At 65.8% G+C, this 56,489-nt stretch carries 54 protein-coding genes, 1 tRNA gene and 1 pseudogene (1 of these 56 running past the window's edge); 23 read left to right on the top strand and 33 right to left on the bottom strand.

The window, feature by feature from the left end; genetic code table 11:
- Positions 1–836: the beginning of an energy-dependent translational throttle protein EttA gene (gene ettA / locus RCJ92_RS01385; protein ID WP_138177744.1), read on the bottom strand. 847 nt of this gene lie to the left of the window's left edge; 836 of the gene's 1,683 nt are visible here — the first part of the coding sequence; the start codon lies at positions 834–836; the stop codon falls past the left edge of the window.
- Between the two features lie 114 nt (positions 837–950).
- The gene (locus tag RCJ92_RS01380; RefSeq protein WP_446753545.1) at positions 951–1,424 is read right to left on the bottom strand and encodes a single-stranded DNA-binding protein; all 474 of its coding nucleotides are present in this window, start codon (positions 1,422–1,424) and stop codon (positions 951–953) included.
- Between the two features lie 167 nt (positions 1,425–1,591).
- Between RCJ92_RS01380 and RCJ92_RS01375 the strand changes: the two genes are divergently transcribed.
- Positions 1,592–1,665, top strand: a tRNA-Arg gene (locus RCJ92_RS01375).
- Positions 1,666–1,751: 86 nt separating this feature from the next.
- Here RCJ92_RS01375 and RCJ92_RS01370 read toward each other — a convergent pair.
- Entirely contained in the window at positions 1,752–3,437 is a 1,686-nt protein-coding gene (locus RCJ92_RS01370; RefSeq protein ID WP_446753544.1) for an FAD-binding dehydrogenase, read from the bottom strand.
- Positions 3,438–3,529: 92 nt separating this feature from the next.
- Positions 3,530–4,423, bottom strand: a complete 894-nt coding sequence (locus RCJ92_RS01365) for a CPBP family intramembrane glutamic endopeptidase (RefSeq protein ID WP_446753543.1) — start codon at positions 4,421–4,423, stop codon at positions 3,530–3,532.
- A gap of 477 nt (positions 4,424–4,900) precedes the next feature.
- Here RCJ92_RS01365 and RCJ92_RS01360 point away from each other — a divergent pair, with 477 nt between their 5' ends.
- Positions 4,901–6,145 carry an MFS transporter gene (locus tag RCJ92_RS01360; RefSeq protein WP_446753542.1) on the top strand — a complete coding sequence of 415 codons (1,245 nt, stop codon included), beginning with the start codon at positions 4,901–4,903 and terminating at the stop codon, positions 6,143–6,145.
- Here the strand turns inward: RCJ92_RS01360 and RCJ92_RS01355 are convergent.
- A complete protein-coding gene (locus tag RCJ92_RS01355; RefSeq protein WP_054820708.1) occupies positions 6,117–6,563 on the bottom strand; it encodes an Lrp/AsnC family transcriptional regulator in 447 nt (148 codons plus the stop codon). The two genes, RCJ92_RS01360 and RCJ92_RS01355, sit on opposite strands and share 29 nt — an antisense overlap.
- A gap of 153 nt (positions 6,564–6,716) precedes the next feature.
- On the opposite strand from RCJ92_RS01355, the gene RCJ92_RS01350 reads away from it, so the two are divergent.
- The 6 genes from RCJ92_RS01350 (at position 6,717) to RCJ92_RS01325 (ending at position 12,524) form a co-directional block, all read left to right on the top strand.
- Positions 6,717–7,436 (top strand): LysE family translocator, encoded by a 720-nt coding sequence (locus RCJ92_RS01350; RefSeq protein ID WP_446753541.1) that lies wholly within the window; start codon positions 6,717–6,719, stop codon positions 7,434–7,436.
- Positions 7,437–7,620: 184 nt separating this feature from the next.
- Positions 7,621–8,391, top strand: a complete 771-nt coding sequence (locus RCJ92_RS01345; protein ID WP_421013748.1) for an energy-coupling factor ABC transporter ATP-binding protein — start codon at positions 7,621–7,623, stop codon at positions 8,389–8,391.
- Positions 8,388–9,023 (top strand): energy-coupling factor transporter transmembrane component T family protein, encoded by a 636-nt coding sequence (locus tag RCJ92_RS01340; protein ID WP_446753540.1) that lies wholly within the window; start codon positions 8,388–8,390, stop codon positions 9,021–9,023. Before RCJ92_RS01345 ends, RCJ92_RS01340 begins: the two co-directional genes overlap by 4 nt.
- Before the next feature lie 85 nt (positions 9,024–9,108).
- Entirely contained in the window at positions 9,109–9,750 is a 642-nt protein-coding gene (locus RCJ92_RS01335) for a biotin transporter BioY (RefSeq protein WP_446753539.1), read from the top strand.
- 5 nt (positions 9,751–9,755) lie between these two features.
- Positions 9,756–11,279: a class I adenylate-forming enzyme family protein gene (locus RCJ92_RS01330; protein ID WP_446753538.1), complete on the top strand. Its 1,524-nt coding sequence runs from the start codon at positions 9,756–9,758 to the stop codon at positions 11,277–11,279.
- A 63-nt stretch (positions 11,280–11,342) separates the two neighbouring features.
- On the top strand, positions 11,343–12,524 hold the full coding sequence (locus RCJ92_RS01325) for a thiolase family protein (protein WP_446753537.1): 1,182 nt from the start codon (positions 11,343–11,345) through the stop codon (positions 12,522–12,524).
- Positions 12,525–12,550: 26 nt separating this feature from the next.
- On the opposite strand, the gene RCJ92_RS01320 is transcribed toward RCJ92_RS01325, so the two are convergent.
- The 6 genes from RCJ92_RS01320 to RCJ92_RS01295 form a co-directional block, all read right to left on the bottom strand.
- Positions 12,551–12,898, bottom strand: coding sequence for a metal-sulfur cluster assembly factor (locus tag RCJ92_RS01320; RefSeq protein ID WP_446753536.1), 348 nt, complete (start codon positions 12,896–12,898; stop codon positions 12,551–12,553).
- 247 nt (positions 12,899–13,145) lie between these two features.
- Entirely contained in the window at positions 13,146–13,490 is a 345-nt protein-coding gene (locus RCJ92_RS01315; RefSeq protein WP_138177766.1) for a metal-sulfur cluster assembly factor, read from the bottom strand.
- Between the two features lie 13 nt (positions 13,491–13,503).
- The gene (gene sufC / locus RCJ92_RS01310; protein WP_054820772.1) at positions 13,504–14,262 is read right to left on the bottom strand and encodes a Fe-S cluster assembly ATPase SufC; all 759 of its coding nucleotides are present in this window, start codon (positions 14,260–14,262) and stop codon (positions 13,504–13,506) included.
- 47 nt (positions 14,263–14,309) lie between these two features.
- Complete coding sequence (gene sufD, locus RCJ92_RS01305; protein ID WP_446753535.1) at positions 14,310–15,587, bottom strand: Fe-S cluster assembly protein SufD; 1,278 nt, start codon at positions 15,585–15,587, stop codon at positions 14,310–14,312.
- Positions 15,588–15,589: 2 nt separating this feature from the next.
- Positions 15,590–17,050, bottom strand: a complete 1,461-nt coding sequence (gene sufB, locus RCJ92_RS01300; RefSeq protein ID WP_138177770.1) for a Fe-S cluster assembly protein SufB — start codon at positions 17,048–17,050, stop codon at positions 15,590–15,592.
- A complete protein-coding gene (locus tag RCJ92_RS01295) occupies positions 17,047–17,832 on the bottom strand; it encodes a helix-turn-helix transcriptional regulator (protein WP_446753534.1) in 786 nt (261 codons plus the stop codon). Before RCJ92_RS01295 ends, sufB begins: the two co-directional genes overlap by 4 nt.
- Before the next feature lie 191 nt (positions 17,833–18,023).
- Between RCJ92_RS01295 and RCJ92_RS01290 the strand changes: the two genes are divergently transcribed.
- Genes RCJ92_RS01290 through RCJ92_RS01280 form a run of 3 tightly spaced genes read left to right on the top strand, consistent with a single transcriptional unit; the run spans position 18,024 to position 20,747 of the window.
- Positions 18,024–18,983, top strand: coding sequence for an ABC transporter ATP-binding protein (locus tag RCJ92_RS01290; RefSeq protein ID WP_446753533.1), 960 nt, complete (start codon positions 18,024–18,026; stop codon positions 18,981–18,983).
- Complete coding sequence (locus RCJ92_RS01285) at positions 18,980–19,762, top strand: ABC transporter permease (protein WP_138926350.1); 783 nt, start codon at positions 18,980–18,982, stop codon at positions 19,760–19,762. Before RCJ92_RS01290 ends, RCJ92_RS01285 begins: the two co-directional genes overlap by 4 nt.
- Before the next feature lie 28 nt (positions 19,763–19,790).
- Positions 19,791–20,747, top strand: coding sequence for a COX15/CtaA family protein (locus RCJ92_RS01280; RefSeq protein ID WP_446753532.1), 957 nt, complete (start codon positions 19,791–19,793; stop codon positions 20,745–20,747).
- Positions 20,748–20,974: 227 nt separating this feature from the next.
- Here the strand turns inward: RCJ92_RS01280 and RCJ92_RS01275 are convergent, their stop codons facing one another.
- The 5 genes from RCJ92_RS01275 to RCJ92_RS01255 form a co-directional block, all read right to left on the bottom strand.
- On the bottom strand, positions 20,975–21,946 hold the full coding sequence (locus RCJ92_RS01275; RefSeq protein ID WP_446753531.1) for an HAAS signaling domain-containing protein: 972 nt from the start codon (positions 21,944–21,946) through the stop codon (positions 20,975–20,977).
- Entirely contained in the window at positions 21,939–22,259 is a 321-nt protein-coding gene (locus RCJ92_RS01270) for a PadR family transcriptional regulator (protein ID WP_360028622.1), read from the bottom strand. The genes RCJ92_RS01275 and RCJ92_RS01270 overlap by 8 nt, the downstream gene beginning before the upstream one ends.
- 144 nt (positions 22,260–22,403) lie before the next feature.
- A complete protein-coding gene (locus tag RCJ92_RS01265) occupies positions 22,404–23,306 on the bottom strand; it encodes a heme o synthase (RefSeq protein ID WP_246049874.1) in 903 nt (300 codons plus the stop codon).
- 969 nt (positions 23,307–24,275) lie between these two features.
- On the bottom strand, positions 24,276–24,611 hold the full coding sequence (locus RCJ92_RS01260) for a hypothetical protein (protein WP_054820774.1): 336 nt from the start codon (positions 24,609–24,611) through the stop codon (positions 24,276–24,278).
- A 67-nt stretch (positions 24,612–24,678) separates the two neighbouring features.
- On the bottom strand, positions 24,679–25,113 hold the full coding sequence (locus RCJ92_RS01255; RefSeq protein WP_446753530.1) for a hypothetical protein: 435 nt from the start codon (positions 25,111–25,113) through the stop codon (positions 24,679–24,681).
- A 58-nt stretch (positions 25,114–25,171) separates the two neighbouring features.
- On the opposite strand from RCJ92_RS01255, the gene RCJ92_RS01250 reads away from it, so the two are divergent.
- The 7 genes from RCJ92_RS01250 to pgl all read left to right on the top strand — a co-directional run bounded on the left by RCJ92_RS01250 (position 25,172) and on the right by pgl (position 34,276).
- Positions 25,172–25,732 (top strand): TetR/AcrR family transcriptional regulator, encoded by a 561-nt coding sequence (locus tag RCJ92_RS01250; RefSeq protein ID WP_446753529.1) that lies wholly within the window; start codon positions 25,172–25,174, stop codon positions 25,730–25,732.
- Positions 25,733–26,084: 352 nt separating this feature from the next.
- Positions 26,085–28,205, top strand: a complete 2,121-nt coding sequence (tkt, locus tag RCJ92_RS01245; protein ID WP_138926354.1) for a transketolase — start codon at positions 26,085–26,087, stop codon at positions 28,203–28,205.
- 15 nt (positions 28,206–28,220) lie between these two features.
- Complete coding sequence (gene tal, locus RCJ92_RS01240; protein ID WP_138177788.1) at positions 28,221–29,324, top strand: transaldolase; 1,104 nt, start codon at positions 28,221–28,223, stop codon at positions 29,322–29,324.
- A complete protein-coding gene (locus tag RCJ92_RS01235) occupies positions 29,325–30,917 on the top strand; it encodes a glucose-6-phosphate isomerase (protein WP_138926355.1) in 1,593 nt (530 codons plus the stop codon).
- Between the two features lie 170 nt (positions 30,918–31,087).
- Entirely contained in the window at positions 31,088–32,608 is a 1,521-nt protein-coding gene (zwf, locus tag RCJ92_RS01230; RefSeq protein ID WP_446753528.1) for a glucose-6-phosphate dehydrogenase, read from the top strand.
- On the top strand, positions 32,605–33,546 hold the full coding sequence (locus RCJ92_RS01225; RefSeq protein ID WP_138177793.1) for a glucose-6-phosphate dehydrogenase assembly protein OpcA: 942 nt from the start codon (positions 32,605–32,607) through the stop codon (positions 33,544–33,546). Before zwf ends, RCJ92_RS01225 begins: the two co-directional genes overlap by 4 nt.
- Positions 33,536–34,276: a 6-phosphogluconolactonase gene (gene pgl / locus RCJ92_RS01220; RefSeq protein WP_346922451.1), complete on the top strand. Its 741-nt coding sequence runs from the start codon at positions 33,536–33,538 to the stop codon at positions 34,274–34,276. The genes RCJ92_RS01225 and pgl overlap by 11 nt, the downstream gene beginning before the upstream one ends.
- 101 nt (positions 34,277–34,377) lie before the next feature.
- On the opposite strand, the gene RCJ92_RS01215 is transcribed toward pgl, so the two are convergent.
- A complete protein-coding gene (locus RCJ92_RS01215; protein WP_446753527.1) occupies positions 34,378–35,268 on the bottom strand; it encodes a hypothetical protein in 891 nt (296 codons plus the stop codon).
- Positions 35,269–35,506: 238 nt separating this feature from the next.
- On the opposite strand from RCJ92_RS01215, the gene RCJ92_RS01210 reads away from it, so the two are divergent.
- From RCJ92_RS01210 to RCJ92_RS01200, 3 genes are all read left to right on the top strand, one after another.
- Positions 35,507–35,689: a hypothetical protein gene (locus RCJ92_RS01210; protein WP_138926360.1), complete on the top strand. Its 183-nt coding sequence runs from the start codon at positions 35,507–35,509 to the stop codon at positions 35,687–35,689.
- A gap of 112 nt (positions 35,690–35,801) precedes the next feature.
- Positions 35,802–35,987, top strand: a complete 186-nt coding sequence (locus tag RCJ92_RS01205; RefSeq protein ID WP_138926361.1) for a hypothetical protein — start codon at positions 35,802–35,804, stop codon at positions 35,985–35,987.
- A 164-nt stretch (positions 35,988–36,151) separates the two neighbouring features.
- Positions 36,152–36,322 carry a hypothetical protein gene (locus tag RCJ92_RS01200; protein ID WP_175419371.1) on the top strand — a complete coding sequence of 57 codons (171 nt, stop codon included), beginning with the start codon at positions 36,152–36,154 and terminating at the stop codon, positions 36,320–36,322.
- Positions 36,323–36,390: 68 nt separating this feature from the next.
- Here the strand turns inward: RCJ92_RS01200 and secG are convergent, their stop codons facing one another.
- The 14 genes from secG to RCJ92_RS01130 form a co-directional block, all read right to left on the bottom strand.
- Entirely contained in the window at positions 36,391–36,642 is a 252-nt protein-coding gene (gene secG / locus RCJ92_RS01195) for a preprotein translocase subunit SecG (RefSeq protein WP_054821883.1), read from the bottom strand.
- Between the two features lie 23 nt (positions 36,643–36,665).
- Positions 36,666–37,481, bottom strand: coding sequence for a triose-phosphate isomerase (gene tpiA / locus RCJ92_RS01190; RefSeq protein ID WP_138926362.1), 816 nt, complete (start codon positions 37,479–37,481; stop codon positions 36,666–36,668).
- Positions 37,482–37,484: 3 nt separating this feature from the next.
- On the bottom strand, positions 37,485–38,711 hold the full coding sequence (locus tag RCJ92_RS01185) for a phosphoglycerate kinase (protein ID WP_446753526.1): 1,227 nt from the start codon (positions 38,709–38,711) through the stop codon (positions 37,485–37,487).
- A 17-nt stretch (positions 38,712–38,728) separates the two neighbouring features.
- Positions 38,729–39,736, bottom strand: a complete 1,008-nt coding sequence (gene gap / locus RCJ92_RS01180; RefSeq protein WP_446753525.1) for a type I glyceraldehyde-3-phosphate dehydrogenase — start codon at positions 39,734–39,736, stop codon at positions 38,729–38,731.
- 182 nt (positions 39,737–39,918) lie between these two features.
- Positions 39,919–40,548, bottom strand: coding sequence for a superoxide dismutase (locus tag RCJ92_RS01175; RefSeq protein WP_138926364.1), 630 nt, complete (start codon positions 40,546–40,548; stop codon positions 39,919–39,921).
- 59 nt (positions 40,549–40,607) lie between these two features.
- Positions 40,608–41,588, bottom strand: coding sequence for a DNA-binding protein WhiA (gene whiA / locus RCJ92_RS01170; RefSeq protein ID WP_138177811.1), 981 nt, complete (start codon positions 41,586–41,588; stop codon positions 40,608–40,610).
- 30 nt (positions 41,589–41,618) lie between these two features.
- A complete protein-coding gene (locus RCJ92_RS01165; RefSeq protein WP_138177813.1) occupies positions 41,619–42,638 on the bottom strand; it encodes a gluconeogenesis factor YvcK family protein in 1,020 nt (339 codons plus the stop codon).
- Positions 42,639–42,651: 13 nt separating this feature from the next.
- On the bottom strand, positions 42,652–43,545 hold the full coding sequence (gene rapZ / locus RCJ92_RS01160; RefSeq protein ID WP_138177815.1) for an RNase adapter RapZ: 894 nt from the start codon (positions 43,543–43,545) through the stop codon (positions 42,652–42,654).
- A 9-nt stretch (positions 43,546–43,554) separates the two neighbouring features.
- Positions 43,555–45,492 carry an excinuclease ABC subunit UvrC gene (uvrC, locus tag RCJ92_RS01155; protein WP_446753524.1) on the bottom strand — a complete coding sequence of 646 codons (1,938 nt, stop codon included), beginning with the start codon at positions 45,490–45,492 and terminating at the stop codon, positions 43,555–43,557.
- Between the two features lie 2 nt (positions 45,493–45,494).
- Positions 45,495–46,166, bottom strand: coding sequence for a lysophospholipid acyltransferase family protein (locus tag RCJ92_RS01150; RefSeq protein WP_138177819.1), 672 nt, complete (start codon positions 46,164–46,166; stop codon positions 45,495–45,497).
- Entirely contained in the window at positions 46,163–46,879 is a 717-nt protein-coding gene (locus RCJ92_RS01145) for an HAD hydrolase-like protein (RefSeq protein ID WP_446753552.1), read from the bottom strand. Before RCJ92_RS01145 ends, RCJ92_RS01150 begins: the two co-directional genes overlap by 4 nt.
- A gap of 90 nt (positions 46,880–46,969) precedes the next feature.
- Positions 46,970–49,843 (bottom strand): excinuclease ABC subunit UvrA, encoded by a 2,874-nt coding sequence (gene uvrA, locus RCJ92_RS01140; protein WP_249354571.1) that lies wholly within the window; start codon positions 49,841–49,843, stop codon positions 46,970–46,972.
- A 96-nt stretch (positions 49,844–49,939) separates the two neighbouring features.
- A complete protein-coding gene (locus RCJ92_RS01135; protein ID WP_446753523.1) occupies positions 49,940–51,559 on the bottom strand; it encodes an outer membrane protein assembly factor BamB family protein in 1,620 nt (539 codons plus the stop codon).
- Between the two features lie 162 nt (positions 51,560–51,721).
- Complete coding sequence (locus tag RCJ92_RS01130; RefSeq protein ID WP_246049495.1) at positions 51,722–52,117, bottom strand: GntR family transcriptional regulator; 396 nt, start codon at positions 52,115–52,117, stop codon at positions 51,722–51,724.
- A gap of 73 nt (positions 52,118–52,190) precedes the next feature.
- On the opposite strand from RCJ92_RS01130, the gene RCJ92_RS01125 reads away from it, so the two are divergent.
- Positions 52,191–52,844, top strand: coding sequence for an MBL fold metallo-hydrolase (locus tag RCJ92_RS01125; protein ID WP_446753522.1), 654 nt, complete (start codon positions 52,191–52,193; stop codon positions 52,842–52,844).
- Positions 52,845–52,859: 15 nt separating this feature from the next.
- Here RCJ92_RS01125 and RCJ92_RS01120 read toward each other — a convergent pair whose 3' ends face one another.
- Positions 52,860–53,663: a methyltransferase domain-containing protein gene (locus RCJ92_RS01120; RefSeq protein ID WP_446753521.1), complete on the bottom strand. Its 804-nt coding sequence runs from the start codon at positions 53,661–53,663 to the stop codon at positions 52,860–52,862.
- 76 nt (positions 53,664–53,739) lie between these two features.
- Between RCJ92_RS01120 and RCJ92_RS01115 the strand changes: the two genes are divergently transcribed.
- Positions 53,740–56,268: a DEAD/DEAH box helicase gene (locus tag RCJ92_RS01115; protein WP_446753520.1), complete on the top strand. Its 2,529-nt coding sequence runs from the start codon at positions 53,740–53,742 to the stop codon at positions 56,266–56,268.
- Here the strand turns inward: RCJ92_RS01115 and RCJ92_RS01110 are convergent.
- Positions 56,265–56,489, bottom strand: a pseudogene (locus tag RCJ92_RS01110) (NAD-dependent epimerase/dehydratase family protein); the annotation flags it as partial. The gene RCJ92_RS01115 and the pseudogene RCJ92_RS01110 overlap by 4 nt on opposite strands.

Below are 56,489 nucleotides of genomic sequence, written 5' to 3'. Positions count from 1 at the left end.
GCGTTGGAGCGCACCCAGTCGAGTTCCTCGGCCAGGCGCTTGGCCAGCTTCGCATCCTTCTTGCCCTGAACGGCCAGACGCTCACGCTTCTTCTCCAGGTAAGTGGAGTAGTTGCCCTCGTAGGGGTGCAGACGACCACGGTCAACTTCACAGATCCATTCGGCAACGTGATCCAGGAAGTAGCGGTCGTGGGTAACCGCCAAGACGGCACCCGGGTAGGAGGCCAAGTGCTGCTCAAGCCACAGCACCGATTCGGCATCCAAGTGGTTAGTCGGCTCATCGAGCAGCAGCAGGTCCGGCTTCTGCAGAAGCAGCTTGCACAGGGCCACGCGGCGGCGTTCACCCCCGGAAAGGTGGGTTACCGGCTCGTCGCCCGGAGGGCAGCGCAGCGCGTCCATGGCCTGCTCCAGCTGGGAATCAATATCCCATGCATCGGCAGCATCAATCGCTTCCTGCAGCTTTCCCATTTCCTCAAGAAGTGCGTCAAAGTCGGCACCCTCCTGGGACATCTCCTCGGAGATCTGGTTGAAGCGCTGGATCTTCTCGTAGATCTCACCGACGCCTTCCTGGACGTTGCCCAGGACGGTCTTCTCTTCGTTCAGTGGTGGTTCCTGCAGCAGGATGCCCACCGAGTAGCCTGGCGAAAGACGTGCTTCGCCGTTGGACGGGGTATCGATCCCGGCCATAATCTTCAGAATTGTCGACTTACCAGCACCGTTAGGACCCACAACGCCGATCTTGGCGCCCGGGAAAAACGACATGCTGACATCGTCAAGAATGACTTTGTCACCAACGGCCTTGCGGGCCTTGGTCATCGTATAAATGAATTCCGCCATGCTCTTAAGGCTAGTCGCTACCCAGCCCCATTTCCGAATTACCGCGTCACCAATTGGCGCGGGCGGTGCGCAGGGTCACAGGAAGGTTCTGCGCACCGCCTCGGGGAAGCGAAATCACGCGGCATCCGGGTGTTCTTCGGGCCAGTGAGTGACCGTGGGACCCTCAGGGTTCGCCCTCGAGTCCGGTTGACTGCCCCGGTGGCTGACGCGCTCCTTCTCACCGCCTTCAAAGCGCACGCGGTTGAAGCTCGAGGTGCCGAACCTCAGGTCGTGTCCGACCGCATAGGCTTCGACATCGGCGCTGGTTCCCTGCGTGCCGTCGGTGCGCTCGAACTGCCGGATCTGCAGTTTGCCGAAGATGATCACCCGGTCCCCACGCTGCAGGCTTTCCATCGCGTTCTCCCCCAGCGCGCGGAAACACGAGACCGAAAACCAGTTGGTTCCCGCATCGCTCCATTCCCCGGTTTCCGGATCACGCTTCCGTTCGTGGGTAGCCGCACGGAATTTCAAAATGGTGGTTCCTTGGGGTGTGATGCTCAGCTGCGGTTCGGTACCGACCACGGCACGGATGGTTACTAGATCACTCATGGATCAACACTCCTTCGTTGGCTTCGTTCCCGGATTCCCTTACCCGGTCGTGCCACCATGTCTCAGTCATCGACCCGGCGCTGGTGGCATCGAGCGCTTTGTGGATAGTCGAGGCGGAGGTTGTTTCGTCTTGTCGGGAGCCAATGGGCTAAACTATTTTCGGTCAAGCCTCCATAGCTCAGCTGGATAGAGCAAGAGCCTTCTAATCTCTAGGTCGCAGGTTCGAATCCTGCTGGGGGCGCATCTCACCGAAACCGCCGTCACCTGGATTCCAGGTGACGGCGGTGTTGTTTGAAGCTTCGCATTCAGATCATTGGGGTCAAGCCACTAGGACAGTGCGTTGGACAGGGCTCGGCCGGCCTGCAAACCGGAGAACAAGCAGCCACCCAAGAATGTGCCTTCCAATGCGTTATACCCGTGCAGGCCTCCCCCGCCGAAGCCGGCCACTTCCCCGGCCGCATAGAGCCCGGGTACGGGCGTTCCGTCGTTGGCCAGCACGCGACCGTCGAGGTCAGTTTGGATCCCACCCAGGGTTTTGCGGGTGATGACTCGAAGCCGCACGGCGATTAGTGGACCGACCTTGGGGTCCAAGATCCGGTGCACCTTCACGGCGCGGGTTGCCCGATCCCCGAGGTAGCGGCGTGCGTTGTGGATGCTCTGGATCTGCTGATCCTTGCCGAAGCGATTGCGTGTCTGCAGATCCCGGGCTTCCACCTGCCGGCGCACAAGTGCATGCTCGATGGGGGTTTGCGGTTCCAGCCGGTTCATCCCTTCCACGAGCTGCTCCAGGGTGCGGGCAACAATGAAATCCTCGCCGTGCTCCAGAAAGGCCTGGATGGGCGCCGGCGCACCACGTGCGAAAAGCCTGTCCATCACCACTCGTCGCCGATCACGATTGGTCAGATCCGGGTTCTGCTCTGATCCGGAAAGCGCGAACTCCTTGGCGATGATGCGCTGGTTCAAGATAAACCACGAGTGATCGTAGCTGTCGATTCCAGGATCCGTGCGAAGGTGCTGAAGGGTACCCATGGTGTCGTGACCGGGCAGGCACGGTGCTTCCATCCGGCGCCCCAGCGCGTCGAGCCACAGGGACGAGGGACCGGGCAGTATTCGAATGCCGTGCCCGGGCCACACGGGATCCCAGTTCTTGATGCCCTCGGTGTAGTGCCACATCCGATCACGATTAACGATTCGGGCTCCGGCGGCCTCCGCCACCTGCAGGCCACTGCCGTCAACGTAGCTGGGCACCCCGGTGAGCATGTGCCGCGGCGCCCGCCCCAGCCGTTCAGGCCAATGCTTGCGGATCAGGTCATGGTTGGCCCCGATCCCTCCAGTGGCGATGAGCACTGCCTCGGCCCTGAATTCGAATTCCGCGAGGACTTCACGTGAGGAGCTGACACCTCGCGCCGCACGGTCTTCCCTTAAGACCTGCCCACGCGCTCCGGTAACCGCTCCGTGTGTGGATACCAGATCGGTAACTTTGTGCCGCCCGCGGAACACGAGTTTCCCTTCGTCACGAGCGCGCAGAACCTTCTCGGCAAAAGGTGTCGAAACGCCGGTTCCGGTCCCCCAGGAAACGTGAAAGCGCGGGACGGAGTTCCCATGCCCCTCGGCCCTCCCGTCGCCTCGCTCTGCCCACCCGACAATGGGAGTCAGCTCGATGCCTTGGCGGCGTATCCATTCCCGCTTCTCACCGGCAGCGAATTCCACATACGCCCTGGCCCACCGCTCGGCCCATTTGTCTTCATCGTCAAGACGGTCAAATTGGGCGCTCGACGTCCAATCGCTCCAGGCAAGATCCAGCGAATCCCTGATTCCGAGCCGACGCTGTTCGGGCGAGTCAACCAGAAACAACCCGCCGAACGACCAGTGCGCCTGGCCTCCCAGATTCGCCTCGTTTTCCTGATCAAGGATGAGGACCCGCAAACCCGCCTCGACCGCTTCACAGGCGGCCACGAGCCCGGAAAGGCCAGCACCAATGATCAGCAGGTCCGCATGCTCTGTCTGGTGCACGGTATTGACACCTTTCCCCGATGGGCCGCGCGGCGGCGGCTTTCCTCGACCCTACTGGGTAGTTCTCCTCGTGAGAAGGGTGTGAATCAGTACTAGTCGGCCACTTTGGCAGCGGAGGCCGCGGCCTGTTCGGCGTCCAGCATCGACTCGGTGCCGCGCCCGGTAGTGCGGGTGTGTGAGCGGAAAGCTCCACAGAGGATCATGAGCCCGATGACCACGGCCGGAAGAATCCAGCCGGTCCACCCGGAGATGGTCATGCTGGTGGGGTCAAGGAATCCACCGAATGCCAGGAAAAGCACGCCGAAACCGACGCTGGCGTTGAACACTCCATGAGCCAGCGCTGCTGGCCACACCGAATTGCTGTACAGGCGCAGCCAGCCCAGCAGCGCACCGAAGACGATGCACATTCCGGACATGCAGGCGATCGCTACCGGCCCCGAGGAGTACGGGTAGTTGTATCCCAGCAGCAACAGGGGTGCATGCCAGATGCCCCAAACCACCCCGGAGATCAGAATCGCCGGAACGGACCCCAGGCGCAGCAGCCGTGGAAAGAGCCACCCGCGCCACCCGATTTCCTCCCCCAGCGCCGGTAACGCGTTGAGGAATCCTCCCATCACCGCAAAGCCCAGTTGGGTCCAGAGGAATTCGCTCGCGCCAGTGCGTCCGGCCAGAATTCGCACCGTCGTCAGGTGCTCGAAATCCGCCGGGTAGACACCCAGCAGGTCACCGACGAACAACGCCTGGAAGATCAGCGCCAGCGGGATCACGATGGCCAGCAGCACGCCGCAGAGAAAACGGCCCAGGGGACGGACGGGCCACAACCCCACGTTCCTCGCAAAGCCGCGCAGGCGTCGCTGAAAGGCGCTGACAATCACTGCCGCCACGGCCGGAGTCCACATCATGACGACCGCGATCCAGGTGAACTGCGGGTGCTGCAGCCCCGGCCCCAGCCAGAGCGGAAGCGCAACGAGCCAGGCCAGTCCCATGCTAAGAACGACATACCAGAGCACGGGAACAAGCCAGTGTACTTGACGCTGCTTCATTTCATCTCACTTAGACAGGGGCACGAGTTCGATCTTGCACCCAGTCAACCAGATTCGGAAGCAGCAAGGAGCAACGCCGTTGAAACCACGGCGCCAATCCCTGCGCTGTGCGTGCGCGCCGGAGCGCTCGTCCCGCGAAGCGAATGGATTCCATTACTCCCGCCTTCGCGTCGGTAAAGGACGCACGCCTGCCGCGCATGCCAGAGTGCGGCAGGAGCCGCGGCTCTTTCTCGCGACCAACCACTTCGAAAAGTGATTTAGATAACACCAGCGCGAGGAAATTGCGAAGTGGAGCTGTGAGTTGGGTTTGCCGCACCTCAAACATTGCCCAATTGTTGGTCTTCCCGGGAGCCGTCTGTTGATACATCAGCAATTGAGGAGATAAAATCAAAGTACTGTAGATATTTGGAGGTTTCTCTCATGGCCATCGCCGCCAAGCCAGCCAGCCGGTTTACCGGCGAACGCCTGGGCATTAGCCTGGTGTTCTTTTTGGCCGGGCTTTGGTATGCCTCCTGGGTGGGCCGGCTATCGGTCATCGGCGATGTTTTTGACTTCTCCAGCAGTGGGCTCGGCGCATTCCTGGCGTGCCTGACGGCCGGCTCGCTCGTAGGGCTATCGGTCGCCCCGATGCTGATTCGCCGTTTTTCGATCCGGAACCTTTTGCTCTACCTTCCCCTGGCGCTGGCGATCGGCCTGTTGCTCATGGGGCTGTCCATTTCCACCTTCGTCGAACCGATTCTTGCCTACGTCGTGCTGTTGGGCAGCGGAATCATCTTCGGAACTTTGGACGTGGCCATGAACGTCTACGGCGGAGGCGTCGAACGCCGTCAGGGACACAGCATCCTGCCCTCACTACACGGATTTTTCAGTCTTGGAACCCTGCTCGGCGCCGGTGCCGCCACCGCCACTATTAGTCTGCAGTGGCCAAGCCTCTGGCATTTCAGCGTCATCTCGCTGATTATCGCGGCACTGGCGGTCTGGTCCACAACCCTGGTCGCGGATGAGACCCCGACTCCCGCGCCCACGCCGGTCACCGAAGAATCCTGGTCTTCCAATGCGGCAAGCGGAAGATACACGCGATACACGCTGCTGCTGTTGGGGCTGATGGTCGCCGGCCTGAGCTTCACTGAAGGAGCGGCCAACGACTGGCTGGCGGTCGCCACCAATACCGGTCACGGGTTCTCCCACTCCCTCGGCGCACTGGTCTTCACCCTCTTTGTCGCGGCGATGACCCTGGGGCGCTTCACCGGCGGTCAGATCGTGGACCGCCTGGGTTCGGTGCGGGCCCTGCTGCTCATGGGCGGCATCGGGCTGTTCGGCGTGGCGTTGTTCATCGCCGGAGACAGCGCCTGGAGCATCGGGATGGGCGCGCTCTTCTGGGGACTGGGCAGTTCACTGGGCTTCCCGGTGGGAATGTCCATCGCCGCCTCGCATTCCAAGCACCTGGGGCCCCGGGCGGTCAGCATCGTCAGCGGCTTCGGCTACGGGGCGATGCTCAGCGGTCCGCCACTAATCGGGCTGCTCGGTGACCACATCGGCATCCTGCCGGCCCTGTGGCTCCCGGCGCTGGTGATGCTCGGCTCCCTGCTGCTCACCCCAATCGTCGGCAAACCTGCGCGGCGAGAAGCGAAAAAGGTTATACCGGCAGCAGAGCCCGGTCCTTGATGTTGCGCATGACAATGGTGCTGGTCAGCTTCTCCACTCCGGGAAGTTCGACCAGCACGTCGTCATAGAGTTGCTGATAGCTGGGAAGGTCAGCGGCATAAACCCTTAAGAGGAAATCCGGTTCCCCAAAGAGCCGCTGCGCCTCGACGATGAAATCCACTTCCTCCACGGCGGCTTCAAACTGCTTCATCTCCGAACGGTTCTTCAGCGTCACGAAGACCAGCGCCTCAAACCCCAGCCCCACCAACTTCGCGTCGACCACCGCCTGGTAGCCGCTGATAACTCCGCTTCGCTCCAGTTCCCTGATGCGTCGATGACACGGCGCCACGGTGAGGCCAACTTTTTCGGCCAGCGCGGTGGCGCTGAGCCTGCCGTCCCTCTGAAGCTCTGCGAGGATGGCCCGATCCAGCTGATCCATGCTGCTTTTCCTTCCTATGCGCAAATAAATTCTCAATTTCAACCTGCTTCACCTTTTATCTTGCGCTAGGAGCGGGTAAAGGGAGAAACTTCGCAAGCACATTTCGGCGTTTTTTGCCTAGCGTTGAGGCAGAACGACGGAACGGAGAAACTCATGGACCCCTCGCTCCTGGCAGGCTTTGCGCTTGTCTCGCTCACCCTGGCCTGCACCCCGGGAGCCGATTGGGCCTACATCATCTCCTCGGCGATCTCCCGTCGCTCCTTTGTCCCGGCCGTGATCGGCCTGCTGGTGGGGTACCTGTTTCACACCGCACTGGTGGCAGCCGGGATCGCGGCGCTGGTGGCAGGATCCCCGCAACTGCTCAGCTGGCTGACCGCCATCGGGGCGCTTTACCTGTTCTGGCTGGGGATCAGCACCGTGCGCAATTGGAAGTCGGCCGCATTCCATGACGGACCACTGGAGGAAATCGAAGCAGAAGACCGCCTCGACATGGCTGATGCTTTCGCACCGCAGCCAACATCCGGAACCCTGACCATGATTCGCAAACCAAAGTTGCGCCGTGCCACCCCGCGCGCCGATTTTGCCAAGGGCGTGCTGACCAGCGCGACGAACCCCAAGGCCCTATTGCTGTACGTTGCCCTGATCCCGCAGTTCATCACCGAGGCCGCCGCGTGGCCATTGGCGTTGCAGACCACGCTACTGGGACTGCTGCACTTCGCGGTGTCCATTGGCGTGTACTTCGCGGTGGCACTCGGAGCGCGCATCCTGTTGCGCAGTCGGCCGCTGGCCGCCCGTGCCGTGACCGTCCTGAGTGGGCTGATCATGATCTGCCTGTCCATTGGACTGATCTTCGAGCAGATCCTGCTGAAGTAGGCCCGACCGCAGATTTGTTGCAGCATCCGCCTCCAGTAGGCGCCGGGGCTTTCGGTCGACTTGCAGCCATAACGTGACGATTCTTGAACACTGATCAAGACAATTGAACAGTGATCAAGTATGCTCTTGCTTGACGGTTCCACGGAACCGGGCACAGCCGCCGCAGGATCTCAGGAAGAATCGCATGACACAGCCCCGCACCACCCCGATTCCACGCGAACTCCACTTTCAGGGTACGCCGGGGCAGGAACAGCTTTCCGCACTTCCCCAGATCCCGCAGCTGAGCATCGACCACGTGTCCGTGCAGCGGGCAGGCACACTGGTGTTGGATGACATCAACCTGACCCTCAACGAATCTCGCATTGGGGTGATTGGTCCGAACGGCGCGGGCAAGTCCACACTGGTGCGCCTGCTCAACGGCCTGGTTCTGCCCAGCACCGGTACCGTGCGGGTGGGCGAACTGAGCACCACCCGGGACGCGAAGAAGGTGCGACGCGATGTCGGGTTCGTGTTCCAGAACCCGGCCAACCAGATCATCATGCCCCTGGTCGAGGACGATATCGCCTTTGGCCTGAAGAACCTGCGCCTGCCGGCCAGCCAACGCCGCGAACGAGTCAGCGCCACCTTGCATGAACTGGGGATCAGCCACCTGGCGCACCGCGAAAGCCACACGCTCTCCGGGGGTGAACAACAGATGGTGGCGCTGGCCGCCGTCCTGGCCATGGACCCGAAGGTCATCGTCTTCGATGAACCCACCACGATGCTGGATCTGCGCAACCGCCTGCGATTCCAGCGGGAGATCGCGCGGCTGCCGCAACGCTGCCTGGTGGTCACCCACGACCTGGAGCTGCTCGAGGACTTCGACCGGGTGCTCGTGGTCACCGACGGCGGCATCGGCTTCGATGGCCCCCCGTCCGCAGCGGTGCAGTACTACCGCGACTGGAGTGCCCAATGATAACGGCCCACAATGACTCATGGCTTGGCCAGGTGCCGGCCGGAGCGAAGTTCCTGGTGCTGCTTCTGGTGAGTATCGGTCTCTATCTGATCCCCAGCTGGCGCGTCCTGGCGGCCGCCCTGGTAGTGGCGGTACTCCTGATGCTCTCCGCCCGGGTGCCGTTGCGCAGCCTGAGACTGCCGCTAATCACCTTGGTGGTCATCGTGGGGCTGGTCTTTGTGGTGATGGGGCTGCAGACCGACTGGAACCAGGCAGCGGTGGCGGCTCTGCGCCTGCTCACATTATGCGTCTGCGCCTATACGGTCAGTCTCACCACGACGTTCGACCAAATGCTCGAACTGTTCCAGCGCATTGTGGCGCCGCTGCGCCACGTCGGCGCGAATCCGGCGCAGATCGCCCTCGGGTTGGCCCTGGCCATCCGCTTCATCCCCGAACTCAAGCGCATTTACCTCGAAGTACGCGAGGCACAGCACGCCCGCGGACTGGGCAACAACCCGTTGGCCGTCTCGGTCCCACTGGTCATCCGGGCCCTGCGGGTTGCCGATGAGACCGCCGAAGCCCTCGACGCCCGCGGCTATGACAGCGTCGAGGCGGGCCAGCAGGCCCGAACTCGCCCACAACGCCATGCGTAGCCGGCCCGAACCACACCGGCCGGGCCTTGCTCGGCAACCAGAAATTCAGACTCTTCCCATCCACCCTTGATCCAGGAAGCCAACAATGAATCGCACTCCTTCAGTCAGAGACTCCGCCAACCGCAGCTCGGCGCGCCCGTCGAACCTGCCGGAAAACCCTGGCCGTTCCAACGCCACCAGGGACACCGTTCTGGTGGCCGTGTTCGCGGCCCTGATCGCCGCGATGGGCCTGGTACCGCCGATCACCTTGGGTGTGATCCCCGTTCCGATCACACTGCAGACCCTGGGTGTCATGCTTGCCGGAGCCCTGCTGGGCCCCTGGCGCGGCATGCTGGCCAACCTCACCCTGGTGGCATTGGTGGCCGCGGGGCTTCCGCTGTTGGCGGGCGGTCGTGGAGGGCTGGGCGTCTTCGCCGGCCCGACCGGCGGCTACCTGCTGGGCTGGGTTCTCGGTTCGCTGCTGATTGGCCTGTTGTTCAAGTACTGGGTGCTGCGGTGCCACAGCAAGGGCGCACAGCTGGCCGCTGGCCTGGTGTCCACCATCATTGGCGGCATCCTGGTGATCTACGCCTGCGGCATCCCCTGGACCACCATGGTCTCCGGCATCCCGATGGGCACCTCGGCCCTGGGCTCGCTTGGCTTCCTGCCCGGTGACCTCTTCAAGGCCGTCCTGACCACCGTGGTGGCCGTGACCGTGCACCGCAGCTACTCCGGACTGATGAAGTAGCACCCATGGATCTGGCCGCCACCCTTTATCAGCGTGCCCTAACGGCTCCACAACAGCCGGCACTGATCGGCACCGAACGGACGCTGAGCTACGCCCGGCTCTACGCCGCGGCCAGCCGGGGCGCTCACCGGGTGGCGGCCGCCACCGGCAGCAAGATTTCCGAGGACCAGCTCCCGCCCCGGGTGGGCCTGTTGGCCCTCGAACCGCTGCACGCCATCACCGGGTTCTACTCATTGGTGCTGGCGGGGATCAGCGCCGTGGTGCTGGATCCGGCCTGGCCGGAATCCCGCCTGGGGGCCGTGATCCGCCAGCTGGATCTGCGCCACGTGCTGTGTGACGCGGCAGGCGCCCAGGCGCTGCAGCAGGCAGCCGTCCCCGGCCTGATGCGGTTGCCCATTGACTTGTCCGAAGATGAGCCAGCGTCCCTACTGGCCCCACCGCACATCGATGCGGACCGTGAATTGCTGGTCGTCTTCACCTCGGGTACCACCAGCTTGCCCAAGGCGATTTGCCGCACCCGCCACTCCTGGCAGGCCAGCGTCCGGTTGGGCAGCAAGATCCTTCACGCCACCGCCGGAGAAATCAGCCTCATTCCCGGGCCGCTGGCCCATGGACTCAGCCTCTACGCGGTCGTGGAAAGCCTCACCACCGGGGGCACGGCGCTGCTGACCGGACGCTGGATGCCACGGCAGGTACGAGAACTGCTCGAATCCCACCGGTGCACCCGCGTGGTGGCAGTTCCCTCCATCCTGCGCCGGCTACTGGAGCAGTTTGATCCACGGCTGCTGGAGGGCCTGCGCTACGCGATCAGCGGCGGGGAAACCCTGCCCGCGCCCCTGCGCCGCCGGCTGCAGCAGCTGCCCGGCCTCGAGGACGTCGTGGAATACTACGGCACAAGCGAACACAGCCTGATCGCCTACCGCAGCACCACCACGGCGCAGCGTAATGCCTCCACCGGATTCGCCGGCACTCCATTTCCCGGCGTCCAGTTGCACATCGCCGCACCGGATCAAGAGACCGGCGTCGGGGAAATCTACGTACACAGCCCCCTGCTGGCCAGCGGATACCATCCCAGCGGTCAGGAACGCTTCCGCTGGGACGGCAACCGGCTCAGCGTCCGGGACATGGGCCGGTTTACGGACGGGACGCTGTTTGTCCTCGGGCGGGCCGGAGGAATGCTGAACCTGGGTGGCAACAATATCCACCCCAGCGAAATCAGCCAGGCCATGGCCGCCGCACTGGGTCTGGCCCATGTCGAGGTTCTGCTGCATGAGGAGCCCGAAGCGGCTCCCCGGCTGATCGCGGTCATCCACCGAGACGAGCTCTGCCCCACCCTGGATGCGCAGGAAATCCGCGCCCGGCTGGCGGCGGTCCTGCCGAGCTACAAAATCCCGCACGAGCTGCGGTGCGTCGACGTCTGGCCGCTGACCAGCAGCGGCAAGATCGCGGTCGGGCGGCTCCCCGGCGTCTGGTCGCCCGAGGGCGCGGTGCTGCTGCGGGCGCCGGCCAACAACACGGTACGGGCCTAGGTTTGCGGCGCACACGCGCGAAGCCCGCTGGGTCCGCACCTCGTGCAGGAAGGGAAGAAGTTCATGAACCAGGTCTATGTGGTTGCTGCACGGCGTACCCCGATCCTGCGCAGCGCCAGACAGTACTCGCAGGTCGGCGCCGAACGCTTGGCCGCCACCGTGATCGATGCACTGCTACAGGAGACCGGGGTGCCGCCCGGGGAGGTGGATCAGGTGCTGCTGGGCAGCGCGGCCGGGCCCGGGGGCAACATTGCCCGGGTGGCCACCCTGGCCAGCAGCCTCGGCCCCGACGTGCCGGCCACCAGTTTTGACGCCCAATGCGCCAGCGGGCTGGAGGCAATCGCGGCCGGGGCCAGGATGATCGCCTGCGGCGAAGCCCGGGTAGTCATCGCCGGCGGCACCGAAAGCGTCAGCACCGCGCCCTGGAGGCTGAGCAACCCCCACGATCCGATGGAACCGGTCCGTCGCTATTCCCGTGCACGGTTCACTCCCGCCCCGGATCCCGACCCGGGCATGGGGGTTGCGGCAGAAAACATTGCCAGGCGCTATGGGATTTCCCGTGAACGACAAGACCGTTTCGCGCTGCGCAGCCACCATCGGGCGCTGGCGGCCGAACAGGCCGGGCATTTCACCGGCGAGCTGGTTCCGGTTGGCACGCCGCAGGGGGTCGTCACCCGCGATGGCTGCCCCAGAAGCAACCTGAGCATGGAGAAGCTTTCCGCGTTGCGTCCGGCCTTCGTGACTGGGGGCAGCGTGACGGCCGGGAACAGTTGTCCGATCAATGATGGCGCGGCGGCGGTGATGCTGGTCGATGCCGAAACCCTGGGGCGTCTACGAGTGGGTTTTGCGTTGCGGTACCTGGGCGCTGCCGCCGGCGCCTGTGATCCGCAGGTATTGGGAATGGCGGCGGTGCCGGCCTACCGCAATCTGCAGCGGCTGTTGCCGCAGCTGCTGCAGGCCCCGCCCCGGCTGGTGGAGTTCAATGAGGCCTTCGCCGTCCAGGCCCTGGCGTGCCTGGACGAACTGGATGTGGCCGAGGCCTGCGTCAACCTGGAGGGCGGCGCCCTGGCACTGGGACACCCGTATGGGGCCAGCGGCGGGATCCTGGTGTCCCGGCTCTTCTGGCAGGCCCGGCGGCGTGGGCTGCACGGGGCGAATGCCGTGGCGTTGATGGCTGCCGCGGGGGGTACGGGCAGCGCGGTCGCCTTCGAGGCCCTGGCCTTGCAAGGCCCTGCCGCAGCCTAGGACTGCTCCTACGCGCGGGCCGGGAGCTAGATGTTGAAGCCCAGTGCCCGCAATTGCTCTCGTCCCTCATCGGTGATCCGCTGCGCGCTCCAGGGCGGCAGCCAGACCCAGTTCAGGTGGTAGGTGCCGACCAGGTTCCTTAGGATCGAAGCGACCTGTTCCTCGATCACATCGGTCAGCGGGCATTCGGCGGTGGTCAGCGTCATGTCGATTTCCAGTACCCCGCGTTCGCTGAAGCGCAGCCCGTACATCAGGCCCAGATCGATGATGTTGACCCCGAGCTCGGGGTCGATCACGTCCTTCAGCGCCTCGCGGATCTCGGCCATGGGCCGGGCCAACCGGGTGGGGACGCCGTGTTCTGGGGATTCGGACATCAACTGCTCCGCAAACTCATGTGACTAAGGCGAACCTGCATTGATTACGCCACTTGACCATCACGTTATCATCCGGCGTGGCGGTCCCCCAGCAGATGACGCCGCACCGGGTAACTTCCACGCGGCCGCTGCTTGTGGCGGCGCGGCTGCGGCCGGCTGCTGTAACCCGCCGCGTGGGGGTTAACGCCAGCAGGCCGGCACGCCCGCCCGTGGGCGGTGTGCCGGCCTGCTGGACCGTGGTCTGTGACTAGATGTTGAACCCGAGGGCACGCATCTGGTCACGGCCGTCGTCGGTGATCCGTTCCGGACCCCATGGCGGCATCCAGACCCAGTTCAGACGGTGCTCGTCGACTATGCTCTCCAGCGTCGCTGCCACCTGCTCCTCGATCACGTCGGTGAGCGGGCAGGCCGCGGTGGTCAGGGTCATGTCGATCAGAAGCACGCCGTCCTCGGCGTACTTCAGCCCGTAGAGCAGACCCAAATCGACGATATTGACTCCCAGTTCCGGGTCAATAACATCCTTGAGCGCTTCCTCGACATCCTCCAGCGGGGTCGTGGTCGACCCCTCGTGCTGTTCAGTTGATTCGCTCATGGTTTCCACCTAACTAGGCCGTGACCTTCAGGAAACGGTCGTAGCCCTCTTCTTCCAGACGGTCGGCCAGTTCCGGGCCGCCCTGTTCGGCGATCTTGCCGTCAACGAACACGTGCACGTGGTCCGGCTTGATGTAGCGCAGGATGCGGGTGTAGTGGGTGATCAGCAGAACGCCCATCTCGTTCTCGTCCTGGGCACGGTTCACGCCCTCGGAGACAACCTTCAGCGCGTCAACGTCCAGGCCCGAGTCGGTTTCATCCAGCACGGCAAACTTCGGCTTGAACAGTTCCAGCTGCAGGATTTCCACGCGCTTCTTCTCACCGCCGGAGAAGCCTTCGTTGACGTTGCGCTGGGCGAAGTCGGCGTCGATCTTCAGCTTGCCCATGGCTTCCTTGACGTCCTTGGTCCAGGTGCGCAGCTTCGGTGCTTCGCCGTCGATGGCGGTCTTGGCGGTGCGCAGGAAGTTGGTCATGGACACGCCCGGGACCTCGACCGGGTACTGCATGGCCAGGAACAGGCCGGCCTTGGCGCGCTCGTCAACGCTCATCTCCAGCACGTCCTCGCCGTCCAGCATGATCGAGCCGCTGGTGACGTTGTAGCGCGGGTGACCGGCGATGGTGGCGGCCAGGGTGGACTTGCCCGAACCGTTCGGACCCATGATCGCGTGGGTTTCGTTGGTGTTGATCACCAGCGAGACGCCCTTGAGGATTTCCTTCTCGCCCTGCTCGGTGTCGATCGAGACGTGCAGGTCCTTGATTTCCAAAGTAGACATACGTCGTTCCGTTTCTGTGTCTAAAATCTTTCGAATTACCCGGCCAACTAGTTGTTGGTGACGGCCAATTCCTTTTCGATGATGTCGGTCAGGCGCGCTTCAAGTTCCTCATCGCGGATCTGCTGCACGATTTCGTTCAGGAAGCCGCGAACCACCAGGCGGCGGGCGGACTTCTCGTCGATGCCACGGCTCATCAGGTAGAACAGGTGCTCGTCATCGAAGCGTCCGGTGGTCGAGGCGTGCCCGGCACCCTCGATCAGACCGGTCTCGATCTCCAGGTTCGGCACCGAGTCGGCGCGGGTGCCGTCGGTGAGCACCAGGTTGCGGTTGGCTTCGTAGGAGTCGGTCCCCGAGGCCTCCTTGCGGATCAGCACGTCGCCGATCCACACGGTGTGTGCCCCTTCGCCCTGCAGCGCACCCTTGTAGAGCACGTTGGAGGTGCAGTTGGGCAGGTTGTGGTCCACGAACAGGCGGTGCTCCTGGTGCTGGCCGGCGTCTGCGAAGTACAGGCCGTACAGCTCCACCTCACCGTGCTCCCCGGCGAAACGGGCCGAGGGGTTCACGCGCACCAGGTCGCCACCGAAGGAGATGGCGATGTGCTTGAAGTAGGCGTCCTTGGCCACGGCAGCCTGCTGGCTGGAGGCGTGGATCGCGTCATCGTTCCAGGCCTGCAGCGACACGACGGTCAGCTTCGCCCCGGCGCGCACCTCGAACTCGATGTTCTGCGAGAGCACGGCGGAACCGACGTGGTCCAGCACCAGGGTCGCCTCGGAGTTCTCCTGGGCGATCACGATGATGTGCTGGGCGGCGGGGTCCATGGACTCACCGGTGATGGTCAGGTGCGACTTGATGCCCTCGGCGTTGGCCGGGATCGTCAGCACGTGCGCCTCGTTGGCGTACTTCCAGCCGTTGGCCGCCACCCGGTCCTCCGGGGTGGAGACCACGCCGCGCAGCTTGTCGCTGGCCGGCACGGTGGTGATGGTGACCTTCTCGTCGCCGCTGAGCTCAACCTTCGGCGCGGCGCCGGTCAGTTCCTTCTTGTGCAGCCCGCCCAGGCGCTTGAGCGGGGTGAAGCGCCAGTCTTCCTCGCGGCCGGTCAGCGGCGCGAAGTCATCGACGTCGTAGCTGGTCAGCCGACCGGCACGGGAGGAGTCGGGAATGCCGACCCCGCCACCGTGGCTGTGGCCCTTGACCGAGTCGCCGGCCAGCGGCGAGGCAGCCTCGTTCAGCGGCGAGAGGTTCTCGCCCTCTTCGGTGAAACCCGGGATTGAGGGGGCGCCGATGCGGGCCTTCTCGTCCGGAATATGGGTAGTGGTCTCCGACATGCTTAGCCGACCGATCCTTCCATCTGCAGTTCAATGAGGCGGTTCAGTTCCAGTGCGTATTCCATCGGCAGCTCGCGGGCGATCGGCTCGACGAAGCCGCGCACGATCATTGCCATGGCCTCGTCCTCGGCCATGCCGCGGCTCATCAGGTAGAACAGCTGGTCCTCGGATACGCGCGAGACGGTCGCCTCGTGGCCCATGGTGACGTCGTCTTCACGCACGTCAATGTAGGGGTAGGTGTCCGAACGCGAGATCTGGTCAACCAGCAGCGCGTCACACACCACCGAGTTCTTGGTGCCCTTGGCGCCTTCGCGCACCTGCACCAGGCCGCGGTAGGCCGAGCGTCCGCCATTGCGGGCCACCGACTTGGCGACGATCGCGCTGGAGGTGTTCGGGGCGATGTGCACCATCTTCGAACCGGTGTCCTGGTGCTGGCCCTCGCCGGCGAAGGCGATGGACAGGGTCTCGCCCTTGGCGTGCTCGCCGACCAGGTACACGGCCGGGTACTTCATGGTGACCTTGGAGCCGATGTTGCCGTCGACCCACTCCATGGTGGCGCCCTCTTCACAGATGGCGCGCTTGGTGACCAGGTTGTAGACGTTGTTCGACCAGTTCTGGATGGTGGTGTAGCGAACGCGGGCGTTCTTCTTCACGATGATCTCCACCACGGCCGAGTGCAGCGAGTCCGACTGGTAGATCGGCGCGGTGCAGCCCTCGATGTAGTGCACGTAGGAGCCCTCATCGGCGATGATCAGCGTGCGCTCGAACTGGCCCATGTTCTCGGTGTTGATGCGGAAGTAGGCCTGCAGCGGGATTTCGACGTGAACGCCCTTGGGGACGTACACGAACGAGCCGCCGGACCACACGGCCGTGTTCAACGCGGCGAACTTGTTGTCGCCCGCCGGGATCACGGTGCCGAAGTACTCCTGGAAGATTTCCGGGTGTTCCTTCAGTGCGGTGTCGGTGTCCAGGAACACCACGCCCTGCGCTTCCAGGTCCTCACGCAGCTGGTGGTAGACGACCTCGGACTCGTACTGAGCGGCCACACCGGCCACCAGGCGCTGCTTTTCAGCCTCCGGGATGCCCAGCTTGTCGTAGGTGTTCTTGATGTCCTCGGGCAGGTCCTCCCAGCTGGTGGCCTGCTTCTCGGTGGAGCGAACGAAGTACTTGATGTTGTCGAAGTCGATGCCCGACAGGTCCGCGCCCCAGGTGGGCATCGGCTTGCGGTCAAAGTACTTCAACGACTTCAGGCGGCGTTCGAGCATCCATTCCGGCTCGCTCTTCAGGTGCGAGATGTTCTCCACCACGGCCTCGCTGAGGCCACGCTGGGCGCTGGCACCTGCCTCGTCGCTGTCAGCCCAACCGTATTCGTAGTTTCCGATCCCGTGGAGTTCAGGGTTCTTCTCCAGGATCTCGGAAATCACGCCCGGGTCGGCAGACTCATGTGCAATCTGATCCGTCATCGCGGCCTCTCCTGCTTCGTGAACTGAATTCGAGTTCTCTTCTCGGCGCGTCGCGGCGCCTTTTCACGGCCCACGGGGATGTGGGTCGTGCACACGTGACCGCCGCTGGCCAGCGTGGAGAGCCGACGTACATCGACCCCCAGCAGCCGGGCGAACATTTCCGTCTCGGTGTCACAGAACACCGGGAACTCACGTGCCAAGTCTTGGATGGGGCAATGCCCCTGGCACAGCTGCACGCTGTGCATCAACGCCGTGGGCAGCTTGGTGTCCACGGTGCGCGTGTACCCGACAAATCCGTCGGCGTTCAGCAGCTCACCGAGCACCTCGGCCCGCTGCTCCAGGCCTTCGACCCCCTCAAGGGCCTTGGCGTACCGGTCCTCCATGTCCTGGAAGCGGCGGCGGGCGAACCCGCGGATGGCGTCCTCCCCGACCGCGTCGCCCAGGTCCCGCAGGGCCTGGGTGGCGATGTCCAGGTAGTCGTTGCCCAACTTCGCCTGCCCCCGGTGGGAGAGCACGTACCGGCGCGAGGGGCGTCCGGCACCAGACTTCTGGTTTGCGACCAGCTTGACCTCGACCAGCCCGGCCTTGGACAGGGCGTCGAGATGGCGTCGAACGGCTGCCGGGGTGAAACCAAGTTTCTTGCCCAACTCTGCCGCGCTGACCGGGCCGTCTTCCAAGACGGCATACAACACGCGGTCGCGCGTCCGTTCTTCGGTATCCCCAATCGCGCCCACTACCTTTGCCGGCTGATCGCCAACTGAGTTTGCTTTAGATGAATACACAACACAAGCATGACCATATTTAGCGCTAAGGTCTAGTAAGGGAGTGCTTACTAAGGTTAGCCATTGTCGACACCTGCTCGGCACCGGCAATTTTCAACATGACCACGAAATTTATCTTAGCGTGTCTGCCCGAAAACCGCCGTGAGCAAAGCCTCATCGGACCCAACTTCGACCTAGCGTAGAATCGATGGGTGTCTTCCGATTCCCCCAGTCTCATCATCAGTGAGCTGTGCAAGGACCTTGGACCGGTGCCGGCGCTGAATAACCGGATGCTCCGGGTCCTGCACTCCGTCTCACTCAAGGCCCACCCCGGACAGGTGACCACCCTGCTTGGCTCCAACGGCGCCGGGAAGTCCACCACCCTCAGCTGTGCCCAGGGCCTGCTGCGCCCGGACAGCGGAAGCATCCAGCTGCTGGGGCAGGATCCCTACGGGGACAAGCCCGAACTGCGCTCCCGGGTGGGGGTGATGCTCCAGGATGGCGGGCTGCCCCCGTCGATGCGCCCGATCCCGCTGCTGCGCCACGTCGCTTCGCTTTACCGCAACCCCATCGACCTGGATGCGCTGATCAAACGGCTGGACATCGAATCCTTCGCCTCGCGCACCATCCGCCGGCTTTCTGGCGGACAGAAGCAGCGCGTCGCGCTGGCCGCGGCACTGGCCGGGGACCCGGAAGTCGTCTTCCTCGACGAGCCCAGCGCCGGGCTGGACCCGCAGTCGCGCCAGGTGGTGTTCGACCTGATCGGCGACCTGCGCGATGCGGGCAAGGCCATCATCCTGACCACCCACCTGATGGATGACGCCCAGAAGCTCAGCGACTACGTGTACATCATCGACCGTGGGCGCACCGTCGCCCAGGGGACGGTCAGCGAACTGACCACCCTGGCCGCCGCCGAACAGCAGACCCGCCCGGTCTCCTTCGGGGCCGGAGCCGGCCTGGCGCTGCCGGTTACCGTGCCCGCCGGACTGCACCTGAGCGAAACGGCCCCGGGCGAATACCGCCTGGACGGGGTCCGCTCCCCCGAACACCTGCTGTGGCTGACCACCTGGTGGGCCGAGGCCGGCATTCTGCCCCACCACCTGAGCCTGCAGGCCCGCAGCCTGGAGGACGTGTTCCTGGAGATCGCCCAGAAGGAGCCCGATAACGCATGAGCGCACCGACCGAGCTTCCCCGGCACCAGAGCGTGCCCAACAATGCGGTCTCCCCGTTGCGGCGCATCGCCCTGCAGGGCAAGTACGAGACCCTCGTGATGCTCAGCAACGGTGAACAGCTGGTGCTGGCCATCGTGATGCCGCTGATCGCCTTGTTCGCCCTGACCTTCACCAACCTCATCGACGGGGTGGCCGAACGCAACATCGACGCCGCCGTGCCCGGGGTGCTGGCCCTGTGCGTGGTGTCCACCGCGTTCACCGGGCAGGGCATCGGCACCGGGTTCGACCGGCGCTACGGGGTGCTGCGGATGTTCTCCACCACCCCGCTGGGGCGCACCGGGCTGATCTTCGGCAAGGTCGTGGCCGTATTGACCGTCCTGGCCATCCAGCTGGTGCTGATCGGGGCCTGCGCGCTGCTGCTGGGCTGGGAACCACGCCTGGTCGGCATCCTGCCCTCCCTGCTCTTCCTGCTGTTGGGCGCCGGCTGCTTTACCGCCCTGGGTCTGCTGATCGCCGGGACCGTACGGCCCGAGGCGACGCTGGCCATCACCAACCTGGCCTGGATCCTGCTGGCCGGCGTCGGCGGGGTGCTCTTCCCGACCTCCATGGCCCCGGCCTGGATCCACCCCATCCTCAACGCCCTGCCCTCCGCGGCATTGGGCGATTCGCTGCGCGCGGCGCTCATCGACGGCGTCTTCCACTTCCCGGCAGGCCTGCTGCTGGTGGTGTGGACCGTCGTGGGCTCATTCGCGGCCGTCAAGCTGTTCAAATGGAACTAACCGCCACACCAATCCGAGGGAGAAGTTAATGTCTTCGTCCGTTGCCCCGTCCACGAGCTGGGCGGACAGGCTGCCCACCAAGGTCACCAAGACCGTGCACGGCTTGGCGATCGCCTCGCTGGTCTCCCAGGTGGGCATCATCATCAGTGGCGGCGCCGTGCGCCTGACCAAGTCCGGGCTGGGTTGCTCCCAGTGGCCGAACTGCATGCCCGGCACCATGACCCCGGTCCCGGAAATGGGCATCCACGGTTTCATTGAGTTCGGCAACCGCCTGCTGACCTTCGTGCTGATGGCCATCGCCCTGGCCTTCCTGGTGGCCATCTGGAGGATGCGCTCCACCCACCGTTCGCTGTTCGTGATCGGCTGGGTCCTGCTCATCGGCATCCCCTTCCAGGGGGTCATCGGCGGCATCACCGTCTGGTCCGGGCTGAACCCGTGGGTGGTGTCCCTGCACTTCCTGCTGTCCATGGCCCTGGTCATGCTGGCCACCGTACTGGTCAACCGCACCGGCCGCGAATACAAGCACACCCCCGCCCCGGTGCAGGACAAGACCATCGCCCAGGTCTCCTGGGTGGCCTGGATCGCGTCCATGCTGGCCATCATCTTCGGCACCGTGGTCACCGGCACCGGTCCGCACGCCGGGGACGCCTCGGCCCCCCGCCACCTGTTCGACCCGCTGACCGTGACCCGCATGCACACCGCCCCGGTGTACCTGCTGATCGGCGCGACCATTGTCCTGCTGGTGCTGGCGGCCAAGCGCAAGGCCGGCCCGGAATTCACCCACGGGCTGTACTGGCTGGTCGGCGTGCTGCTCCTGCAGGCCGCGATCGGGTACATCCAGCACTTCACCGGACTGCCGATCGTGCTGGTCATCCTGCACATGCTGGGCAGTGCGCTGCTGGGCATCGCCACCACCAACGTGTGGGACCGTGCGGTGCGCCTGCCCAAGTACGAGGTGCCGCAGCACAACGTCCCGCAGCTCTAACTGGCCCCAAGACGGCCCCAGGCCGTCCCACCGTGGCGCCCAGCGACCCGGTGTCGGAACCCAATTCGCTCCGACACCGGGTCGCTGTTCTTTGTCCAGCATGACGCGCTTCCGGTGGCACTTCACTGCCCGAAACCCTGGTGCGGAGCCGCACACAGCCGGGGACGCTCGATACCCGGGGCGAAGCTGCTGCACCCCTGCTTTCGGTCGGTGGATGGCCCTGGAAGCTAGGACTGCTCCCCGCCGGCCTCCGGCACCCGAAGCGCGCTGCGCAGGGGCAGGCGCAGCAGTCCGTACAGCCCTATCGCCAGGATGACCCCACCGCCGACCCACAGGGCGGCGACCAGGATTCCGGCATCAACAACCGCCACCCCCAGTACCAGCAGACCATAGGCCAGGGTGACCCAGTGGGCTGCACGGAAGTTCGCGGCATAACCCGCGGCAAGCAGCACACTAAAGACAGCCCAGAGCAGCAATGGGACCTGGGCCGCACCGAAGCTTCCCACCATCAAGCCGGCGAGGACCAGCACCACCGGCACCACCAACAGCAGTGCCCCGAGAATGCGCATCACCAGGGCTTCCGCCCGGGGTGCTGTCACCGTGCTGGCATATCCAATGACGGCGCCCATCCAGGCGGTGATCGCCATGGGCACCAGGAACAGGCCCGCGTCGAAGGGCCCGGTGAACACCAGCACGCTCAACAAGGCCGCGATGAGCATCATCAGCCACCGCCGCGCACCATCCGGCACCAGCACCACCCCAGCGCAGGCCAACGCCGGGAGCAGGGTCAACACGGCAGCGCCCGGACCATAGGCGTCGACCAGGGAGGATAACCTCCCCTGCGGCACGCTGGTCGCCTCCGGGCTCAGCCCCTCGGGATTGCGCAGGAAAAAGCTCACCACCACCGCGGCCAGAACGCCCAGGGCGACGGTGACACCCCACAGCACCGTTGCCGGGTTGCGCACGCCGCCCCGGGCGCGTGGATCCAGTTCGCTGCGGCTTGCCTCGGCGACGAGCCTGGGCTCACCCAATGCCGCCAGGATCCGTTCCGGATCACGCCCCTGGGCCAGGGCCTCGTCAATATGGTCCCGCACGTCCTGCAGAATCGATTCCCTCTCAGGTCGTGTTACGTCGGCCAAGGCACCCTTGAGCCGGCGCAAATACCGCTGGGTCGCACGATCGGTGGAAATGCTAGACATGATGCCCTCCCAAGAGCCCGTCAACCTGCTGCTGAATCCCCCGCCACACCTCGCGAAAGCTGGCCAGTTGATGTTGGCCGTGCTCGGTGATGGCATAGTACTTCCGCGAACGGGTGCCATCTCCGGCCTCCCAGCGTGCATCGACGCTGCCAGCCTGCTTCATGCGCGCCAAAAGGGGGTACAAACTTCCTTCGCTGGCCGAAAGCTCGCGTTCCATGAGCTCGTTTGCGATCTCCAGGCCGTACATTTCGCGTTGATCGAGCAAGGCGAGCACACAGTACTCCAGCACGCCCTTGCGCAGGTTGGTTGCCATTTTCTCCACTGCCCGATCCATAAGTTGAAGATACCTTGCACCACAAGACTTGTACAGCAAGAGTCACCCAGGGGCCGAACTTACGGGTTGGACGAGAACACAAAAAGCCCCCGGCGAATGCACCGGGGGCTGAAGTGTGGGGTTCTAGCCGAACAGCGGGCTGCCGACGAACGGGTCGATGGCCAGGGCAAGGAACACGATCGACAGGTAGGTGATGGAGATGTGGAAGACCTTCATCGCCTTGCGGTTCATCTCAGCGGGCTTGTGCTCGCGCTGGGCTTCGCGGTAGAGCACGTGCGACTCGTAAACGAACCAGAGACCGGCCCCGCCGGCCAGGGCGGTGTACACGATGCCGGCGTAGCCCATGGGCACTAGCAGCATCGAGCAGACGAAGGTGGCCCAGGCGTAGAGCACGACCTGCACGGAGACGCGCCGAGCGTTGGCGATCGCGCCAAACATCGGCACCGAGGCCGCGTTGTAGTCATCGGCGTACTTCATGGACAGCGGCCAGTAATGCGGCGGGGTCCACAGGAAGATCACCACGAACAGGATGAAGGCCGGCCATTCCAGGGTGTTGGTGACCGCGGCCCAGGCGATCAGCACCGGCATGCATCCGGCGATGCCGCCCCACACGATGTTCTGGGTCGTGCGGCGCTTGAGGATCAGCGTATAGAGCACCACGTAGAACAGGATGGCCAGCAGCCCCAGTGCCGTGGTCAGCGGGTTGGTGCCGAACCAGAAGATCGCCAGAGAGGTAATGGCCAGCACCCAGGAGAAGATCAGCGCTTCGCGCGGAGTCACATCTCCGGTCACCAGCGGGCGGCCCTTGGTACGCTTCATCAGCCGGTCCATGTCCCGGTCGAAATAGCAGTTGAAGGCGCCCGAGGCTCCAGCAGCCAATGCGCCGCCAATCAGGGTCGAAGCCATCAGCCACACCGAGGGGAACCCGCCGTAGGCGAAGATCATCGTGGGCAGGGTGGTGACCAGAAGCAACTCAATGACGCGCGGCTTGGTCAATGCCACGTAGGCACTGGCCTTGCGCTTGATGAATTCGCCGGTGGTCTCATCGAGCTGACGCGAGGCCTGGGGGCTCGGCGCATCGGCGACACTAAGAGACTTCAATTAAACGCACTCAGTTCTTCACGGGTACAAGACAGACGTCCTTATTCTACGCGTAATAGAAGACTTAGGGTAGTTGAGTTGGGTCATATCCGGCCTACTCCGGCGTGATTCCAGCCATCTCCCGCACTAAATCGCAACGCGGCAACACCTTCGGAACTGATTGCGCGCTACCACCCCTCGTTGAGCATCGATGCCCGCCGCCCGAATTCATCGCGATCATGAGAAGTGGACGACGGGTGGATTATCCCTACTTCCCAAACTCCTGCCGGGACCATTTGTCTCACTCACCCTGCAAGCCTTTGACAAGAGTGACACTTTGTGGATCACCAGATATACAAAAGCAGCGGTTTGTGGCTGGTAAGCGGAACTGCACTTGGAGCAGGCCATGGCGATCGAGACGTGGCAGGTCATGGCGAATACCTCCAAGGTGCGGTGCCGGCCATTTCCGTCGGCAGCCCCAGAGATCGGAAGGCACGCCTTAGCCTGGTGCACGTCCAACCAACCCGGGCTGCACCCAACGACCTTCCGATAGACAGAAAAGCCGACAGTGGATTGCAGGAGCTGAAATGAAGGATCCCGGCGGAGGGCTCCATCAATGGGGGCATTCACCATGAGGAGCGTGGACCCTCAGGCCCACAGCCTCGGGTCTTCGGGGCCGACCGAAGTGACGATCTTCAGTATCCCTGCGGGCATCGATCTGTTCGGTTGTCACCCTAACTGGAAACCGCTGAAACCTCCGGTGCAGTTGCCTCATTTCATAGGGCCCACGCCATCGGCAACGGTTCACTATTCGCGAGGAACGTCGTACGGACCATCGAAATAGAGTGCTATCGACATGTCTCATTGATGCCTTCGACTTTTGGCCGTGATGAAGAAATCTTCAGGGTCCTCACCTCAGGGTGAGGTACTCCTTCTTTCCCGACTGCGATTGCGGAGGGTGACAAACAGCACGGTCAGCGCCACCCCCATGGTCATGATCCCAAGATTCACGAGCCCATATGACCAAACTTCCCCTTCATTGAGCACGAGCGGAAGACCCTTCGGCGTCGGACCGAACATTCCGTCGCCGAAGACTGTAAGCCCGCCATTCAGCCAGTTCAGAAGCACCAGGAGTGTCTGAAACGTGAACAGAATCGCCTCGATGACGAGGTAGAGCAACGCCGCCATTAGTCGCGACCGCACAAAGAGTCCGATGAAAACGACAAGAATAGGGGTCAGCAAGAGGTTCATGACTTTCTCCAATCCCATAAACGAGGTTTGCTTCTCCTGCGGCTGGCCACAGCCCGTCCACCAGAACTCACCGCAACACGAGCGTTGCAAAGACACAGACACCGAGCATCGTGAACCATCCCAGCGCCCCGACGATCGCGTGGAGCGCAGGCACCGGACGTGAGAAGCCGAGGACGTCCTTGGCTACCGCTACGTAGTTCCCCGCAGCGCTGTCGATGCCGTGCCGCGCACGGTAGCTCGCAAACATAAGCAAGTCGCCGAGGACCTGGCCGGCCGTAATTACGGCAAACGCGACCCAGGCGATCCACGTTCGCATGGCGACCAGGAAGGCGACCCAGAACGTGGTGCTCGCGACCTGTAGAGCAATGTGTGCTGCGACCCTTTTCGTCGGGAAGGATGCATTTCGGTGACGCCGCCAAGTCGACAGAGAGACCACGCCGAGGATCGACGTCATCACAAGGAGGAGCAATGTTAGCCCCGCAAGAGCTGTGACCAGTGTCATATCCTAAGACTACTACGGACATAGTAATCTGTCACTATGCCCGTAGTAAGGTTCGTTTATGCCCAGCAACCGAAACCAGGCGATCACCGCAGCTATCGACCTATTGGCGAGCGGAGGCGTTCGTGCGCTAACGCATCTGCGAGTGGACGAACGCGCCGGACTCCCCCGGGGGTCCACATCAAACTTTTTCCGTACGCGTGAAGCACTCCTTCTGGGGGTTTGTGAGCATATGGTCGCCAGAGAACTACCCGAGATCGCCGTCGGCTTCAGCGCAAATACGCCAGAAGATTTTTCCGAGTCATTGTCCATGCTCTTCCGCCATTTGGTCGGTCCCTCTCGCAAGATAACGGCAGCGCGCCTCGCGTTAATAGTGGAAGGTAGTCACGATGCGGGAGTCCGGTCCGCACTCTCGGCAGGCCGAAAGAGCATCGAGAGCTCGGTTCTACCCGCGCTGGTGGCACTGGGTGCCAACGATCCGCTGCTTGGCGTACAGCTGATCGCGACCTGCTTCGAGGGCCTGTTCCTGCACGTGTTAGGACGCCACGCGGACATCGACGCGGAAGCCGTCATCTCTGCCACGGTGCGCACAATCTTCACCCCCGTCAAAACCCCACAGTGAGAACCCCGATCGCACCCAGGTACGCAGTATGAAAACACTCCCCTCAAGGACAATCGGCCAATCACTACTGCGGACGTCGGTCGAGGCGCCCCCTTCACCTAGAGGCGCGATACATCGAACAAGAGAGCTGCTCAGGCGGTATCGACCTGGCAGAAGCGGGCAAGAGGCCTGTGCGGCCCAGTGCTTCATCTTGCACCTGTCATCTTGAAACAACCCACCACAAACCGGGTGATCCGCGATAGAGTGGACACTAGTTGCGCCGTCGCCGCCTTATCCCCGAGTTCGAACGACACGGGTTCGAGGTCGACGGCGTATTGCGTGTCAGCGGGAAAACACCATTCCCCCAGCCTGAATGGAAGGAAACGCCGCAGTGGCGACTGAATCCTTAGTTGAAGAATTTTCACTCACCGAGTTGGACCAGAAGGCCATCGACACGGCTCGCGTCCTGGCCGCTGATGCCGTCGAAAAAGTCGGCAACGGCCACCCCGGTACCGCCATCAGCCTGGCCCCGGCCGCCTATCTGATCTTCCAGAAGCACCTGCGCCACGACCCGAACGACCCGAACTGGTTCGGCCGCGACCGCTTCATCCTCTCCCCCGGTCACACTTCGCTGACCCTGTACCTGCAGCTCTTCCTCTCCGGCTACGGCCTGGAGATGGAGGACCTGGCCGCGCTGCGCACCTGGGACGCCAAGACCCCGGGCCACCCGGAGTTCGGCCACACCGCGGGCGTGGAAATCACCACCGGCCCGCTCGGCCAGGGCCTGGCCTCCTCCGTGGGCTTCGCCTACGCCCAGCGTCGGATGCGCGGCATGTTCGACCCGCAGGCCCCGGCCAGCACCAGCCCCTTTGACCACACCATCTACGTCATCGCCTCCGACGGCGACATGCAGGAGGGCGTCACCTCCGAGGCCTCCTCGCTGGCCGGACACCAGCAGCTGGGCAACCTGGTGGTGATCTACGACGACAACGAGATCTCCATCGAGGACGACACCGACATCGCCTTCAGCGAGGACGTGCTCGCCCGCTACGCCGCCTACGGCTGGCACACCCAGCGGGTGGACTGGACCAAGACCGGTGACTACGTCGAGGACATGAACGAGCTGGACGCGGCGATCCGCGCGGCGAAGGCCGAAACCACCCGCCCGTCGATCATCTCGCTGCGCACCATCATCGGCTGGCCCTCGCCGACCAAGGCCAACACCGGCGGCATCCACGGCGCCAAGCTGGGCGGGGAGGAAGTCGCCGGGTTGAAGAAGGCCCTGGGCTTTGACACCGAAGCCCACTTCCACATCGCCGACGACGTGCTCGCCCACGCCCGCAAGGTCGCCGACCGCGGCGCCCAGGCGCACCGTGAGTGGGACGAGAAGTTCTCCACCTGGGCCAAGTCCAACCCGCAGGACGCCGCCCTGCTCGAACGCCTGCGCGCCGGCGAGCTGCCCGAGGGTTGGGAGCAGAAGCTGCCGGTGTTCGAGGCCGGCACCTCCCTGGCCACCCGCGCCGCCTCCGGCAAGGTCATCAACTCCATCGCCGAGGTGCTGCCCGAACTCTGGGGCGGCTCTGCCGACCTGGCCGGTTCAAACAACACCACCATCAACGACGCCGCGTCCTTCGCCCCGGCCGAGCGCTCCACCGACGCCTGGGCGGCCAACCCGTACGGGCGCGTGCTGCACTTTGGCATCCGTGAGCATGCGGCCGCGGCGATCACCAACGGCATCGTGCTCGGCTCCCCGACCCGCGCCTTCAACGGTACGTTCCTGATCTTCTCGGACTACCAGCGCCCGGCCATCCGCCTGGCCGCGCTGATGGGCGTGCCCTCGATCTTCGTGTGGACCCACGACTCGATCGGCCTGGGCGAGGACGGCCCGACCCACCAGCCGGTGGAGCACCTGGCCAGCCTGCGCGCCATCCCGAACCTGGACGTGGTGCGCCCCGGCGACGCGAACGAGGTCTCCTACGCCTGGCAGGGCATGCTGCAGCTGAAGACCAACCCGGCCGGCATCGTGCTCTCCCGCCAGAACCTGGCCGTCTTCGACCGCACCGCCCCGGGCTTCCGCGGCGCCGAAGGCACCCTCAAGGGCGGCTACATCCTGGCCGAGGCCATGCGCGGGGGTGCCGAGGTCACCCCGGACGTCATCCTGATCGCCACCGGCTCCGAGGTGGAGCTGGCGGTGCAGGCCCGTGAGGAACTGGCCCAGAAGGACATTGCCGCCCGCGTGGTCTCGCTGCCGAGCAAGGAATGGTTCGCCAAGCAGGACGCCGCCTACCGCGAAGAGGTGCTGCCCGCCGCCGTCACCGCCCGCGTCTCCGTGGAGGCCGGGGTGGCCATGGGCTGGCGCGAATTCGTTGGCGCGCAGGGCGAGATCATCTCGCTGGATCACTTCGGCGCCAGCGCCGACTACAAGACGCTCTACCGCGAATTCGGGATCACCACCGAGGCCGTGGTGGCCGCCGCGGAAAAAGTTGCGAAGTAAGGAAACCATTTACCCATGAGTAATCCAAACACCCAGGCACTATCCGACGCCGGTGTCTCCATCTGGCTCGATGACCTCTCCCGTGAACGGCTCACCAGCGGTTCGCTGGCCAAGCTGATTGAGGAGAAGAACGTCACCGGCGTGACCACCAACCCCTCGATCTTCGCCGCCGCACTGTCCAACGCCGAGGTCTACGGCACCGCGATCGCCGAACACCGCGAGAAGTCGGTGGACGCGGCCATCCTGGAAATCACCAGCGACGACGTGGCCCGCGCCTGCGACCTGTTCCGTCCGGTCTACGACGCCACCGGCGGGGTGGACGGACGCGTGTCCATCGAGGTGGACCCGCGCCTGGCACACACCACCGCGGAGACCATCGCCCAGGCCAAGGCGCTGCATGAGCGCGTGGGCCGGGAGAACGTGCTGATCAAGATCCCCGCCACCCTGGCCGGGCTGGAGGCCATCAGCGAGACCATCGCCGAGGGCATCAGCGTGAACGTCACCCTGATCTTCTCCCTGGAGCGCTACCGCGAGGTCATCAACGCGTACCTGATTGGCCTGGAGAAGGCCCACGCCAAGGGCCTGGACCTGTCCAAGATCCATTCGGTCGCCTCCTTCTTCGTCTCCCGCGTGGACACCGAGATCGACAAGCGCCTGGATGCGCTGGGCACCGATGAGGCCGCCGCCGTGCGCGGGCAGGCCGGTGTGGCCAACGCCCGCCTGGCCTACCAGATCTTCGAGGAGCAGTTCTCCACCGCCCGCTTCGAGGTGCTGGCCGCCGCCGGCGCCAACGTGCAGCGTCCGTTGTGGGCCTCCACCGGTGTGAAGGATCCGGCCTACCCGGCCACCTTGTACGTCACCGAGCTGGTTGCCCCGCAGACCGTGAACACCATGCCGGAAAAGACGCTGGACGCCACCGCCGCCGAGGCCCAGGTGCGCCCCAACGCGATCGCCGGCAGCTACGATGCCGCCAACCGCGTGCTGGACAAGCTGGCGGCCCTGGGCATCGACTACAACCAGGTCGTGGAGCAGCTGGAGACCGAGGGCGTGAAGAAGTTCGAGGACTCGTGGAACGAACTGCTGCAGGACATGGCCGTGGCGCTCAAGGAGGCCAAGTAAATGGAACTGGGTCTGGTGACCTCCGGGGCCGCCCTGGCCTCGGTCGAGAAATACCTGCCGCGGCTGCTGGAGGATAAGGTCGGCAGCCGCATCGCGGCCCAGGACCCCACCCTGTGGGGGCCCGAGGCCGAGTCCGAGGCCGCCATCCGGCTGGGCTGGACCAACCCCTTCGACACTGCCGAGGAACTGGTGCCGGCAATCCTGAACCTGCGCGATGAGCTGGTGGCTGAGGGCCTGACCCGCATTGTGCTGTGCGGGATGGGCGGCTCCTCGCTGGCCCCGGAGGTGATCACCGCGAACGACGGCGTGGACCTGGTGGTGTGCGACACCACCGACCCGCAGATGGTCTCCGCGATCCTCAACGAGGACCTGCAGCACACGGTGGTGGTCATCGCCTCCAAGTCCGGCTCCACCGTGGAAACCGATTCGCAGCGCCGCGCCTTCACCGCCGCCTTCCAGGCCGCCGACATCGACCCGGCCACCCGGCTGGTGCTGGTCACCGACCCGGGCTCGCCGATGGACGACCCTAGCGGGGTGCGGGCGGTGTTCACCGCCGACCCGAACGTGGGCGGACGCTACTCGGCGCTGACCGCGTTCGGCCTGGTGCCCTCGGGGCTGGCCGGGGCGGACATCGACGCGCTGCTGGAGGAGGCCGGGCTGGTCTCGGACCTGCTGGCCGAGGACGACGAGGACAACCTGGCCCTGCACCTGGGGGCGGCGCTGGCCACCACCGGGCGGGACAAGCTGGTCTTCGCCTCCGACGCCCAGGCGCTGGCCGGGTTCGGGGACTGGGCCGAGCAGCTCATCGCCGAATCCACCGGCAAGCTGGGCAAGGGGATCCTGCCTGTGGTCGCCCACCTCAACGCCCCGGAGCTGCGTGACCCGGCCGGCGATGTGATGCCGCTCTACCTGTACGGGCAGCTGCCCGACGAGGTGGCCGAGGACACCACCGCCATCCACTTCTCCGCCCCGCTGGGCGCCGCGTTCCTGATCTTCGAGTACGCCACCGCGGTGGCCGGCTACCTGCTTCAGCTGAACCCGTTTGACCAGCCCGACGTGGAGGCCGCCAAGGCCGCCGCCCGCACCCTGCTGGACGCCCCGTCCGCCGGGGAACCGGACGCGGTGTTCGGCGCCATCGAGGTCTACGGTTCCACCGCCGACAGCCTGGCCGATGCGCTGGAGCAGCTCACCGCCCAGCTGCCCGAGAACGGCTACCTGGCCATCCAGGCCTACCTGGACCGGCACGGGGATGCGAAGCTGCAGTCGCTGCGCGACGTGCTGGCCGAACGCACCGGACGCCCGGTGACCTTCGGCTGGGGTCCGCGCTTCCTGCACTCCACCGGGCAGTACCACAAGGGCGGGCCGCGCACCGGGGTCTACCTGCAGCTGACCACCCAGTCGCAGCGGGACGTGCAGATCCCCGGGCGCAGCTTCGGCTTCGCCGGGCTGATCGCCGCCCAGGCCTCCGGGGACGCGAACGTGCTGTGCGATGAGGAGCACGCCCGCCCGGTGCTGCGCCTGCACTTCACCGACCGCGCCGCGGGCACCGCCCAGCTGCTGGCCGCGCTCGGCCTCGAGGACGGCGCGCAGTAGCCGCGCCGGTGCCCCGCCCGGTTTCCGGGTGAGTGTCCCGCCCACCCCGGCCCGCGCCGTGGTGGGCGGGGCACCGCCGGCGGCCGGCCGGGTAGGCGGGCACCAAAGGATTTTTGACCATCAGCCAGCCGCTGATCGGTGAGCTTAAGGACGAGTGAGCTAAGGAACAGATGAGCAACCCACTACGCGATCCCCGGGACCGGCGGCTGAACCGCATCGCCGGTCCCGGAGCGCTGGTGTTCTTCGGGATCACCGGCGACCTGGCCCGCAAGAAACTCATGCCCGCGGTCTACGACCTGGCCAGCCGCGGCCTGCTGCCGCCGAACTTCGCGATCGTCGGGTTCGGGCGGCGTGACTGGTCCGCCCAGGACTTCGCCGCCGAAGCCCGTGAATGGATCCTGGCCAGCGCCCGCACCCCGTTCAACGAGACCGTGTTCGAGCAGCTGGCCTCCGGGATGCGCTTCATCTCCGGCGCCTTCGGCGACGACGCCGCCTATGAGCAGCTGGCGGCCACCCTGGATGAGCTGGCCGAAACCCGCAACACCGGGCGCAACCACGCCTTCTACCTCTCCATCCCGCCCAGCTGGTTCGAGGTCGTCTGCCAGAAGCTCTCCGAGCACCACCTGGCCAACGACAACAACCCCGGCTGGGAACGGGTGGTCATCGAAAAGCCGTTCGGCCATGACCTGGCTAGCGCCCGGGAACTGAACAGCATCGTCGAATCGGTCTTCCCGCCCGATGCCGTGTTCCGCATCGACCACTACCTGGGCAAGGAGACCGTGCAGAACCTGCTGGCCTTCCGCTTCGGCAACCAGCTGTTCGAACCGCTGTGGAACAACAAGTACGTGGACCACGTGCAGATCACCATGGCCGAGGACATCGGCATCGGCGGACGCGCCAGCTACTATGACGGGGTCGGCGCGGCCCGCGACGTCATCCAGAACCACCTGCTGCAGCTGCTGGCGCTGACGGCCATGGAGGAGCCGATCTCCTTCAACGCCGACCACCTGCGCGCCGAAAAGGAGAAGGTGCTCACCGCCGTCACCCTGCCCGAGGACCTGGACGCGGCCAGCGCCCGCGGACAGTACACCTCCGGTTGGCAGGGTGGGGAGAAGGTCGTCGGATTCCTGGACGAGGAAGGATTCAACCCCAAGTCCAAGACGGAAACCTACGCGGCGATCCGGCTGAACATCAACACCCGGCGCTGGCACGGGGTCCCGTTCTACCTGCGCGCCGGCAAGCGCCTGGGCCGGCGCGTCACCGAGATCGCGGTGGTGTTCAAGCGCGCCCCCAACCTGCTGTTCACCGACCACGAGGATGACGAGTTCGGGCAGAACGCGATCGTGATCCGGGTGCAGCCCGACGAGGGCGCCACCATGCGCTTCTCCTCCAAGGTGCCCGGCACCCAGATGGAGATCCGCGACGTGACCATGGACTTCGGGTACGGCAACGCGTTCACCGAATCCTCCCCCGAAGCCTATGAACGGCTGATCCTGGACGTGCTGCTGGGCGAGCCGCCGCTCTTCCCGCGCCACGAGGAAGTCGAACAGTCCTGGCGGATCCTGGACCCGTTCGAGGAACACTGGGCCGCGCTGGACTGCCAGCCCGAGCCCTACCACCCCGGGTCCTGGGGCCCGTCCAGCAGCGATGAGCTGATGGCCCGAGACGGAAGGACGTGGCGCCGGCCATGATGATCGATCTTCCCAACACCACCACCAGCCAGGTGGCCAAGAAACTGATCACCGCGCGGCGCACCCACGGCGCCTCCGCGCTCTCCCGGGTGCTGACCCTGGTGGTCATCACCCGGGAGGGGTTCGCCGAGAAGGCGATCGACGCCGCCGACCTGGCCAGCCGCGAACACCCCTGCCGGGTGATCGTGGTGGTGCGCGGGCCGGTGACCGGCAAGAACTGCCTGGACGTTCAGATCCGCGTGGGCGGGGACGCCGGGGCCTCCGAGGTCATCGTGATGCGCACCCGCGGCCCGAACATCATCGCCGACGAGGCGTTGATCTCCGCCCTGCTGCTGCCCGACGCGCCGATCGTGGCGTGGTGGCCGCACGGGGTGCCGGACGACCCGGCCAACACGCCGCTGGGCAAGCTCGCCCACCGGCGGATCACCGACTCCGGGCAGGCCCCGGACCCGGAGGCCGCCCTGTTCCAGCGCGCCAAGACCTACCAGGCCGGGGACTCGGACCTGGCCTGGACCCGCATCACCCTGTGGCGCGCCCAGCTGGCCAGCATCATCGACCTGATCGGCACCAAGGGGCTGAAGAACATCACGGTGAAGGGCTCGGCGAACTCGCCGTCCACCACGCTGCTGGCCGCCTGGCTGACCATGTGCCTGAACGTGCCGGTCACGATCGCGGCGGACAAGTCCACCGGCGGGCTATCCAGTGTGCGCCTGAGCCGCAAGGCCGGGGACGTGGAACTCTCCCGCCCCACCGGGGAGGTCGCCCACCTGTACCTGCCCGGCAGCGCGCCGCAGCGGATCTCCCTGCCGCGCCGCCCGATCGCCGACTGCCTGGCCGAGGAGATGCGCCGCCTGGACGCCGACGACGTGTTCGGCGAGGTGGTCACCCGCGGCCTGCACCTGACCAACCTGAGGAGTATTGAGCCCAGTGATCGCTAGACAGATCGTCATCCACCCGGACGCGGACACCACGGCCCAGGCGGTGGCCGGCCGGCTGATCACCGCCGTGCAGGACGCCATCGCCGCCCGCGGGGTCGCCCACGTGGTGGTCACCGGCGGCAGCCTGGGCATCGCCGCGCTGCAGGCGGTGGCCGGCAACCCGGCCCGGCACGCCGTGAACTGGTCGCTGGTGCACTTCTGGTGGGGCGATGAGCGCTTCGTCGCCGCCGATTCACCGCAGCGCAACATCGGCCAGGCCGCGGAGCTGTTCACCGAACTCGACGCGCTGGGCCTGGACCGGCAGACCGTGCACCCGATGGGTTCCAGCGACGAATACGACACCGCGGAGGCCGCGGCCGAGGCGTACACCGCGCTGCTGGCCGCCGAGGCCCCCGAGGGGCAGGCCAGCCCGGCATTCGACGTGCTGATGCTGGGCATGGGGCCCGACGCCCACGTCGCCTCCCTGTTCCCGCACCACACCAGCTCACAGGACACCGGGGCGATCGCCGTCCACGAGTCCCCCAAGCCGCCGGCCGACAGGGTGTCGCTGACCATGCCCACCATCAACGCGGCCCGCGAGGTCTGGCTGCTGGTGGCCGGCTCCGAGAAGGCCCCGGCCTTGGCCGCGGCCCAGCACGAGGTCAACGAGGCCGCGGTCCCGGCCAGCGCCGTGCACGGCACCACCGCCACGCGATGGCTGGTGGACCGCGCCGCTGCGTCCCTGCTCTAGGCGCCACCGGTTAAAAGCCCCGCTCGCCAGCTCCCTGTCCTCCAGGACGGGCGCCGGCGGCCGGGGCTTTTGGCTGCGCCCACGCCCACCGGGCGCCGGGTCTAGCCGGGAAGGCTGAACAGCCAGAACGCGACCCCCAGCAGAAAGGCGGCCACTCCCCCGATCACGCAGGCGTGCCCCAAACCCAGACGGTAGACGGCGGCCTCCGCCAGGCTCCTCTCGTAGCGGCTGCGGTTGGGGAAGCTCCAGAGGAACCCGGCGCGGCGCACCGCCTGCTGCGGCGGCGCCTCGGCGCGGGTGACAAACCACAGCCCGGTGAGCATCAGGCCCAGCCCGAGCAGCAACAGCACGATGATCAGGCTCCGCCACGGTTCGGCCACCAGGTCCAGTGAATCCCCACTGACCACCACCGCCGAGACCAGCAGGGTCAGCAGACCCGTGTAGCCGGCACCCCACACCTTGGCCGTGGCCGCCGTGCGCGGCAGCATCCCCCGCACGATGTCATCCCACAGCTCCTTGCGTTCCAACGCCTCAGCGCCTGGGAACGTGCTGGGCCGGCTGGGCACCCAGACCCCCGCATTTTGCTCCTTGAGCGCAACACGGAACACCGCCCCGCACCCCAGGGGTTCCTGCGGCGGATGCCCCGGATGGGAGTAGGTGCAGCGGCAAAACACATCCACCTCGATCCCCGGGGTCTGCGCGGCCTGCGCCGGAGCCGGGGTGTCCGTTTCGGTGCGTATTGAGATTCCGGGTTCCGCTGCGGACCGGCCGGGTACGGCCGCGACGCCTCGTTCAACGCTGCGATACGTCATCTCATCCGTACAGCGCGGGCACGCCCCAACGACCGTGATCTCACTTGCCGCGGTGTCCGCGGCGGTCACTGATAACCGCCCGTCGTTGATTGATTCCCAGGCCAGCTCCGTCCACAGCGGATCCAGGCGCCGACGTGACTCCAGATCGGGTATCCGCCCCTTTGGCACTCGTGTCCCCATCGCCTGCTCCTCCCCCACGCCCGATCCAACGGCGGACGCCGCTGTCCCGTCCCCGGTGCCTCCACCGTACCGCCGCCCCGCCACGGCGTCCATGCACCCTCGGCCCGGCTCAACAGCCGTGGAGAAGCACAGCCGCCGCGTTGCGGTTAACCCGCAGGCTGGGCCGCACCCCCTGGCATTTCACCGGAGCTGGCCTAGGCTGGGGTTAAAGCTCGATCCCCCGGGAAAGGAGCCCGACATGGAACCGTTCATCTCGCAATGGGTGTGTTCGCTCATCATGGTCATTGGTATTTTCTGCCTCCTCAGCGGCCGGGCGGAACTTGGGGTGCTGTGCCTGGTGTTGGGTGTGGGCCTGACCCTGGTGGACCGGTTCATTGCGCCCCAGGCCGGTGAAACCGAGGGACGCACCGGGCACCCTTAGCAGGAGGAGCGCGCAGTTCACCTGCCCGTCGCCATGATGCCACCGGTTCCTCTTCCTTTTGCCATCGCCGAAGCCTACGGTGTTAGAAAGCGTGGGACCTAACGGGGTAAAGATGGCAGATGCAACGCAGTCGCTGACATGGCTCAAGGTGCTGTTGGGCGCCATGGGGACCGCATGCCTGCTCACCGGACGGGTGGAGCTGGGCCTGTTGTACCTGGTGCTGGGGATGAGCGCCGAACCGCTGCGCCGCCTGCTGAGCACCCCCGCGGCGTTGCGTTGCCAACGGCCCCCGGACTGACCTGGGCACTGATTACGCCGGGCCAGCCCGCCGCTGTGCGCAGTGCTGCTCCCCTTGCCAATCCTTTGGATCGGACGCTGTCCCTGTTGACAAAACCTTCCGTCCGGTACCCTGAAAGACCAGGGTCCTCGACAGGGGGTGAACCGCAGATGAGTCCTCGGAGCATGATGCTGCTGCAGGGTTTCATTACGCTGGTCGGCATTATCAGTTTACTCAGCGGAGCCACGGGCTTCGGAGTGTTCTGTCTCCTCGTGGCCATGGCGCCCAGTATTTATGACCACTACCGCAGGCAGAATCGCACCACCAGGCATCACCACGGCAGTGACGCCCGCTGAGCGTCAGGGTGCGTTAAAAAGCGGTGGGGACTTCCCTCTTGGAAAGTCCCCACTGCTTTTTTGGTGGTCTAGAGTTCGACGCTGAAGCGCATGATCAGCGCCAGCCCGATGATCACCGCGGCCCACACCAGGCCGAGCACGACGGTGATCCGGTTCAGGTTCCTCTCGGCGACGCCGGAGGAGCCGAGCGAAGAGGTGACCCCGCCGCCGAACATGTCCGACATACCACCGCCACGACCCTTGTGCAGCAGGATCAGCATGGTCAGCAGAACACTGGTGATGCCCAGCAGTACCTGCAGGACGATCTTGATGATATCCACTACGTCGGTTCCTTACCTAGGGTTCAGTCGGTCACGAGGTGATGCTCGAACCTAACAATGTTAGCAAACTCTTCGGCATCCAGGCTGGCCCCGCCGACGAGCACGCCGTCCACATCGCGTTCGCGCATGATCGCCGCCGTGTTGGCGGCCTTCACGCTGCCGCCGTAGAGCAGGCGGATCGACTGCGCGACCTCGTCGCCGAAACGTTCGGCCAGGGCGGCACGGATGGCGGCGCACATTTCCTGTGCGTCGGCCGGTCCGGCCACCTCGCCGGTGCCGATGGCCCACACCGGTTCGTAGGCGATGACCAGGCTGGCGGCCTGTTCTGCGGTGAGCCCCGCAATGGAGCCCTCGAGCTGGTTGAGCGTGTAGGCCACGTGCTCGCCGGCCTGGCGCTTGTCCAGTCCCTCGCCGATGCACAGCACCGGGGTCAGCTCGTGGCGGTACGCTGCGGCCAGCTTGGCGGCAACGACCTCGTCGGTCTCGTTGTGGTACTGGCGACGCTCGGAGTGACCGACCAGCACGTAGCTGCAGCCCAGCTTGTTCAGGAACTGGCCGGAGATTTCCCCGGTGTAGGCTCCCGAATCCTGGGTGGACAGGTCCTGGGCACCGTAGACGATGTCCAGCTTGTCACCCAGGGTCAGGGTCTGCACCCCGCGGATGTCGGTGAACGGCGGGAATACGGCCACTTCGGCGCGGTCGTAGTCATGCTGGTGGTCCTTCAGGGTCCAGGCCAGCTTCTGCACCAGGGTGATGCCCTGGATGTGGTCCATGTTCATCTTCCAGTTGCCGGCGATCAACGGCGTGCGGACGAACTTTCCATCTTTTGAAATAGTCATTGACTAGCCTTCCAGAGCGGCCAGACCCGGCAGGGTCTTGCCCTCAAGGTATTCCAGCGAAGCTCCGCCGCCGGTTGAAATGTGACCGAAGTCGTCTTCATCAAAGCCCAGGGTGCGTACCGCGGCCGCGGAGTCTCCGCCGCCCACCACGCTGAAGGCCTCCGATTCGGCCAGGGCACCGGCCACCCGGCGGGTGCCTTCGGCGAAGGCCGGGATTTCGAAGACGCCCATTGGCCCGTTCCAGAAAATGGTGTTGGCGCTGGTGATGTAGCTGGCGAATAGTTCAGCGGTCTTCGGTCCGATGTCCAGGCCCAGGCCGTTGGCCCCAAAGCTGGCTTGCTCGATCTTGTCGGCGTCCAACACTTCGTGCGCGGCCTGGGCGTCGAACTTCTCCGCCACCACAACGTCGGTCGGGATGATGATGTCGCAGCCAAGCTTCTCGGCGCGGGTCAGGTACTCCTGGCAGGTCGCGACCTGGTCCTCTTCCAACAGGGAGCCGCCGACGGCGTGCCCCTGGGCCTTGAGGAAGGTGAAGGCCATGCCGCCGCCGATCAGCAGTTGGTCGGCCTTGCCCAGCAGGTTGTCGATGACCGCCAGCTTGTCCGAAACCTTCGAGCCGCCCAGCACGACCACGTAGGGGCGCTTCGGGGCTTCGGTGAGGGTCTTGAGCACCTTCACCTCGGTGGCCACCAGGTCTCCCTGGTAGGAGGGAAGCAGTGAAGCGATGTCGTAGACCGAGGCGTGCTTGCGGTGCACTGCACCGAAGGCGTCGTTGACATACGCGCCGTTCTGGCCGGTCAGCTCCGCCAGTTCGCGGGCGAACTGGCCACGCTCGGCGTCGTCCTTGGAGGTCTCGCGCGCATCGAAGCGCACGTTTTCCAACACCAGCACCTGCCCCTCGGCCAGTGCGGCGGCGGACTGCTGGGCGGAGGGGCCCACCACGTCCTCGGCCACGATGACCTCGAAGTCGGACAGTTCATTGAGCCGGTGGGCGGCCGGGGCGATGGAGTACTTGGGGTCCACGGTGCCCTTGGGGCGGCCCAGGTGGGCCATCACGATCACCTTGGCGCCGGCCTCGGTGAGTTTGGTGAGCACGGGCAGGGACGCGCGCACGCGTCCGTCGTCGGTGACAGTGGTACCGTCCAGCGGCACGTTCAGGTCGCTGCGGACCAGAACGTGCCGCCCACGGACACCGTCGGCGAGCAATTCGTCGAGAGTGTGTGCAGACATGTCTCTAGATTATCTGACTAGAGCTGCGATCCCACGAATTGAGTTAGGTCAACGAGTCGGGAGGAGTAGCCCCACTCGTTGTCGTACCAGGCCAGGACCTTCACGCTCTTGCCCATGACGGTGGTCAGCTCGGAGTCGAAGATCGCCGAATGCGGGTTGGTCACGATGTCCGAGGAGACCAACGGATCGGTGGAGTACTGCAGGTACGGGGCCAGGCTGCCTTCGGAGGCGGCCTTCTCGAAGGCTGCGTTGACTTCCTCCACGGTGACCTCGCGCGGCAGGTTCACGGTCAGGTCGGTGGCCGAACCGGTTGGGACCGGCACGCGCATGGCGTAGCCGTGCAGCTTGCCCTTCAGCTCCGGCAGCACCGAACCGATGGCCTTGGCGGCACCGGTGGTGGTGGGGATGATGTTCAGGGCGGCAGCGCGGGCACGACGCGGATCCTTGTGCGGGGCATCCTGCAGGCGCTGGTCGGCGGTGTAGGCGTGGATGGTGGTCATCAGGCCGTCAACGATCCCGAATTCATCGTTGAGCACCTTGGCCATCGGGGCCAGGCAGTTGGTGGTGCACGAGGCGTTCGAGATGATGTGGTGGTTGGCCGGTTCGTACTGGTCGTCGTTTACGCCCATCACGATGGTGATGTCGTTGTTCTTCGCCGGGGCGGAGATGATGACCTTCTTGGCGCCGGCGTCCAGGTGCTTCTGGGCGTCCTTGGCCTTGGTGAAACGTCCGGTGGATTCCACGACGATGTCGACGTTCAGTTCGCCCCAGGGCAGGTTTTCGGGGTTCTTCTCCGAGAGCACCTTGATGCGCTTCTCGCCGACGACGATGACGTCCTCTTCCACGCTGACCTCTACGGGCAGAACACCCAGAACGGAGTCGAACTTCACCAGGTGGGCCAGGGAGTCGATTGAACCAAGGTCGTTGACGGCGACAATCTCAATGTCTGCGTTCTTGGCCAGGGCCGCGCGCAGGTAATTGCGTCCGATTCGTCCGAAACCATTGATTCCAACACGGGTTGTCACGTGACTATCTCCTCTAAATGGGGATGTTGGTGCCACTACCGCGTGCTAACGGAAGCGGCCTTTCGTTGAAGGACACTCCGTTGTGTCGTGTCTTCGGGCCCCGATGGTTCGGGGCCCGAATCACTGATTACATTCTACGCCATCACTGGCGAGATGTGTGAGACAGCTAACTGTCTCTTTCGTTACTTGCCCGGAACGACGAGCGAGGTTGCACCCTGGCGGGCGGCCGCGAAACGAGCCTGAACGTCAGCCCAGTTCACGATGTTCCAGAACGCCTTGACGTAATCGCCCTTGACGTTGACGTAGTCCAGGTAGAAGGCGTGCTCCCACATGTCCAGCATCAGCAGCGGGATGGTCGCGACGGGGACGTTGCCCTGCTGATCGTAGAGCTGCTCGATGACCAGCTGGCCCCCGATCGGCTCGTAGGCCAGCACGGCCCAGCCCGAACCCTGCAGTGAGGTCGCAGCAGCGGTGAACTGGCCGCGGAAGGCGTCGAAAGAGCCGAAGAACTCGTCGATGGCAGCTGCCAGTTCGCCCTCGGGCTTGTCGCCGCCCTCAGGGGAGAGGTTGTTCCAGAAGATCGAGTGGTTGGTGTGGCCACCGAGGTGGAAGGCCAGGTCCTTGGACAGCTTCGGGATGTTGCCGAATTCACCCTTTTCGCGGGCTTCGGCCATCTGCTCCAGAGCGGTGTTGGCCCCGGCCACGTAGGTGGCGTGGTGCTTCGAGTGGTGCAGCTCCATGATGCGAGCCGAGATATGCGGCTCCAGAGCGGCGTAGTCGTACTGCAGTTCAGGCAGCGAATAAACAGCCATGATTCTCCTCAATCTTCTCAATCGGATGAATCTCCGCGAACTGTTGTCCGCGGGGACACTTACTGTTCCAGTGCATCTACTGGAACGCTGGACTCAGTCCCAGGTATTCCCAGTTCGCCCGCCTTTTTGTCGGCCATGGCCAAAAGGCGGCGGATCCGGCCTGCGATGGCGTCCTTCGTCATTGGCGGTTCGGCCATGCGACCAAGCTCGTCCAATGAAGCTTGTTTGTGTTCCAGTCGCAGTAACCCGGCGTAACGCAGGTGCTCGGGCACCTCGTCGCCCAGGATCTGCAGGGCACGTTCCACGCGCGCTCCGGCGGCCACCGCCGCCTGGGCGCTGCGTCGCAGATTGGCGTCGTCGAAGTTGGCCAGCCGGTTCGCGGTGGCCCGCACTTCCTTGCGCATCCTGCGTTCTTCCCACACCATCAGCGCATCATGTGCGCCCATGCGTGTCAACAGCTGGGCAATGGCGTCTCCGTCACGGATGACCACGCGGTCCACCCCGCGCACTTCGCGGGCCTTGGCGGTGATGTCCAGCCGGCGGGCGGCACCGACCAGGGCCAGGGCGGCTTCCGGGCCGGGGCAGGTGATTTCCAGGGCGGAGCTGCGCCCGGGTTCGGTCAGTGAGCCATGGGAGAGGAAGGCGCCGCGCCACACCGCTTCGGCGTCGGCGGTGGACCCGTTGACGATCACCGAGGGCAGCCCGCGCACCGGACGCCCGCGGGCGTCCAGCAGCCCGGTCTGCCGGGCCAGCACCTCACCGTCGCGGGCGACCCGCACGATGTAGCGGCTGCCCTTGCGGATGCCGGAACCGGTGACCATGACGATCTCGGCCTCGTGCCCGTACAGTTCGGAGATCGCGACCTTCAGTCGGCGGGCGGTTGCGGCCAGGTCGACCTCGGCCTCGATGACGATGCGTCCGGAGACAATGTGCAAGCCGCCGCTGAAGCGCAGCATGGTTGAAACCTCGGCCTTGCGGACCGAGGGCTTGCGGATCTCTACCCGTGACAGCTCGTCTTTGACGGAAGCCGTCAATGCCATGAATCAAACTCCCTTACATGGTTCTTCGTACTACGAGCCGATGGCGGTGAACACTTCGTGGTAGGCCGCCGCGAGTCGCAACGGGTCGTGAACAGCACGACCGTCAGATACCCCTACTGTACCGAAAAAGACCCGGGCCCCGAGCTTTTGTGCTGCCAGCTCAAAGCGCTCCCGGTTCCCCACTTTGGATTCTTCGGCGATAATGGCGTCGAACTTCACCTCCGGCGCGTAGCGGGCAATCACCTCCAGGTGCGCGGTGCCATCCATCCCGCCGGTCTCGGCGGTATTCGTGGACAGGTTCATGGTCAGCAGCTTCTTGGCCGTCGTCGAGGCGATCGCCGAACGCATTTCGGGTAGCAGCAGGTGCGGCAGCACCGAGGTGTACCAAGAGCCCGGACCCAGCACCACCCAGTCGGCCAGGTCGATGGCTTCCAGCGCCTCGATGCACGCCGGGGCGCCTTCCGGCTCCAGGTTGACGTTGGTGACTAGGGCGTTGTTCCCGGCGGCGGCCAGATCGGCTTGCCCGTCGATGCGCCCGCGCACCAGGTTTCCGTCCTGCCCGGCCTGCAGCACCTCACCGTGGATGGTCAGCGGCACGGTGCTCATCGGCAGCACCTGTCCGCGCGCGCCGAGCAGCGCCCCGGCCCAGCGCAGCCCGGCCACCGGGTCCTCCAGCAGTTCCCACAGCGCCAGGATCAGCAGGTTGCCCACCGCGTGCCCGTTCAGCGGCTCGGTCTCATTCGTCTTCGCCTCGAAACGGTGCTGCATGACGTCCCGCCACGTGCGCCCCCAGTCGTTATCGTCACATAGTGCGGCCAGCGCCATGCGCAGATCCCCGGGAGGCAGGACCGGGAAGGATTCGCGCAGCCGCCCGGAGCTTCCCCCGTCATCGGCGACGGTGACCACCGCGGTCAGCGACGTGGTCAGTCGGCGCAGTGCCGAGAGCGACGCCGACAGCCCGTGCCCGCCGCCCAGGGCCACGACGGAGGGGTTGTAGGAGTTGTCTCTGCTCAGCCCCTGGATCGGGATGGGCCCGGTTGCAAATGCCACGGTTTACCGCCGCCTATTCCCGGCCCAGGTCACGGTGGGTGACGTTGACGCGCACGTTGGGCAGCTGGGCCAGACGGCGGCCCAGCTCGATGGCGGTGGCTACCGAACGGTGCTTGCCGCCGGTGCAGCCCACGGCAATGGTGGCGTAGTGTTTGTTTTCACGCCGGTAGCCTTCGAAGACCGGTTCCAGGGCCTTGAGGTAGCTGACAATGAACTCCTCGGTGCCCGGGTGCTCCAGCACGTACTCGGCCACCTCGGCGTCCCGCCCGGTTTTCGGGCGCAGCTCGGGCACCCAGTGCGGGTTGGGGATGAAGCGCACGTCCGCAACGTAGTTCGCGTCGGTGGGCAGGCCGTACTTGAACCCGAAGCTCATCACGTTCACGCGCAGGATGATCGGCCCGGAGTCGCTGAACAGTTCGTTGACCGCGCGGGCCAGGTCGTGCACGGACATGTCCGAGGAGTCCAGGACCACCTCGGCGGCCTCGCGCAGCTGCGCGGTGACGTCGCGTTCCCGGCGGATGCCGTCCAGGATGCGCCCGTCGGCCTGCAGCGGGTGGGGGCGGCGGCCCTGCTCGAAGCGGCGGACCAGCACGTCGTCGTGGGCGTCCAGGTAGAACAGCCGGTAGCCCACTCCCCCGGCGGTCAGTGCGGAGAGCGCCTCACGGATTTCGGGGAACAGGTCCTTGGAGCGCACGTCCATGACCACCGCGAGCTTGGGCAGCCCTCCCTGGGAGCGGCTCATCAGTTCGGTGAGCATGCCCAGCATGGCGGGGGGAAGGTTCTCCACCACGTACCAACCGAGGTCCTCCAGGGCGTGGGCGACGGTGGTGCGCCCGGCTCCGGACATGCCGGTGACGATTACCAGTTCTGACTCGGGGGGCTTTACTGTCTCATACTCGACGGTCATACCTCAAGGCTAGTCGAGAATTTCGCCGGTCGTCATGTTGACGGCGCCGGATGACTGACCTTCCAAGGATTCTTTGATCGTTTGCGCCAGCTTTTCACCTACGCCCTTGACCTGTGTTAACTCCTCGATGCTGGCGGCGCGGATCTTCTTCATGGAACCGAAGTGCTTGCGCAGCGCGGCCTGCTTGGCTGCTCCCAGTCCGGGGATCTTGTCCAGCTCGGATTCGATCATCGACTTCGAGCGCTTCTGCCGGTGGAAGGTGATCGCGAAGCGGTGCGCCTCATCGCGCAGGCGCTGGACCAGGTACAGGGCGGCCGAGGCGCGCGGCAGGATCACCGGGAACGGGTCATCGGGCAGCCACAGCTCTTCCAGGCGCTTGGCCAATCCCACCACCGGAATGTCATCGATCCCCAAATCGTCCAGGGCCCGCTGCGCGGCGGCCACCTGCGGCGGGCCGCCGTCAACGATCACCAGTGAGGGCGGGTAGGCGAACTTGCGGGTTTCCGGCTCGCTGCCGTCGATCACCCCGCTGGTGAACTTCTTGGCGTCCACCTTGTCCTTCAGGTACCGGCTGAAGCGGCGGTGGATGACGTCGTACATGCTGGCGGTGTCATCGCGGGCCGCTTCCCCGGTGATGGCGAACTTGCGGTATTCGCTCTTCTTCGGCAGCCCGTCCTCGAACACCACCATGGAGGCGACCACGTTGGTGCCCTGCGTGTGGGAGGCGTCGTAGCATTCGATGCGCAGCAGCGCATCCTCGGTGCCCAGCGCCTCCTGCAGTTCCTGCAGCGCCGCCGAACGGGTGGAGATATCCCCGGCCCGCTTGGACTTGTGCAGCCGCAGCGCCTGTTCGGCGTTGTCCACCACGGTCTTGGCCAGCGCCGCCTTGTCCCCGCGGCGCGCCACGCGCAGCGAGACCCGCGACCCGCGCAGTTCGCTGAGCCAGGTGGTCAGGTCGTTGATGTCCTCGGGCAGTTCGGGAACCAGGATTTCGCGCGGGATCCGGTCCGGGTGGTCCGCGTACACCTGGGTAAGCAGGTGCTCAACGAATTCGGCCATCGTGGTGTCGGTGACCTTCTCCACCACCCAGCCGCGCTGGGAGCGGATGCGCCCGTCGCGCACGTGGAAGACCTGCACGGCGGCTTCCAGCTCATCCTCGTGCACCCCGAAGATGTCGGCCTCGGTGTTTTCGGCCAGCACCACCGCGTTGCGTTCAAACACCCGCTTCAGCGCGGCAATGTCGTCACGGTAGCGGGCGGCCTGCTCGTACTCCAGCTCGGCGACGGCCTCGTTCATCTTCGTTTCCAGCTGGCGGACGAACTTGGTCGCCTCCCCGCCCATGAACGTGCACAGGTCATCGGCCAGCTGGCGGTGGTCCTCCACGCTGATCCGCCCGACGCAGGGGGCGGCGCACTTGTCGATGTACCCCAGCAGGCAGGGGCGCCCGGAGGCCTGGGCGCGGTTGAAGACCCCGGGTGAGCAGCTGCGTACCGGGAAGACGCGCAGCAGGGTGTCCAGGGTTTCGCGGATGGCCTTGGCCGGGTAGAACGGGCCGAAGTACTTCACGCCCTTGCGCTTGTCCCCGCGCATCACCAGGGCGCGCGGGAACTTCTCGTTCATCGTCACCGCCAGGTAGGGGTAGGACTTGTCGTCCCGGAAAACGATGTTGAAGCGCGGGTTGTACTCCTTGATCCAGGTGTACTCCAGCTGCAGCGCCTCCAGTTCGGAGGCCACCACGGTCCATTCCACGCTGGCGGCGGTGAACACCATCGCATGGGTTTTCGGGGTCAGCCGGGCCGGGTTGACGAAGTAGGAGGCCAACCGGTTGCGCAGCACCCGGGCCTTGCCCACATAGATGACCCGCCCGTGTTCGTCGCGGAAGCGGTACACCCCTGGGCGGGTGGGGATGTCCGAGGACTTGGGGCGGTAACTGGCCGGATCTGCCATGGCTACTTCGCGTCCGGGGGCAGCTGGTTGTAGGACTCCACCCGCTCCTGGCCGCTCAGTTCGGCGATCGCGTCCACGATCCGGTCGGTGGCCCGGCGCCGTTCGGGCAGCGGGTGCTTGCGCCCCATCTGCTCGAAGTACAGCGGTTCACCATAGTGGATGGAGAACTTGGTGGGGCGGATGCCCTTCTTGTCGGCCGGCTGCAGCTTTTCGGTGCCGATCAGCCCGACCGGGACCACCGGCGCACCGGTGGTCAACGCCAGCCAGCCCACCCCGGTGCGCCCGCGGTAGAGCCGGCCGTCCCGCGACCGGGTGCCCTCCGGGTAGATGCCGATGCCGCTGCCGGAGTCCAGCACGTCGATCAGCGAATCCAGCGCGGCCACGCTGGCGGCCTGCTCCCCGCGCTGCACCGGGATGGAGCCGACCGATTCGAAGAAGTTCTTCATCAGCTTGCCCTTCACCCCGGGGGTGGTGAAGTACTCGGCCTTGGCGAAGAACGCGACGTCACGGGGGGTCAGGGCCTGGATGATGATCGAGTCGAGGAAGGAGAGGTGGTTGGAGGCCACAATGAACGAACCCTCGGTGGGCACGTTGGACAGCCCGGTGATCTCGGGGCGGCACAGAGTGTGCAACGCCGCCCGGATCGATGAACGGGTCATCGTGTACAAGCTCATGGCCTGGTGCCTTCCTGTTCCAGTTCCTCATCGGCGGTGGCCGCCGGCTCCGCCCCGTTGGCCGCCGGCAGCAGCAGCGCCGCCAGCTGCTCGACGCTTTCCACGACGTGGTCGGCGGCCTCAAGTTCGGCGCCCTGGGCGAAGCCCCACCGCACGCCGATGCTGCGCACCGCGTTGTCGCGGGCTGCATCCAAGTCATAATGGCGGTCCCCGACCACGACGCTGCCGGCCGGGTCCAGGTCCGCCTCACGCAGCGCGGCGGCCACGATGTGTGCCTTGCTGGAACCGTGGTTCCCGCCCTCGCCGAGGTTCCCGTGCACGGCATCGAGCAGGGGGCTCAGTTCCTGGACGTCCAGCAGCTGCCGGGCGATCGGCTCGGGTTTGGCGGTGGTGACCGCCACGTGGATCCGCGCTTCGCGCAGCCGGTGCAGCAGCTCGCGGATTCCGGGGTAGACGCGGGATTCGGCCATGCCCGATTCGGCGTAGCGCTGCCGGTAGCTGGCGATCACCGCGTCAATGTTGTGCTCCCCGACCCCGTCCAGGGTGCGCAGCCCAATCTGCAGCGGCGGGCCGACCAGCGCGGCGACCCGCGCCTCCCCCGGATCCGGCAGGCCGTGGCTCACCAGCGCAAGGCGGATGCCAGAGGTTATGGCTCCGGCCGGGTCCACCAGGGTCCCGTCCAGATCGAAAAGAACACTTGAAACCGACAACATCACCTAGTCATTCTCGCATGCCCGCGCCCCGGCCCCCGCCATCCATGCCCGCGGGGGCATACGCGGGGGCGCAGGCGGGCCGGGCGCCGGCTACGGAAGGATCTCGGCCAGGAAGCGTCCGGTGTGCGATTCGGGCACCTTTGCCACCGCCTCGGGGGTGCCGGTGGCCATCAGCTGCCCGCCCCCGGAACCGCCCTCCGGGCCCAGGTCGATGACCCAGTCGGTGGACTTGATGACATCCAGGTTGTGCTCGATGGTCAGCACCGTGTTGCCCTTGTCGACCAGGCCCTGCAGCACCTTCAGCAGCTTGCGGATGTCCTCGAAGTGCAGCCCGGTGGTCGGCTCGTCCAGCACGTAGATGGACCGGCCGTTGGAGCGCTTCTGCAGTTCCGCGGCCAGCTTCACGCGCTGGGCCTCACCGCCGGAAAGGGTGGTGGCCGGCTGGCCCAGACGCACATAGCCCAGCCCGACGTCCACCAGGGTGTTCAGGTGCCGGGCGATCGGGGTGAAGGCGCTGAAGAACTCGGCGGCCTCGCTGATTGGCATGTCCAGCACGTCGGCGATGTTCTTGCCCTTGTAGAGCACCTGCAGGGTTTCGCGGTTGTAGCGCGCCCCATGGCAGACCTCGCACGGCACGTACACGTCGGGCAGGAAGTTCATCTCGATCTTCAAGGTGCCGTCACCCGAGCAGGCCTCGCAGCGTCCGCCCTTGACGTTGAAGGAGAAGCGCCCGGGCATGTAGCCGCGCAGCTTGGCCTCATTGGTTTCGGCGAACAGCTTGCGGATGTGGTCGAACACCCCGGTGTAGGTGGCCGGGTTTGAGCGCGGGGTGCGCCCGATCGGCGACTGATCCACGTGCACCACCTTGTCCAGGTGTTCCAGGCCCTGCACCCGGGTGTGCCGGCCGGGCACCTGCTTGGCGCCGTTGAGCTTGTTCGCCAGCACCTTGTACAGGATGTCGTTGACCAGGGTCGACTTGCCCGAGCCGGACACGCCGGTGACGGCGGTGAACACGCCCAGCGGGAAGTCCACGGTCAGGTCCTGCAGGTTGTTCTCCTTGGCGCCGACGACCTTCAGCATCCGCTTCTTGTCGACCTTGCGGCGGTTTTCGGGCACCTCGATCCTGCGCCGCCCGGCCAGGTAGTCGCCGGTCAGCGACAGCTCGTTGCGCTTCAGCTCCTCCAGGGACCCGGAGTGCACCACGGTGCCGCCGTGCTCCCCGGCGCCCGGGCCGATGTCCACGATCCAGTCGGCCTCGGCAATGGTGTCCTCGTCGTGCTCGACCACGATCAGCGTGTTGCCCAGGGAGCGCAGCCGGATCAGGGTCTCAATCAGCCGGCGGTTGTCGCGCTGGTGCAGCCCGATCGACGGTTCGTCCAGCACGTAGAGCACCCCGACCAGCCCGGAGCCGATCTGGGTGGCCAGGCGGATGCGCTGGGCCTCGCCGCCGGAGAGCGTGCCGGCGGCCCGCTCCAGGGTCAGGTACTCCAGGCCCACGTCCAGCAGGAAGCGCATGCGCGCCCCGATCTCCTTGAGCACCTGCGCGGCGATCTGCGCCTCGCGTTCGCTCATCTGGACAGTTTCCATGAACTGGGCGGCGCTGCGCAGGTCCATGGCACACACCTCGGCGATGGACTTGCCGCCCACCAGCACCGAGAGCGAGGCCGGGTTCAGCCGCGCTCCGTTGCAGGTCGGGCACGGGATCTGGCGCATGTACTGCTCGTAGCGGTCCCGGGCGTGGTCGGACTCGGTTTCCTGGTGCTTGCGGTGCACGTAGGCGATGACGCCCTCAAAACCGGTGGTGTACTTGCGTTCGCGCCCGAACCGGTTGCGGTACTGCACCACGACCTTGTGGTCCTTGCCGTTGAGGATCGCGTTGCGGGCCTTGGCCGGCAGGTCCTTCCAGCGGGTGTCCATCGAAAAGCCCAGGTCCTTGCCCAGGCCCTCGATCAGCCGGTTCCAGTATTCGGTGGTGGCCTTGCCCAGCGACCAGGGGGCGATCGCCCCGTCGGCCAGCTTCACCTCGTCATCGGGCACGATCAGCGCCTCGTCGACCTCCAGCTTGGTGCCGATGCCGCTGCAAGCCGCGCAGGCGCCGAACGGGTTGTTGAAGGAGAAGGTGCGCGGTTCGATCTCGTCGATCGCCAGCGGGTGCTCATTCGGGCAGGCCAGGTTCTCGGAAAACGCGCGCACCCGCTGCGGGTCATCGGCGTCCAGGTCCACGAAGTCCACCAGCACGCGCCCGTCGGCCAGGCCCAGCGCGGTCTCAATGGAATCGGTCAGCCGCTGGCGCACGGTGTCGTTGATCGCCAGGCGGTCCACGACCACCTCGATGGTGTGCTTGTACTGCTTGGCCAGCTTCGGCGGGTCGGTCAGCTGGATGGTTTCCCCGTCGACGCGGGCGCGGGCGTAGCCCTTGGCGGACAGCTCGGAGAACAGGTCCACGAACTCGCCCTTGCGGGCGCGCACCACCGGGGCGAGCACCTGGAAGCGGGTGCGTTCGGGCAGTTCCAGCAGCTGGTCCACGATCTGCTGCGGGGTCTGCTTGGAGATCGGCTCACCGCAGACCGGGCAGTGCGGGTGGCCGACGCGCGCCCAGAGCAGGCGCATGTAGTCGTACACCTCGGTGATGGTGCCCACGGTGGAGCGCGGGTTGCGGCTGGTGGACTTCTGGTCGATCGACACCGCCGGGGACAGGCCCTCGATGAAGTCCACATCCGGCTTGTCCACCTGGCCCAGGAACATGCGGGCGTAGGCGGAGAGGGACTCAACGTAGCGGCGCTGGCCCTCGGCGAAGATGGTGTCAAAGGCCAGGGAGGACTTGCCGGACCCGGAAAGCCCGGTGAACACGATCATTGCATCGCGCGGCAGGTCAAGGTCCACATTCTTCAGGTTGTGCTCACGGGCACCCTTGACCACCAGGTGCGACAAATCAAGTGAAGTAGTCTCTGCAGTAATAGCCACCAGCCCATACTAATCGAAAACTGGTTCGAATAAGAGTGCCGTTGGGCACATCTTCCGGTGACGTGTCCCGCTCCCGGCGAGCGCCGCCGGCAGGCGCTACCGCTGCGTTTGCCGGGGCACGTCGGGCGCGCCCGGAGCCGGTTCGGCCGGCGGCATCCGGTAGGCGGTCATCCCCTGGGGCCCGGCCAGCACCACCACCTGCTGCTGGTCGTGCCCGGTGCGCACGAACTCGGCGTAGCGCGGCGGCACCGTGCCGGGTTTGAGGGTGTCGCGGTCGCAGGGGTTGATCGCGTCCTCGCCGTTGAGGTAGCGCGGCTCCCGGTCCCCGGGGATCGGCAATTCCAGCGTTTCACGCGCCGTCGTGCACAGCACGCTCTGGCCCAGCACCTGCCCCAGTTCGCGCACGTTTCCGGTGGCGATCTCAATGGCGCGCCACCCCTGGGGCAGCGGCAGGATGGCGTGTTCGGTGTCGGACAGGATCCGTGCCCGCGGTTTGATCAGCTCCCGGGTGCGCTTCAGCTCCGGCAGTCCGTGGCTCCACCGTTCGGCGCCGGTGCGGGCGTCCAGGGCGGTGACCCGCCATTTCAGGCCGGTGAGCACGCTTTGGCGGGTGTCGCTGTCCGATTCGAGGATGGAGGACATGCCGCTGTCGATGGTGCACAGCACCACGGTGCGCCGTGCGTCGGTGACCCAGTCGGTGAAGATCCCCTGGCAGTAGGCTTCCGCCCCGGGCTGGCGCCACAGCACCGTGCCGCTGGCCGCGTCCACCCCGATGCTCATGTAGTCGCTGGCCAGATCGAGCAGGTAGGTGCCGCTACTGGCCTGGTTGTGGGCGCGCGAACCGCTGCCGACCAGCGTGTCGGACGGTTCGCTGGCCAGGGTCCAGGTCCATCCGGAGTCGGAGGAGTACTCGGTGGCGAACGCCTTCTCGTAGGGCTGCTTCCAGAGGATTTTGCCGTTCCGGGCGTAGGCGAGCTGTTCCTTGTTTGGCCCGCGCTGCCCGGTGGCCGACAGCCCGTGCCCCAGCAGGCGGGAGTCCTCATCCGGCAGGGGCACCGGCAGTTGGGCGGGTGGCACCGCTGTCCAGCTGCCGCCGCTCGCGTCGAAGCGGTATTGCCTCGCCCCGCGCCGGTTGACGGGGTCGTTGGTGCCCTCGGTGCACCAGTTGGTGGCGCAGGGCTGGGGCCTGCTCCCCCAGTAGTGTTCGCCCCACGCCGGTGCCAGCTGCCGGCCGGTGTCGGTGTTCAGCACCACCAGTCGGGCGCCCTGCTGCCCGTCGGGGATCTGCACGGCCACCGTGTCCTGCCCGCCGATGCTCACGCTGTCCAATCCCACCGGCACCCCGGAGGGGTCATTGCCCGGGTAGGCCCGGCGCTGCCAGGCCAGTTTGCCGCTGTGCAGCTCCAGTGCGGTGAGGTACAGCTTGTTCTTTTCATGGGTGTACGCCAGCACCCGTTGGCCGACCACGAGGCTCTGGCTGAGCAGCGCATCCTGGCTGTCCCACAGTTTGGTGGCCGGTTTCGCCAGGCGCTCGGCCTGCGCCGCCGCCTGGCGCTCCCGGTCGGGCTGCCCGCCGTCCTGCCCGGCCACGCAGCCGGTGAAGGCCAGCGTGCCGGCCAGTGCGGCGGCCAAAAACAGCGGGGCCCGTGTGCCCCGGTGCGGGGGTGCGGCGGCAGCTTCGGGCGGGGCGGCGGTGGCGGCTGGACTGCGGTGCATGATGGCCCTCCTGGTTCACCGGCGGGGCCGGTGCTGATCGGTGGGCTCATCCTATGGCAGGGAAAAAATCTGTGCGGAGGATATCCACAGCCGGGGCCTGCCGCCGGTCCGCCGGGGGTGGGAGGTGGGGCCGCAAGCCGGTGCGGCGGCCGGCCGGGGACCCTAGCGCGGCAGCGAGCTGAAGGCGGCGCGCAGGTACTGTATCGCCTTGTCCTCGGTGACGTTCCACAGCTGGCAGGCCCGGGCCAGGTCGGCGGCGGCGTCGGTGACCTCCTGCACGCCGCGTTCGGCGCTGGCCTGCACGATGGTGCCGTGCCGTCCCCGGGTGACCACCGCGCCCTGGGCCTCGAGCTCCTTGTACACCTTGGCGACCGTGTTCGTGGCCAGGGACAGCTGCTCGGCCAGGGCCCGCACGGAGGGCAGCTTGGTTCCCGGGGCGAGCTTGCCCCCGGCGATCGCCGCCAGGATCTGTTCGCGCACCTGCTGGTAGGGGGCGGTGGGATCCTGCGCGTCGATCGTGATGAACCCGAGGCTGTCCATGGCTGCTGTCACTTCCATTTCATCGAAAAGCTAAATCGTTGTTCCCTTGAGCCTATCGCCTTGCCCCGGGTGCCGGACGTAGGGTGGGGGCATGAATACCTTGGATCTTGACGACGTGATCATTCGCCAGATAAGCGTTTCCGACATGGACAACAACGTCTACCTGCTCACCGAGAAGGCCAGCGGCAAGCAGCTGCTGGTGGACGCGGCCGATGACTGGTCGGCGATCTCGGCGATGATCGAGCAGGCCGCCGGGGACAGGCCCGAACCGGAGCTGGTGGGCATCGCCACCACCCACCAGCATTGGGACCATGTGCGGGCGCTGTCCCAGGCGCATCAGGCGCACCCGGTGCCGACCTACGCCGGGGCCGAGGATGCGGCGCAGATCGAGCAGCATAGCGGGGTGGCGACCAGCAACCCGGTCAAGCACGGGGACCGGCTGCCGCTGGGGGACGTGGTGATCGACTGCGTGCACCTGCGCGGGCACACCCCCGGTTCGATCGCCTACGTGGTGCGGGATTCCTCGGGCAGGATCGCGATCCTCAGCGGGGATTCGCTCTTCCCCGGCGGAGTAGGCAACACCGGGGAAGATCCCCAGCGTTTCATGCAGCTGTTCGGCGATGTCAGTGAGCGGCTCTTTGGCGCCTACCCGGATGAGGCGGTGGTGCTGCCCGGGCATGGGGATTCCACCACCCTGGGCCAGGAGCGCCCGCACCTGGAGGAATGGCAGGAACGCGGCTGGTAGCCGGCCCGGGACCGGCTAGCTTCCCGGCCGCCCGAGCTTCTGCCCGACCATGAAGATCCGGCGGAACGGGAAGTTGGTCAGCTGCTGCCCGCCGGCGACCTCGATGCGCCGGTAGTGCCCGCCGACCGCCTGGCGGTAGTCGTCTTCGAAGCGCCGGTAGTCCTCCGGGTCCAGGGCGGCCTTCACCGGCAGCAGGGCGGTGCCGCGCACCCAGTCCAGGATCGGGTCGCTGCCGGTGAGCAGCTGCTGGTAGCTGGTCTCCCACACGTCGGCGGTGAACCCTTCCTCGATCAGCAGCCGCTGGTAGTCCGCCGGCGCGGCGACCGCGTCGGCGTGGCGCAGCACCCCGGCCAGCTTGGCCGACCAGTCGGGGCGTTCGGCGACCTGGCGCATCACCGTGTGGGAGGGCGAGTCGAAGTTGCCCGGCACCTGGATGGCGATGGCCGCCTCGCTTTCCAGCTGCCGCAGCCAGCCCCGCAGCAGCTGCAGGTGCCCGGGGATCCACTGCAGCATGGCGTTGGAGAACAGCAGGTCGATCGTGTCATCGGCCTGCCACGAGGTGGCGTCGGCCAGCTCAAAGCGCAGGTTCGGCGGGTTGTCTCCGGCGTGGGCGGTGTCAATCATCTGCCGGGAAGAGTCCAGGCCCAGCACCAGCGCCTCGGGCCAGCGTTCGGCCAGCAGCCTGGTCATGTTCCCCGGCCCGCAGCCCAGGTCCACGATTTTCTTTGGCGCCAGGTGCTCCACCCGCGCCATCAAATCCAGGTAGGGCCGCCCCCGGTAGTCGGCGAATTCGGTGTATGTGCTCGGCTCCCACTTCATAACCCAAGTTTATTGCCGCACACTGCGCCACGACTAGGGTCTGTTAACAGTTCGCAACCGTTAGGCTGGAAGCATCATGATGCTCACTGACTTGCTGCCGGCAGACCCGAACAACGTCTCCGACGAGGAAATCTACGAGGCCTTCGGCCGCTGGGTTTCCGACCGCGGAATCACCCTCTACCCCGCCCAGGATGAGGCGTCCCTGAACCTGGTGGCGGGGAACAACGTCATCCTGGCCACCCCGACCGGTTCGGGCAAGTCGCTGGTGGCGGTCGCCGCCCACTTCTACGCCATGTGCCGCGACCAGGTCAGCTTCTACACCGCGCCGATCAAAGCGCTGGTTTCGGAGAAGTTCTTCGATCTGTGCAAGATCTTCGGCGCCGAGAACGTCGGGATGCTCACCGGGGATTCGGCGGTGAACGCCGATGCGCCGATCATCTGCTGCACCGCCGAGATCCTGGCCAACATTGCGCTGCGTGAGGGTTCGCGCGCCGATGTGGGCGTGGTGGTGATGGACGAATTCCACTTCTACGCCGACCCGCAGCGCGGCTGGGCCTGGCAGGTGCCGCTGATCGAGCTGCCCCAGTCCCAGTTCCTGCTGATGAGCGCCACCCTGGGCGATGTGACCCGCTTCGAACGTGAACTGAGCGAACGCACCGGGCGGGAGACCACCACCATCGCGCACACCGAACGCCCGATCCCGCTGCACTTCTACTACTCCATGGACCCGGTGCAGGAGGCGGTCGACGAGTTGATCAAGACCCGCCAGGTGCCGATCTACATTGTGCACTTCTCCCAGCTGGACGCGATCGACCGCGCCACCGGGCTGATGAGCATCAACGTCGCCACCCGCGAGGAGAAGGAGAAGATCGCGCAGCTGATCGGCGGGTTCCGCTTCGCCGCCGGGTTCGGCAAGACCCTGAACCGCCTGGTGCGCCACGGCATCGGGGTGCACCACGCCGGGATGCTGCCCAAGTACCGCCGCCTGGTCGAGCAGCTGGCGCAGGCCGGGCTGCTGAAGGTCATCTGCGGCACCGACACCCTGGGGGTGGGCATCAACGTGCCGATCCGCACCGTGGTGATCACCGCGCTGTCCAAGTTCGACGGGACCCGCACCCGGCTGCTGAACGCCCGCGAATTCCACCAGATCGCCGGGCGGGCCGGGCGCGCCGGGTTCGACACCGCCGGCACCGTGCTGGTCCAGGCCCCCGAGCACGCGATCGAGAACGCCAGGGCGATGGCCAAGGCGGTGAAGAAGCACGGCGAGGGTTCCTCCAAGCTGCGCCAGATCCCGAAGAAGAAGCCGCCGCAGGGCTTTGTCAGCTGGGGTGAGAAGACGTTCGAGAAGATCGTGCACGCCGCCCCGGAAACCCTGCGCTCCTCCTTCCAGGTGTCGCACTCGATGATCCTGAACCTGCTCGAGCGCGAGGACAACGCGTTCGAGGCCGCGCACCGGCTGCTGAGCGAAAACCATGAGCCGCCGGCCGCCCAGCGCCGGCTGAAGCTGCGCGCCCTGGGGATCCTGCGCGAACTGCTGGCCACCGGGGTGGTGGTGCGCAACGCGGAACCGGACCAGTACGGCAACCACTATGCGCTGACCGTGCACCTGCAGCAGAACTTTGCGCTGAACCAGCCGCTCTCCCCGTTCGCCCTGGCCGCCCTGGAACTGTTCGACCCGGAGTCGGCCAGCTACGCGCTGGACGTGGTCTCGGTGATCGAGGCGACCCTGGAAAAGCCGCGCCAGGTGCTCTCCGCCCAGGAGAAGAAGGCCCGCGGGGAGGCGGTCGCCCAGATGAAGGCCGACGGGATCGAATACGACCAGCGGATGAACATCCTGGACACCATCAGCTACCCGCAGCCGCTGGCCGAGCAGCTGGAGTCCGCGTTCGAACAGTACCGTGCCGGCGCCCCGTGGCTGGCCGACTTCGAGCTCGCCCCGAAGTCGGTGGTGCGCGACATGTACGAACGCGCCATGGGCTTCTCCGACTTCGTGCAGTACTACCAGCTGGCCCGCTCCGAGGGCGTGCTGCTGCGCTACCTGACCGATGCGTACAAGGCGCTGCGCCAGAGCGTTCCGCAGGATGCGCTGCGTGAGGACCTGGTGGACCTGATCGAGTGGCTGGGCGAGATGATCCGCCAGATCGACTCCTCGCTGCTCGATGAGTGGGAGGAGCTCTCGCGCGGTGAGCTGGTTGAGGAGACCGAGATCGCCCCGCCGGCCCCGGAGAACCTGACCAGCAACATGCGCGCGTTCCGGGTCATGGTGCGCAACGAGATGTTCCGCAGGGTCAAGCTGTTCGCCGACGAGCAGGAGGCGGCGCTGGGCGAGCTGGACGGGCACAACGGGTTCGACGCCGACGCCTGGGCCGAGGTAATGGACCAGTACTTCGAGGAGCACGAGGACATCGACGACGGACCCGGCGCCCGCAGCCCGAAACTGTTCCTGGTCACCGAGAAACCCAACCGCATCTGGCAGGTGCGCCAGATCTTCGCCGACCCGCAGCAGAACCACGACTGGGGCATCAACGCCACCATCTCGCTGGACGAGTCCGACGAGGCCGGTCACCCGGTGGTCACGGTGACCTCGGTGGGGCGCCTGGACTAGCGCGGCCCGGGCCCGGGCACGCCCAGGATCCGCAGTTCCTCCGCCCGGCTCAACCCGGTCGGTGCGGCGGTCTCCGCCCCGGCTTCCAGTACCGACCGGGCACTATCCGCCACCGGGCGCACCCGCAGCCCGGCCCGCCGGGCCGGGGCGTGGTCCCGGTCCATCAGCGCGGTCAGCTGCGCGGGCAGCCACAGCGGCAGCGACCGGCGCCCGGACCACGG

Source organism: Glutamicibacter sp. BSL13, assembly GCF_052928425.1.
Note: the sequence above shows the minus strand (reverse complement) of the source record. Positions and strands in the feature narration are given on the sequence as shown.

Bases quoted from the DNA above. Each gene is read 5' to 3' on its own strand.
- RCJ92_RS01380 (WP_446753545.1), bottom strand. From the start codon at position 1,424: ATGAGTGATCTAGTAACCATCCGTGCCGTGGTCGGTACCGAACCGCAG.
- RCJ92_RS01365 (WP_446753543.1), bottom strand. From the start codon at position 4,423: ATGGGACTGGCCTGGCTCGTTGCGCTTCCGCTCTGGCTGGGGCCGGGG.
- RCJ92_RS01360 (WP_446753542.1), top strand. From the start codon at position 4,901: ATGGCCATCGCCGCCAAGCCAGCCAGCCGGTTTACCGGCGAACGCCTG.
- RCJ92_RS01355 (WP_054820708.1), bottom strand. From the start codon at position 6,563: ATGGATCAGCTGGATCGGGCCATCCTCGCAGAGCTTCAGAGGGACGGC.
- RCJ92_RS01350 (WP_446753541.1), top strand. From the start codon at position 6,717: ATGGACCCCTCGCTCCTGGCAGGCTTTGCGCTTGTCTCGCTCACCCTG.
- RCJ92_RS01345 (WP_421013748.1), top strand. From the start codon at position 7,621: ATGACACAGCCCCGCACCACCCCGATTCCACGCGAACTCCACTTTCAG.
- RCJ92_RS01340 (WP_446753540.1), top strand. From the start codon at position 8,388: ATGATAACGGCCCACAATGACTCATGGCTTGGCCAGGTGCCGGCCGGA.
- RCJ92_RS01335 (WP_446753539.1), top strand. From the start codon at position 9,109: ATGAATCGCACTCCTTCAGTCAGAGACTCCGCCAACCGCAGCTCGGCG.
- RCJ92_RS01330 (WP_446753538.1), top strand. From the start codon at position 9,756: ATGGATCTGGCCGCCACCCTTTATCAGCGTGCCCTAACGGCTCCACAA.
- RCJ92_RS01325 (WP_446753537.1), top strand. From the start codon at position 11,343: ATGAACCAGGTCTATGTGGTTGCTGCACGGCGTACCCCGATCCTGCGC.
- RCJ92_RS01320 (WP_446753536.1), bottom strand. From the start codon at position 12,898: ATGTCCGAATCCCCAGAACACGGCGTCCCCACCCGGTTGGCCCGGCCC.
- RCJ92_RS01315 (WP_138177766.1), bottom strand. From the start codon at position 13,490: ATGAGCGAATCAACTGAACAGCACGAGGGGTCGACCACGACCCCGCTG.
- sufC (WP_054820772.1), bottom strand. From the start codon at position 14,262: ATGTCTACTTTGGAAATCAAGGACCTGCACGTCTCGATCGACACCGAG.
- sufD (WP_446753535.1), bottom strand. From the start codon at position 15,587: ATGTCGGAGACCACTACCCATATTCCGGACGAGAAGGCCCGCATCGGC.
- sufB (WP_138177770.1), bottom strand. From the start codon at position 17,050: ATGACGGATCAGATTGCACATGAGTCTGCCGACCCGGGCGTGATTTCC.
- RCJ92_RS01285 (WP_138926350.1), top strand. From the start codon at position 18,980: ATGAGCGCACCGACCGAGCTTCCCCGGCACCAGAGCGTGCCCAACAAT.
- RCJ92_RS01280 (WP_446753532.1), top strand. From the start codon at position 19,791: ATGTCTTCGTCCGTTGCCCCGTCCACGAGCTGGGCGGACAGGCTGCCC.
- RCJ92_RS01275 (WP_446753531.1), bottom strand. From the start codon at position 21,946: ATGTCTAGCATTTCCACCGATCGTGCGACCCAGCGGTATTTGCGCCGG.
- RCJ92_RS01270 (WP_360028622.1), bottom strand. From the start codon at position 22,259: ATGGCAACCAACCTGCGCAAGGGCGTGCTGGAGTACTGTGTGCTCGCC.
- RCJ92_RS01260 (WP_054820774.1), bottom strand. From the start codon at position 24,611: ATGAACCTCTTGCTGACCCCTATTCTTGTCGTTTTCATCGGACTCTTT.
- RCJ92_RS01255 (WP_446753530.1), bottom strand. From the start codon at position 25,113: ATGACACTGGTCACAGCTCTTGCGGGGCTAACATTGCTCCTCCTTGTG.
- RCJ92_RS01250 (WP_446753529.1), top strand. From the start codon at position 25,172: ATGCCCAGCAACCGAAACCAGGCGATCACCGCAGCTATCGACCTATTG.
- tkt (WP_138926354.1), top strand. From the start codon at position 26,085: ATGGAAGGAAACGCCGCAGTGGCGACTGAATCCTTAGTTGAAGAATTT.
- tal (WP_138177788.1), top strand. From the start codon at position 28,221: ATGAGTAATCCAAACACCCAGGCACTATCCGACGCCGGTGTCTCCATC.
- RCJ92_RS01235 (WP_138926355.1), top strand. From the start codon at position 29,325: ATGGAACTGGGTCTGGTGACCTCCGGGGCCGCCCTGGCCTCGGTCGAG.
- zwf (WP_446753528.1), top strand. From the start codon at position 31,088: ATGAGCAACCCACTACGCGATCCCCGGGACCGGCGGCTGAACCGCATC.
- RCJ92_RS01225 (WP_138177793.1), top strand. From the start codon at position 32,605: ATGATGATCGATCTTCCCAACACCACCACCAGCCAGGTGGCCAAGAAA.
- RCJ92_RS01215 (WP_446753527.1), bottom strand. From the start codon at position 35,268: ATGGGGACACGAGTGCCAAAGGGGCGGATACCCGATCTGGAGTCACGT.
- RCJ92_RS01210 (WP_138926360.1), top strand. From the start codon at position 35,507: ATGGAACCGTTCATCTCGCAATGGGTGTGTTCGCTCATCATGGTCATT.
- RCJ92_RS01205 (WP_138926361.1), top strand. From the start codon at position 35,802: ATGGCAGATGCAACGCAGTCGCTGACATGGCTCAAGGTGCTGTTGGGC.
- RCJ92_RS01200 (WP_175419371.1), top strand. From the start codon at position 36,152: ATGATGCTGCTGCAGGGTTTCATTACGCTGGTCGGCATTATCAGTTTA.
- tpiA (WP_138926362.1), bottom strand. From the start codon at position 37,481: ATGACTATTTCAAAAGATGGAAAGTTCGTCCGCACGCCGTTGATCGCC.
- RCJ92_RS01185 (WP_446753526.1), bottom strand. From the start codon at position 38,711: ATGTCTGCACACACTCTCGACGAATTGCTCGCCGACGGTGTCCGTGGG.
- RCJ92_RS01175 (WP_138926364.1), bottom strand. From the start codon at position 40,548: ATGGCTGTTTATTCGCTGCCTGAACTGCAGTACGACTACGCCGCTCTG.
- whiA (WP_138177811.1), bottom strand. From the start codon at position 41,588: ATGGCATTGACGGCTTCCGTCAAAGACGAGCTGTCACGGGTAGAGATC.
- rapZ (WP_138177815.1), bottom strand. From the start codon at position 43,545: ATGACCGTCGAGTATGAGACAGTAAAGCCCCCCGAGTCAGAACTGGTA.
- uvrC (WP_446753524.1), bottom strand. From the start codon at position 45,492: ATGGCAGATCCGGCCAGTTACCGCCCCAAGTCCTCGGACATCCCCACC.
- RCJ92_RS01150 (WP_138177819.1), bottom strand. From the start codon at position 46,166: ATGAGCTTGTACACGATGACCCGTTCATCGATCCGGGCGGCGTTGCAC.
- RCJ92_RS01145 (WP_446753552.1), bottom strand. From the start codon at position 46,879: ATGTTGTCGGTTTCAAGTGTTCTTTTCGATCTGGACGGGACCCTGGTG.
- RCJ92_RS01135 (WP_446753523.1), bottom strand. From the start codon at position 51,559: ATGCACCGCAGTCCAGCCGCCACCGCCGCCCCGCCCGAAGCTGCCGCC.
- RCJ92_RS01130 (WP_246049495.1), bottom strand. From the start codon at position 52,117: ATGGAAGTGACAGCAGCCATGGACAGCCTCGGGTTCATCACGATCGAC.
- RCJ92_RS01125 (WP_446753522.1), top strand. From the start codon at position 52,191: ATGAATACCTTGGATCTTGACGACGTGATCATTCGCCAGATAAGCGTT.
- RCJ92_RS01120 (WP_446753521.1), bottom strand. From the start codon at position 53,663: ATGAAGTGGGAGCCGAGCACATACACCGAATTCGCCGACTACCGGGGG.
- RCJ92_RS01115 (WP_446753520.1), top strand. From the start codon at position 53,740: ATGATGCTCACTGACTTGCTGCCGGCAGACCCGAACAACGTCTCCGAC.